This is a genomic window from Rhizobacter sp. P2_G4, from assembly GCF_056403575.1.
In genome coordinates this window covers 338,051-395,721 of the sequence record NZ_JBFUFG010000005.1, presented here as the reverse complement: position 1 = coordinate 395,721, position 57,671 = coordinate 338,051, and the positions used below count along the sequence as shown (strand labels likewise).

The window sequence follows — 57,671 nt, the reverse complement described above, 5'->3', positions numbered from 1 at the left end:
ACCTGCTGTTCGTGCAGCACATTCCGGTGCTCGATGGCAACCTGCGCGGTTGGCTGGCCACACTCCAACAACTCGCCCGCGTCGATGCCGCTCTCATCGTGCCCGGCCATGGCCCTACACGCCGGGCAGGCCCCGAGGCATGGGCGCCGCAACAGGAGTATCTTGAAACGCTGCGGCGCGAAACACGCGCCGCCATCAAGTCCGGCAAGACGCTGTCCCAGGCGGTCGACAGCGTCGGCACCGAGGCGGCCTCGCGCTGGCAGCTGGCCGAACGTTTCCACCGCCGCAACGTGACTGCAGCGTTTGCAGAGCTCGAGTGGGAAGAGTGAGGTGCCGCGATGAAACACATCTTGGGCAAATGGGACAGGCGTGAAATCGTCGCCACGGGGGCCGCGCTCATCGGCTCAGTAGCACTGGGCAGCTCGCACAGCGTGCGCGCGCAGATCAAATCGGGCGACCAGCCCGAGGCCAGCGAGATGTGGCTCAAGGTACGCGCCAGCCTGTTCGAGAACCGGCCGATCGCCAACGTGGGCGACGACACCCTCGTGCTCGATGCACCCGTGCGCGCCGAAGACGCCGCCGTGGTGCCTGTGGCGATTCGCGCCAAGCTGCCGCAGACCGCGGCCAGCCATGTGAGCAAGCTCTACCTCGTCATCGACAACAACCCATCACCGATCGCAGCCATCTTCTCGTTCACGCCGCAGAGCGGCCGGGCCGAGATCGAAACGCGGGTACGGGTCGATGAATACACCTTCGTGCGCGCCATCGCCGAAACGAGCGACGGCCGGCTGCTGATGCGTACCCGTTTCGTCAAGGCCTCGGGCGGCTGCTCGGCGCCTCCGGGCAAGGACCCGCAGGCCGCCATGGCCTCGCTGGGCAAGATGAGGTTGCGGGTGGATGGCGACGTGGTGCTCGGCAAGCCCACGCTGGCCCAGCTGATGATCAGCCACCCGAACGACTCGGGCATGGTGATGGACCAGCTCACGCGCCAGTTCACGCCGCGGCGTTTCGTTCGCTCGGTCAACGTGGCCTACGCCGGCCAGCCGGTGCTGTCGGCCGACCTTGACTTCGCGATCAGCGAGAACCCGAACCTGCGCTTCTACTTCGTGCCGCGCGGCCCGGGCGCGCTCAGTGTGGAAGTGGTCGACACCGCCCAGGCCGCATGGAAGAGCAGCCTTGACGTCATGCCCAATGCCTAAGGCAACGCTGAACAAGTCCCTCGCGTACGGCGCCTTGCCGCTTGCATGCGGCAAGGCCCTCGGCAGGCGCAGACCGCCTTCCGGCGATCTGCGTCCGGCCTCGGCATCCTCGTTTTGGGCGGTCTGCGGCGTTGCAAATGCTCGCGATACCTGCGGGTATCGCTGCGCTTTGCGCCTTGCAGTCCATCCCAAACCGAGGCGCGCCGCCTCGCGGGGACTTATTCAGCGTCGCCCTAAGCGAATGCGCGGTGCGGCAGCGGCCGTCGCCACGTTCGCCGTCCTGTGGGGCAGCAGCCTGCCAGGCGCGGCCGCACCTTTTGCCTACATCACCAACCAGGGCAGCAACGACGTCTCGGTGATCGACCTCGCCTCGCAACAGGTGGTGAGCACCGTCAGCGTCGGCCGTTCGCCAGCCGGCGTGGTGGCGTCTTCGCGCGCCGGCAAGGTGTTCGTCTCGAACCCCGACAGCCGCAGCATCTCGGTGATCGACATGCGCGACCAGCGCGTCGTGGGCACGCTGGCCGCTGGCGACGGGCCGGTGGGCATCGATGCATCTCCCGATGGCAAGCTGCTCCTCGCGGCAGACTGGTATGCCAACCGCCTGATGGTGTTCGATGCATCGTCCACTGAAGCGCAGCAGGTGGCGCTGGCCCGCATCGAGGTCGGCCGTGCTCCCGCCGGCGTGGCCGTGCACACCGACAACAACACCGTGTTCGTGGCCGAGCGCGACGACGACAGCGTGGCCGTGGTCGGCGTGCGTGAGCGCAAGGTGCTCGGGCGCGTGAAGGTCGGCAGCCACCCGTTCGCGCTCCTGTTCGACGCAGCGCGCCAGCGGCTCTATGCGCTCAATGTCCAGAGTGACGACGTATCCGTGATTGACACCCGCACGCTCAAGGTCATCGCCACGGTCAAGGTCGGCAAGGCCCCGTACGGTGCCGCGCTCGCGCAGAACGGCGCGCTGCTCTACGTGACCAACCAGCACGACGACAGCGTGAGCGTGGTCGAGACGGATTCGCTCAAGGTGCTGCGCACGCTGAGCGGTTTCGGCTACCCCGAAGGCGTGGCCGCGCACGGCGACAAGGTCTACGTCGTGAACTGGATGGACGACAACGTCAGCGTGCTCGACGCGGCCAGCGGCAAGCCGCTGCGCCAGATCGCCACCGGCAAGAACAGCCGCGGGTTCGGCGCCTTCATCGGCGAACCCGCCCTTCCCTAAATCACAAGCCCATTGCTCTTACCTACGAAGGAACATGCCATGCCCATGAAACTGCTCGGTCGTTGGCTCACCCCGGTGGCCGCGTTCGCCATGCTCAGCGCCGTGCCGCTGACAGGCGGCGCCCACGGCCCGACGCGCCAGAAGGTGGTCGAGAAGGTCACCATCAATGCGCCCGCCGCGGCGGTGTGGGCGCGCATCAAGAACTTCGACGCGCTGAAGGACTGGCACCCCGCCGTCGCCGAAAGCCCTGCCTCGCAAGGCAACACCGTCGGCTCGGTCCGCTCGATCAAGCTGAAGGGCGGCGGCGAGTTGATCGAGTCGCTCGAGGGCTACGACGACGCGGCCATGAAGTACAGCTACCGCGCGAAAGACGGCGGTGCGCTGCCGGTGACCAACTACACCTCGACCATCACGGTCACGGCGAACGGCAACCAGTCCGTCGTCGAATGGCGCGGCGCGTTCTATCGCGGCCACCCCGGCAACGAACCGCCACCCGAGCAGAACGACGACGCAGCCGTGAAGGCCATCACCGGCGTGTACCAGGGCGGGCTGGCGAATCTGAAAAAGCTGGCCGAGGGCGGCTAGCACGGTGCCATGAGAGAGCTTCTGCGCTCGGCGATGGTTTGGCTGGGCGCAGCCGTTATCGCATCTGTTCTCACAGGAGCCCCCACCGCCGCACACGCCGGCGACACGGCACCGATCGAAGCTGTGGAACTCGCGGCGGGCGTCTACATGTTGCCCGGCAGCAGCGGCGAGCCCGACGCAGGCAACCTCGGCCGCGTGGGCAATGCCGGCTTCATCGTCGGCCGAACCGGCGTGCTGGTCATCGACACCGGCACCTCGTACCTGCATGGCCTCGCGCTGCTGGACGCCATCCGCAAGGTGACCGACCGGCCGGTGCGCATGGCCCTCATCACCCACACGAAGCAGGAGTTCCTGTTCGGCGCCTTGGCGTTCCGCGAGCAAGGCATTCCCATCGCGATGCACCAGGCCGCTGCCGACCTGATGGCGTCGCGCTGCGAGACCTGCTTGAAAACACTGCGCAGCACGCTCGGCGAAGAAGCCATGCGCGGCACCGCGATGTTCAAGCCCGACATCACCTTCACCGACGCGCAGAGCTTCGACGCTGCCACGCCGATCGGCCGGCCGATCCAGCTGCTCCATTTCGGCCAGTCCAGCGGCCCCGGCGACATTGCGGTGTTCGACCCGCGCAGCCGCACGCTCTTTGCCGGCGGGCTGCTCGATTCGAAACGCATCCCCGACGTCATCGACAGCGACCTGCCGCGTTGGCGCGAAGCACTGCGCACGCTGCAGGCCTTGCCCGCCGACGTGATCGTGCCCGGCCATGGGCCGGATGGCGGCAAGCGCATGGTGGAGCAGGTCGACCGCTACCTGGACCGGCTGGCCACGCGCACGCGCGAGCTGCAACGCAATGGCGTGCCGTTGAGTGAGGTGCCCGACGCGACCCCGCTGCCCGAGTTCGCCGCCTGGGACCAGTACGACACGGTGCACCGGCGCAATGCCGCCCTCCTCTACTTGCGCTATGAGCGCGAGCAGTTGTACAAATCGCCAACGGGAGCAAGCCGACCATGAAGCTCAAACCACCCCCCGTCGCGCTGCGGATTCAGCGCCGGCGCCGCCACCTCGTTCTCGGCCTCGGTGCTTTGCCGCTGGCGGCAGCGCCGGTTGCTCGTGCCGCCATCGGTGGCCTGCCGAGCAACACCGGCCACGGCGACGTCTCGCCCGAATGGGAGCTGCTGCGCAGCAAGCTCTTCGGCACGAAGGCCATCGACGCCAGTTCGGGCCGGGTGCAGCTGATCGCGCCGCTGCGCGCTGCCTATGGCGCCTCGGTGCCGGTGAAGATCGTCTCCAACCTCGCGCAGACGCCCGATCTGCACGTGAAGCGGATGTACCTGCTGGTCGACAAGAACCCCTCGCCGCTGGCCGCCACGCTGGAGCTCACAAGCGAAGTGGGCCAGGCCGATTTCGAAACGCGTTTGCGTGTGGACGAGTACAGCCATGTGCGCGTGGTGAGCGAGCTGTCGAACGGTGAGCTGCACATGAGCTCGCGCTACGTCAAGACATCCGGCGGCTGCTCCGCGCCACCGAATCGCGACTCGCCGGAGCTGATCGGCAAGACGATCTTCAAGCTGCCCGGGCCGCCGAAGCTCGGCGCGCCCACCCCCGCCGACATCACCGTGATCCACCCCAACGACACCGGCTTCGAGCTGAACAACGTGACGGTGATGTACATCCCCTCGTACTTCGTGCGCACGATCGAGGTGAGCTACGCAGGCAAGAAGATCTTCGACGCCGACCTCGACTTCTCGATCAGCGAGAACCCGACCTGGCGTTTCAATTTCGTGCCGCACGCGCCTGGCGAGTTGCGCGCCGAGGTGGTCGACTCGAAAGAGCGGCGCTACACCGGCGCGTTGCAGATCGGCTGAGCGTGCCGCAGTGCCAGCGCCCGGACCGCCGACGCGCTTGCATCCGCGTGGGCCTGGGTAGCTACGCTGCAGCGGGCAGCCTGCAGGCGTGGAATGCCATGGCCGCCACACCACCCGCGATGCCGGCAGGTCACAAGAACGAAGGCATCCCGCCGGCCTACAAGCCGATGGTCGTCCAACCCTGGGCCACCCCGGGCCGCAGCGAGTTCGACCTCGGCCCCGCGCTCGCCCGCGCCAAGCGCGAGAACAAGCGGCTCTATGTCTACCTGGGTGCCGATGACTGCCCCTACTGCCGCCGCTACGAAGCCTTTCTGGCCAAGCATGCCGGCGAGCTGGTGCCGCACTTCAAGCCGTGGCTCGTGGTCGACCTGCGAAGCTCGCTGTCCACCTTGCAGAGCCAGCTGTTCTTCCGCGTGGGCAACCAGTCACTGGTCTACGCCGACTTTCAACGCTCGATCGGCGACGAGCGCGCGCGCATGCTCGTGTACCCGAGCGTCTGGCTGTTCGATCCGCAAATGAAGCCGCTGATGCCCATGCCGGCCGGCACGGGGACTTTCGAGACGGTGGAAGAGCAGCTGGAGATTCTGAATCTCGTGCAGTAGCGCGGTCGTTGTCTGCCCCGATCCATCCTGTGCTGCATGTATCCTCAGCCTGTTTACTCCAAAGGGATGCGACTCCGACTTCGACGCCAGCGGCGTCCTGACGACTTGGGCAAGCGGATCGCGCCAAGCCGCTTCGGCTTGGTAGCTCGAAAATCCGGCTCCAGTGCCCGGCTCTCTGTCCACTACCCGGCTACCCAGCAACCTTTATTGCGTCAAGCAGCCGGCGCGCGACACCTCAAACACTCAGGCGCCGCGAGTTCGCCGGGTCACGGAACACGAGTGGGTGCTCAACCACCTTTTGCTGCGCCACGGTGCCGGCGCGCTCCACCGCCTCGACCACCAGCGCATGGTGCGGGCTCTTCACGCACACCGGGTCGGCGGCGGCCGGATCTTGCGCCAGCAGATCGGCCTGGCAGCGGCAGCCGCCAAGATCGACCTCACGCTGGGTCGCAGCCCAGTTCCTTCTTCGCCGCTGCCACTTAGTTGCCTGACTGGTAGCGCAAAAACGGGAACGACAGCATGTAGTCGCGAAAGTCGTCCGCGTCCTTCACCTTGTGGATGCCGGTTAGCCTGGCTTCCGTATATTCAGCTGCTACCTGAGCACCGTCACGCCGCCGGAAACAAGTCGCGTCGAAATGGGATGTTGCTCGCGGTAGGGGAAAGCCATGCCCAAAGACCTTGCTCATTCGTTCCAGGACAGCTATGCCGACATCCTGTCGCTGGCACGTTGGCGTTTGTCGAAGGAGCAATCGCCGATCTCCACGGTGACGCTCGCGCACGAGCTCTACCTCAGCCTGCAAGACCGCGGCGATCTGCGGTTCGCGGTCAAGGAACAGTTTCTGGCGTATGCAAGCCGCGCGATGCGGTCGCTGCTGGTCGACATGGCGCGTGAACGCCTTGCACAAAAGCGCTCGGCCGAATTGGTGCCCCTGACACTCAGCTCGGAGGTGGCAGATGCCGGCTACGGCACGCCTGAGCAGCTGCTCGCGTTGAACGAAGCCATTGAACGCCTGGGCCGACTCGACCCCCGCTTGATGCAGGTCGCGGAGATGCGCGCTGTCATGGGCATGGAAGTGACAGCCATCTCGGTGGCACTCGACGTGTCTGAACCCACCGTCAAGCGCGATTGGCAGCGCGCCAAGGCCTTCCTGTCCGACGCGCTGGGAGTGGCGGCTTGAGCGAAGCCGCGCCGTTGGTCGCAGGCGACGCCCAGGCTCTGGCCTGGTTCGACCAGTTGCTGGACGCGGCCCAGCCAGAGCGCCCCGGCCTCTTCGATCGGCTGACCGACGAGCCCGAGGCGCTGCAAGCACGGGTGTGGCGCATGTGGCGGGCAAGCCAGGCCACCGGCAGCTCGCTGGCCCTGGGCGAACCCGTCGGCGCCAGTATCCAGGCGGCCCGGGACGCCGCAACCGCGAACCTGGCATCGGGTGATGTCGTGGCCGGCTACCGGCTGCTGCGCGAGCTGGGGCGAGGCGGCACTTCCGTGGTGTGGCTGGGTGTGCGGGCCGATGGCGGCGTCAAGCGCGAGGTGGCGATCAAGATGCCGCTGTTCGTGCTGGCCTCGCCGACGGCGACCGAGCGCTTCGCGCGAGAGCGCGATGTGCTTGCCCGCTTGACGCACCCGCAGATCGCTCGACTCTATGACGCGGGCATTGCGTCAGGCGGCCAGCCATTCATTGTGATGGAGTTCGTGGACGGTGTACCGATGACCCAAGCATGCGACCTGCGATGCCTGAGCATCGAGCAGCGTCTGCGCCTGTTTTTACAGCTGCTGGCAGCGGTCGAACATGCGCACCGGCACCTCGTCGTGCACCGCGACATCAAGCCTTCGAACATCCTGGTGGATGCGCAGGGCCAGGCCAGGCTGCTGGATTTCGGCATCGCCAAGCTGCTGGCCGACGGCTCGGCTCATGCCAGTGCAACGCAGCTCACGCTGGAAGGCGGGAATGCACTGACGCCGCACTACGCCGCCCCGGAGCAATTCAACAACCGACCGATTTCAACAGCAACCGACATCTACTCGCTGGGTGTGGTGCTGTACGAACTCCTGACCGGGACCCGACCCCATGCGCGCAACCCGACCTCGATCGCGCAGTCCGTGCACGCAGTGCTCAACGTCGAACCGGTCCGCCCGAGCCAGGCGAGGCTGGACGCCTCGTCTGCTCGCGCACGAGGCACGCCCAGTGTCGCCCGCCTGCGCGCGGCGCTTGCAGGCGATCTCGACACCATCGTCCTCAAGGCCTTGCGCAAGACGCCAACCGAGCGCTACGGGTCGGCCGACCGGTTGGCCGATGACCTGAGGCGATTCCTTCGGCGCGAGCCCATCTCGGCACGGCCCGCATCCTGGGTTTACGCGGCTCGCCTGTTCATTCAGCGCCACCGCCCTGCGAGCCTGGCCACCGCGCTGGGCTTGGCCGCGGCAGTCGGACTGGTTGCCGTCGCATGGCAGCAGCACCTGCAGACGGGTGCGCAGCAAGCTCGCGGCGACGCTGTCAGGAACTTCATGTTCGATCTGGTCGACGACGCAGAAGCAGACGAGTCGAACCCCGGTGCGCAGATCACCGGCAAGCAAATGGTGGACGGTGCCGTACTGCGCGCCAGACAAAGCTTTGCCGATCGCCCCCAGCTGCAAGGGGAGCTGCTCAGTGAACTGGGCCGCATGTACACCCGGCTGGGCGAACGGGACAAGGCGCTCGGCCCGCTCTCAGAGGCCCTGGCCTTGCTGCAAATGCATGCCCCTGCTGCCGACCCGGCACTGAACAAGACACGGGCCTACCTCGCCGAGGTCTTACTCGCCGACAACCAGATCGAGCCCGCCCGCTCGCTGGCCGCGACGGCGCGTGAGGCCTGCACCGGGTCGGATCGGGATAGCGCCAAGGCACGTGCCTATGCCGGCAGCATCATGAGCCAGGTCGCACTGCGAGAGGGCCACCCCGGAGCGGCACTGATCGCCATGCGCCGCGTGGTGAACGACACAGCCGCGGGCTTTGGAGATGACCATCCCGAAACCGCCATGGCCTTACACAGCCTGGCGGTGACCGCACGCAACGCTGGCGATCTGCCAGAGGCCGGACACGCCATTGACCGCGCATTGACACTGGCCCAAGGCAAAACGCTGCGCGCTGCCGACCGGACCCAACTGTCTCGCAGCAAGGCGATGCTCGATCTTGATCTGGGCCGCTTCGCGTCGGCACGGGCGCAACTGACCGAACTGCTGAGCCGCCAGCCCTCACGCGAAGAGCGAGCATTGCAATTGCGTCTGCTGGCCCACGCAGAACTGGCCTTGGGCAACCCATCGGCGGCACGCGATGCTTGCGACACCGCTATCGCACTGGCCGACGCCACCGCCCCGGCAGACCCCGAGCTGCTGTTCGCTCGCCAGGCTCATGCGCGGGCGCAAAGCCAGCTGGGGTTGACGGCACAGGCACTCGGCGAATTTCACGCGGTGATCGATGGTTTGCTCACGGCCGGCTATGCCCTCAACTCGTTCGAAGTGCTGCGTGCCCGACGCTTTCACGCCGAGGCGCAGATGCATGCGGGCGATTTGAATTCAGCCGGGAGCGAGCTGGAGTCGATCGCATCCGAGCATGCGCGCGTTACCGAACAAGCCGAGAACAAGAGCGATGTCGAATGGGGCCAGACGCTCGATCTGTTGGGCCGGGTCAAACGAGAAACACGGGACACCGAAGAAGCCCTGGCTCTGCACATGCGGGCGCACTCGTTGCTTGAAAAGAAGCTGCCTGCGGCTCACCCTTTGCTCGTTCTCAATGCGCTCTATCGGGAAGCGGCTGAAGCGGCTGCACAACCCATGAGCGCCTCGACCACCCCGTTCAACGCGCAGACGTTGCCGTGACCAAGGAACCTTGATGCGAGTTACAAGAATGCTGCCGTTGTGCGCCATCGCGGCGTTGAGTGTGTCGTGCGTTTCGGTATCGCCGGGCACGCCGCAACGTTTCGATCACGATCTGTCCAGGCTGTTGACGGAGGTGACTGCCCTCGGCCATTTGGTCGAATCCATCAGCGAGCGCGGCATCATTCTCTTCAACGACACCAGCGCGTGCGTCCCCCAGCCGAAGCCTAACGATCCACAGCCACCCAGCCCGTTGGCGCGTGGAACGGCCGCGCTAAACCAACTTCAGCTCGCCATGGGCCGCGGAACGAAGCTGCCCATCGTCACAGGGCACTGCCGGCCGGTATAAAACCCGCGCAGAACGCGCGGTAGCCACGCTGCGCCGCTCGCACCACACGAGCCTGATCCCACCTCGCCAAAGCGCGAACTCGCGCAACTCGCCGGCACTCGCCAGGCCCGAGGCGCCGCGTTCGTCTGTTTCTTTTCATTCGCTGTGATCTCCTGCACCTTGCGTTTGCGCTTAAACAAGCATGGACAACGCAAACACACAGAGACAGAAGCAGCCTCGCGCGGCAACTGCCTGGCATAGAGCGAAGCCCTGCCCCCGGATTAAACCGTTTCGGTTCAGGCCCACGCCTCACCCTACAAGGAGCCATGCCATGCGCGCAGTTGCCATCCACGCCGGACTCAACGCCGTCGACCCCAGCCACTACAACGGATGGTCGGGAACCCTCGCCGCCTGCGAGAACGATGCCCGCGACATGGCCACCATCACGGCACGCCAGGGTTTCGAGACCACGCTGCTTCTGACGCGGCAAGCGACGAGCGTGCGCCTGCTGCAGTTGCTCGCCCAGTACGCCACGCAACTCGTAGCAGGCGACACGCTAGTGCTCAGCTTCGCCGGCCATGGCGCACAGGTGCCTGACCGCACGAGCGACGAGCCCGACCGGCTGGACGAAACCTGGGTGCTCTACGACCGCATGCTGATCGACGACGAGCTGTACAACGCACTCTCGCGTCTGCGCCCCGGTGTCCGCGCGATCGTGGTGGCCGACAGCTGCCACAGCGGCACTTCGCTGCGCGCGTTCAGTGGTGCGGCAACAAGCCGACTGCTGCCCGCTTCCATCGCGCAGGCAGTCTATCGGGCCCACGGCTGGACCTACGGCCGGGCACGCGCGGCGACTCCGCCCACCAGCCCTGCCGACCTGCGCTGCGACGCGCTCCTACTGGCCGCCTGCCAAGACTCGCAGCTCGCGCTGGACGGCGAAAACAACGGCCTCTTCACAGGCACGCTCAAGCGAGTTTGGGCCGCAGGCCGCTTCACCGGCGACTACTTCACCTTCATCCGCCGCCTGCGCGAACAGATGCCTCGATACCAGGTTCCCAACCTGCTCAGCCTGGGGCCACGGGCCGGGCAACTCGAATTGGAACGACCCTTCAGCGCGCGTGCACGGGTCGCTCCAACCACCCCGCCATCCTCTTCCCGAGGCGGCGTTTCCTTCCTGCAATTTCAATGGAGAAACACATGAATCACGATACCCTGACGCTCAACGGCGACACCGCCACCGTCGACAACGACATCAACATCGACAGCAGCTTCGACGACCTCAACGGCAACTGGGAAGACATCCGGGATCGCCTGGCGGATCAGTTCCGCAGCGACGACGACAACTCGGTTCTCGTCAAGTCGATCGAAGCCAACGCGCGGGCAGCACAAATGGCGCTGTTCGGCGGGTTGGTCCAGCTCGATGATTCCGCACAGAACCGCAGCATGGTTTCCACCCCCGTTCGCGGCGGTACGGTCGTGCGTGCTTTCTGGTGGGGCTTCCACATCCAGATCAGCCACCAGGACGTTCAGGAGCTGATCAATGCCTTCGACGGCGTCCAGGCGCTGTTGCAAGCCATCGGCCCGGTGGTTCCAGGTGTGGTGCGCCCTTTCCTTGCGGTGGCCGGCATCTTCCTCGATGTGTCGAAGAACGTGCTCCGGGCTGTCGACCGCGGCCGTGGCGTGTACATCAGCATGAGCTGGTTCGCGCCAGGCATCTTCGTGCCCACGTCTGTCTGAACGGTACGAAGGCAACGCGCCGGATGAAGACCACGGACTCGTCACTAAGCGCAGCCCGCCGGCTTCATCGCGCCCCCACCCAACCAGGGTTGGGGGCGCTCACAGGAAGGAGTGCCTGCTCATACGAGGAACTGGTCAGGACTGAGCTGAACTCAACCGCCGTGAGTTCGCCGGGTCGCGGAACACGAGTGGGTGCTCAACCACCTTTTGCTGCGCCACGGTGCCGGCGCGCTCTACTGCCTCGACCACCAGCGCATGGTGCGGGCTCTTCACGCACACCGGGTCGGCGGCGGCCGGGTCTTGCGCCAGCAGATAGGCCTGGCAGCGGCAGCCGCCAAGATCGACCTCGCGCTGGTCGCAGCTGACGCAAGGCTCCTTCATCCACCCGGTGCCGCGGTAGCGGTTGAAGCCTTCGGACTCGAACCAGATCTCGCGCAGGCTGTGCTCCTTCACGCTCGGGAAGCTCAGGCCCGGCAGCATCTTGGCGGTGTGGCAAGGCAGCGCCGTGCCGTCGGGTGCGACGGTGAGGAACATGCTGCCCCAGCCGTTGACGCAGCGCTTGGGCTTGCCCTCGTGGTAGTCGGGTGCCACGAAGAAGATGCGCATCTTGTCGCCCAGCTTCGCGCGCCATGCATCGGTCACCTCTTCGGCATGGCGCAGCTGCTCGTGCGTGGGCAGCAGCAGGTCGCGGTTCAGGAAGGCCCACGAGTAGTACTGCGTGTTCGCGAGTTCCAGGTACTCGGCCCCCATCTCTTCGGCCATGGCGATGATGCGGTCGATGTGGTCGATGTTCAGGCGGTGGATCACCACGTTCATCACCATCGGCCAGCCTTGCGACTTGATCATGCCGGCCACGCGGCTCTTCAACGCGAAGGTCTTGGTGTGCGAAAGAAAGTCGTTCATCTCCTTGGTGGAGTCCTGGAACGACAGCTGCACGTGGTCGAGGCCGGCGGCCTTCAGCGCCGCGGCACGGTCTTCGGTGAGGCCCACGCCCGAGGTCAGCAGGTTGGTGTAGTAGCCCAGGCGGTGCGCCTCGGCGACGATGAGCTCCAGGTCGTCTCTCACCAGCGGCTCGCCGCCCGAGAGGCCGCACTGCACCGCGCCGAGTTCACGGCCCTGGCGCAGTACGCGAAACCAGTCGTCGGTGCTGAGTTCGTCTTCCTGCTTCGCGAAGTCGACCGGGTTGAAGCAGAACACGCAGTGCAACGGGCAGCGGTAGGTGAGCTCCGCCAACAACCACAACGGTGGGCCGATGGTCGCCATGCCTCAGTCCCAGGTCAGCCAGCGCTGCTTGGCGGCCATCTCGACGAAGGCCAGCACGTCGGGCTCCAGGCCTTTCGCCGAAAACACGTTCTCGAGATCGTCCACGATCGCAGCGACAGTGCGCTCGCCATCACAGCGCTTCATGATTTCGCCGGCACTGCCGTTGAGCTTGACCATGCCTTCGGGGTACAGCAGCACATGGCAGTCTTGCACCGGCTCCCACTGCAGGCGGAAGCCCGGGCCGACACGGGGCTGGATGGACGTCGACAGCGCGTTCATTTATTGATGGTTCCGTACTTGGTCGCCATCGCGTCGTTCATCGCCCACAGGATGTCGAGCTTGAACTGCAGCACCTCGAGCGCCCGCTCCTGCAGCGATCGCGTATTGAAGTGCTCCAGCGTGACAGCCAGGCCCTGCTCCACGTCACGCCGCGCCTGGCTGACGCGGTTGCGGAAGTAGCTCAGGCCGTCGGGCTCGATCCACGTGTAGTGCTCGGGCCAGGTGGCCAGCCGCTGTTTGTGGATCTCGGGTGCGAAGAGTTCGGTGAGCGACGAGCACACCGCCTCTTGCCACGGCGAGCGCCGCGCGAAGTTGATGTACGCGTCGACGGCGAAGCGCATGGCCGGTGCCACGTGCCGCAGGTCTTGCACCTCTTCGCGCGTGAGGCCCACGGCCTCGGCCAGGCGCAGCCAGGCCTCGATGCCACCTGCGTCCTTGATGCCACCGATCTCGAAACCGTCGTGGTCGAGGATGCGCTGGATCCACTCGCGGCGCACCGCGCCATCGGGGCAGTTGGAGAGGATCGCGGCGTCCTTGATCGGGATCGCGATCTGGTAATAGAACCGGTTGGCCACCCACCCACGCACCTGCTCGGGCGTCGCCTTGCCGGTATTCAGCATCACGTTGAACGGGTGGTGGATGTGATACGACTTGCCGCGCTCGCGCAGCTGCGCTTCGAACTCGCTGCGGCTCCAGGCCGGCTGGCCGGTGTTCTCGGCCGGGTGACGTGCGGCCTGGTTGATGTCTGCGCGCATGGTGAGTGGTCGCCGGTCAGAGTTGGATGTTCATGCCGTCTTCGCAGACCTCGATGCCGGCGCGGGTGAGTTCGGCGCGCTGGCTCGAGTCTTCGTCGAGGATGGGGTTGGTGTTGTTGATGTGGATCAGCAGGCGGCGCGTGGCGCGCGGCAGCTTGCCCATCCACTCGATCATTCCGCCCTCGCCCGACTGCGGCAGGTGACCGATGTCGCGCGCCGACTTCTTGCTGAGCCCGAGCGACTTCATCTCGTCATCGGTCCAGAAGGTGCCGTCGACCATCACCGCATCGGCCGACGACATGGCGTCGAACACGGGCGGCGTGATGGCACCGAGCCCGGGTGCGTAGAAGACGCTGCTGCCGCGGCGCGTGTCGATGATGGTGATGCCGAGGTTGTCGCCCGGCACCGGGTTGTCGCGGTGCGGTGAATACGGTGCGGCCTTGCTCGACAAGGGCATCGCGCGGAATGCGAGACCGGGCACGCCGGGCACGGTGAAGGTCGCGCCATCGAGGCCAATGCGCTGGCGCTGCACACCGCAGAAGTGCGACAGCACGCGCAACACCGGGTTGCCCTGGGTCAGGTCTTCTTCGACCGCGTCGGTGCACCACAGCGGCAGCGGTGAGCCGCGCTCGCGCAGCATGAAGAGCCCGGTGGCGTGGTCGATCTGGGCATCCATCAGCACGATGCCGGCGATGGCGGTGTCGCGCACGGCACGCGCAGGCTGCAAGTCGGGGTGGCTGCGGATCTGCTCGAGGATGTCGGGCGAAGCGTTGAACAGCACGCCGTCGAGCGAATCGTCAGGTCGGATGAAGATGGACGATTGCGTGCGCGGCTTGGCGCGCACAGTGCCCGAGCGCACGCCGGCGCAATTGGCGCAGTTGCAGTTCCACTGTGGAAAACCGCCACCGGCGGCCGAGCCCAGAACGGTGATGCGCATGGTTGGCAGAGGCTCGAGCAGGGTTCAGAACACAGGATTCAAAAGCGAAGGGCCAGCACCCCAGGCGAACCCGGGGTGCAGGCGATGTGACGAAGCGCCGCGATCAGCGGGCTGCGACGTACATCGTGATTTCAAAGCCGAAGCGGAAATCAGTCGCGGTGGGTGTTTGCCATTGCATAGAGATTCTCCTGTAACGGTCTCACAGCGCCGGTTGGACACTGCGGGGGCCTGTTGGTCCCGTCCTGCATGGTGGCTCGGCCAGCGTCATCGCTCCAGTCGGGTGATCATGAATCCAAACTGGCGATTTTCATGAATCGTTGCGGGAGGGGTATGGCAGGCATCATGGAAAAATTTACCGACACCCCGAAAGGTGGGACGCATGAAGGGGGGCCTATCCAAGAGGGATGGCGAAGCGCGGAGGCGCCTTCAACAATGCGCCGATGAAAAAAAATCGCCTCAAGGAAATCTCCGAACAAGAGTGGATCTCGCGCGCCGCGGCACGCATCAGGCTGTACCTGCCGGCCATGCATGAAGACGACGTCGAGAAGCTGGCCGAAGACCTGCAGCGAACCGACTTTGCGACCCCGCCAGAGACAGCGATCAATTTCTTCTTTCGGCCGCACGCGCCGCAATCCGAGCCGCCGTCAGGGTCAGCCTGAAGCCCTTGTCATGATGGCGGCGCATGCTCGCGCCCCATGGCATTAAATTCAAACTCCACCCAAACGGCTGCCGCTTCAAAGCCCACACCGACCCATGGCGAACGCGAACTGGAACGCGTGTCCATCACCAGCTACAGCCTGGAGCTTGAAGACGCGCAGGGCCTGGTGGGTGACCAGGCCAGCGAGACCGCCTTTCGCAAGGTCTTGAAGGCCTGGCAGCTCACGCTGGAGCAGGCGGGCCGCGATCCCTTCGGGGCCAGCCCGCCCGACCAGATGAGCAAAGAGGAGTTGGACCGCATCGCCTCTTCGGGTGGAACCGAAGCGGCACGAATGGTCGCGCTGGCGATCAACGATTTCTCTGCCCGGCTGGCCTACGTCATCGGCCGGTTCATGCGGCACCCCGGCTGGGCCGGTGTCGAGCGCATCGTGGTCGGCGGCGGCTTCAAGGAAAGCGCCATCGGCAAGCTCGCCATCTACCGCACTCAGCGGGCGCTGACGGGCCAAGGCATCACGGTGGAGCTGCGACCGATCCATCATGGAGCCGACGACGGTGGCCTGGTCGGCTGGCTGCCGATGAGCCCGCGCGGCGCGGATGGGCATGCCTTCCTCGCGGTGGACATCGGAGGCACGAACGTGCGCTGCGGCATCGTCCAGCCGCAGCTGGGTGGCGACCCGGTGGACGCACGCGTGCTCCACAGCGAGAAGTGGCGCCATGCCGACAGCAAGGCGCCGCAGAACGACCTGGTGGAAGGCATCGTCGAGATGCTGCGGCGGCTCATCGACCACGCCGCGGCCCATCGCATCCCGCTGCTTCCCTTTGTCGGTATTGCCTGCCCGGGCGTGATTCGCAGCGACGGCTCGATCGATCGAGGCGCGCAGAACTTGCCCGGTGACTGGTACCGCGCCAGCTTTCACCTGCCGAGCCGGATCCGCGAAAACATCCCTCGCATCGCAGACGCCGACACGCTGGTGCTGATGCACAACGACGCCGTCGTTCAAGGCCTCAGCGAGTTGCCTTGCACGCTGGACGTCAAGCGCTGGGCCGTGCTCACGATTGGCACCGGGCTTGGCAACGCGAGCTTCACCAACCGGTCACGGTGACTGGCTGAAGCGGACTTGCCATCACGTCGGAAGCTCTTCGATCCGCACCGAGTGATGCGGGGTCGGGCCTATCTCGATGTTCGGGCGGGACGCTTCCCCTGAGTGCAAGCCGAGCCGCTGCGTCACCCAGGCGCCGATGTCCGGCAAGCTATTGGCAGACTCGCCGACGAAGGCGATCGCGCTCATCGCCGCATCGCTGACCTTGCCGGCCGCTGCCTTGGCGACATCCTTGGCGGCACCGGACAGGCGATCCGCCCCCGCAGCGACGATGGGAGCACCGAACTCGATGGTGGCGGTCATGAGCGCCATCAACGCCACGCTCGACGCCCGCTTGCCTGTCATCACACTCCAGTCGGCGCGGTCAGGCGGCAGCGCGCCGTGGCTGCCGGCTTCTGCATGGCCTGCGCTGTCGATCATCGCGTTGGCCGCGAAGAGTTCGGAGATGAAGACGCCGACAGTCGCCACCACCGCCAGCGGCACGGCCGGCTGCATCAGGGCCGAGCCGACGCTCCGTGCGACGTTGACCACGCTGTCCTTGTAGCTGCCTTGCATCTTGTCGATGACTTCGCCGAGATCGCTGCGCAACAGCATGCGGGCGTCGTACCCTGTGGCGCCCATGAGGTTCTTGAACTGCACGGCGGCTGAAGCCGCAACGCCCAAGCCAGCGTCGAGGCCCACGTCGATTCGATCGGCGGTGCGTCGCAGAATCGAACCATCCTGCACGCCGTGCAGGTGCCTTTCGGCAAAGGCCTGGAGGCCAGGCGTCGGGATGCGCGGCAGGTTCTTCAGGAAGTTGGCACTCGTGGCCTGCTTGATCGAATCCATGATCGCCTCGGCCCCCCGCGGCACTTCAATCGAGGGCGGCAAGAGCGCGTTGCCTTCGGCTCCGTTGTAGATCAGCGGCTTCACCGTTGCCTGACCCATGACGCTGATGGCCACGTCGATGGCTCCGACACCCAAGCCAACCAGCATGCCCAACGCCGGCGGATTGCGCAGGATGTGCCCGGGAAGTTTGGCCACCAGTTTCTCGCTCGCGAGTTCCATGCCGATGGCATAGCCCGCGCTGCCGGTCAGGCCCAACGCGCCGACGGCCAGGATCGAGTCGTGCCGCCAGGCGGTCTTGAGCAGGCCCTGCACTTTCTCGGGCGTGTCGAACCCTTTCTCGCGCAGAACCCCTGCGTTTTCGACAAGGCGCGCCTCGACGTCTGGCGACAGCTCCCGCACACCGAGCGACGCCATCACCACGCCCTGGAGCTGGCCCGCCACGACGTGGTCGCTCAGCGGCGAGCTCGGTGTCGGCCGCGTCGACAGCAGCGGCGCCTGCGAATCCGGCGTGCGAACTGGGGACGTCTCCGCTGCCGACCGGTTCCGCGCGCGCAGTCCTTCGGGCCCGCTGAACTGCGGCGAGCGCTGCGCCGGGACGATTTCGCTGGTGCTCGCGCCCTCGGTCTCGGGGCGAAGCGACGTGATCCTGGGAGGTGAGCTTTGCGCAGTGATTGCAGGCATGGTGAGTCCTCGGTCGTTGTGTGTCTGCCGCAGCGTGCGCCCCGTGATGCTCGGCACCGGCCCGAACGCGAAGTGTTGATGCAGACCGCGAAGGCGGCTGAGGCAGCGGCTGCACGCCAGCCCATTGCCCAGATCCTCAAGACCGCAGTTTCGGAGAAGCGTCCGGACGAGCCAGCCGGTAAAAACGGAACTCCAATCAACGGAGGTTCCATGGCTCAAGGTGTAGATGAGGTCGGTCTGTATGTGAGGGATCGAGAAGCGCTTGCGGCATCGTTTGTGTCGCGGGACAACGGATGGGAAACGACCGAGGTCGTCGCCATGTCCCGGAGGTCGCAATGAACTGGGGGGTGTGGATGCGGCAGAGCCATCGCTGGCTGTCCATCGTTTTCACGCTTGCCGTGATCGCGAATTTCGCGGCCAGGGCGATGCAGCCGGGCGAGCCTCCAGCGTGGATCACCTACTCGCCGCTGCCGCCGCTCTTTCTGCAGTTGGTGACCGGCCTGTACCTGTTTGCGCTGTCGTACACACGCAAGGAGCGCAGCAGGCCGCCCGCGTGAGGCTTGATCATTAATCACCAAATGGTGATTTAACGCAGGGAAGGCCCGCGCTGCGCTTATCCTCGCGGGCATGAAAAAAGATCCTCCCGAGCGCCGCGCCCGCGCCAGCACGAGCCCGGCAGTACCGGCCGACGTGCCGGCCGACGCACCGCGCACCCGAGACGCCGACCGCTCCCGCGAAGCCATCCTCGCGGCGGCGCGTGACGAGTTCGCCGAGTACGGCCTCGGCGGTGCCCGCGTGGACCGCATCGCCGAGCGGGCGGCCATCAACAAGAAGCTCATCTACTACTACTTCGAGAACAAGGAAGAGCTGTTCCGCGCGGTGCTGGAAGAGGCCTACCTCAGCATCCGTGAAGCCGAGCAGCAACTGCACCTGGCCGACATGCCACCCGAGCAGGCCGTGCGCCGGCTCACAGAATTCACCTGGAACTACTACCTCCAACACCCCGAGTTCCTGACGCTGCTCAACAGCGAGAACCTGCACCGCGCGCGGCACATCAAGGGCTCGGAGCGCGCCCGCGCGCTCAACACGCCGCTGATCGAGGCGCTGGGCGGCATCCTCGAACGCGGCCGGGCAACGGGCGTCTTTCGCGGCGGGGTCGACCCGCTGCAGCTCTACATCTCGATCGCCGGCATCGCCTACTTCTACCTGTCAAACCAGCACACGCTGTCGACCATCTTCGGGCGCGATCTGATGTCGCCAAAGGCCTTGAACGAGCGGCTCTCGCACATCTGCGATGTGATCCTGGGGTATGTACTGAGGGAGTAATCCCGGCGGTTGACTGCGGCGCAGCCGTTGCTCCAAAATGATCTCGAATTCACCAAACGGTGAACTAATAGCCGAGATCGAAGACCACAGGAGACAACGATGCAGACCACACCGCTTCTTTCCCGCCGACTGGTGTTGCTGGCCGTAGCAGGCCTGGGCTGCCTGCCGGCCGCCACCCTGGCCGAGACCTACCCGAGCAAGCCGATCCGCGTCATCGTGCCGTTTGCCGCCGGCAGCACCACCGACATCGTGGCCCGCGCCATCAGCGACAAGGTGTCGGCCAGCCTCGGCCAACAGCTCGTCATCGACAACAAGGGCGGCGCCAGCGGCACCATCGGCCAGACGGCGCTGGCCACGGCCGCACCCGACGGCTACACGATCATGATTCACTCGTCGTCGCACACGGTGAGCCCGTCGACCTTTGCGAAGCTGCCGTTCGACACCGTGGCCGACATTGCCGGCGTGACGCCGATTGCCGCCGTACCCAATGCGCTGGTGGTGTCGCCGTCCAAGAACCTGAAGACGCTGAAAGACCTGCTGGCCGCCGCGAAGGCCTCGCCGAACGGGCTCAACTACGCGTCGGCCGGACAAGGCAGCGCCACGCACCTCAACGCAGAGAAGTTCCGCCTGGCTGCCGGCATCAAGGCGACCAACATCCCGTTCAAGGGCTCGGCCGAAGCGGTGAACGAAGTGATCGCCGGCCGGGTGGATTACTACTTCTCGCCGATCGCCCCTGTGATCGGGCAGATCAAGGGCGGTCAGTTGCAGGCGCTGGCCGTGGGCTCGCCGCGGCGCTCGAGTGCGCTGCCGGATGTGCCCACCACCGCCGAAGCCGGCGTGCCCGGCTCGGAGTTCAACTTCTGGATCGGGATGATGGTGCCGGCCAAGACGCCGCACGAGATCGTCGAGCGCCTCAACGCAGAGGTGATCAAGGCGCTGGCCGCGCCTGAGGTGAAAGAGCGCTTCCTGCAACTGGGCCTGGATGCCTGGACCATGAAGCCCGCCGAGTTCGACACCTACATCAAGGGCGAGATCGCCACCAACGCCAAGCTGGTGAAGGAAGCAGGCCTGACGCCGCAGTAAGCCGGCCTCGCCGCTCACGACATCAACTCAACAGCAGAAAGCTCACATGCCGACCCAACGACTCGGTCTGATCATGCACGGCGTCACCGGACGCATGGGCATGAACCAGCACCTCATCCGCTCCATCGTGGCCATTCGCAACCAGGGCGGTGTGACGCTCGCCAACGGCGACAAGGTGATGCCCGACCCGATCCTCATCGGCCGCAACGCCGAGAAGATGGAAGCACTGGCCAAGGCACACAACATCCCGCGCTGGGGCACCGACCTCGCGGCCGCACTCGCCAACAAGGACGACACCGTCTTCTTCGACGCCGGCACCACGCAGATGCGCCCTCGCCTGCTGGCCGATGCCATCCGCGCCGGCAAGCACGTGTACTGCGAGAAGCCGATCGCAACCAACCTGAATGAAGCGGTGGAGATCGCTCGTGTGGCGCAAGCCAGCGGCCTGAAGCACGGCGCGGTACAGGACAAGCTCTTCCTGCCCGGCCTGCGCAAGCTCGACATGCTGCGCCGCGCCGGCTTCTTCGGCCGCATGCTGAGCGCGCGCATCGACTTCGGCTACTGGGTGTTCGAAGGCGACCTGCAGCCCATCCAGCGACCGAGCTGGAACTACCGCAAGGAAGACGGCGGCGGGATGATCCTCGACATGATGTGCCACTGGCGCTACGTGCTCGACAACCTGTTCGGCGAGGTGCAGTCCATCACGTGCCTCGGCGCGACTCACATCGACAAGCGCTGGGACGAAGCCGGCAAGCCCTACGCCGCCACCGCCGACGACGCGGCCTACGCCACCGCGCAGCTCAAAGGCCACAACGGCGAGCCCGTGGTGGCGCAGCTCACCATGAGCTGGGCCACTCGTGTTCGGCGTGACGATCTCGTGACCTTCCACGTCGACGGCACGCACGGCTCGGCCGTGGCGGGCCTGCAGAGCTGCCGCGCGCAAAGCCGCGTGACCACGCCGCGCCCGGTGTGGAACCCCGACGTCCAGCAGACGATGAACTTCTTCGACCAATGGCAAGAAGTGCCCGACTCGCAGGTCTACGACAACGGCTTCAAGATCCAGTGGGAAGCGTTCATCCGCCACGTGGTGGAAGACGCGCCCTATGTGTGGACGCTGCCCGAAGGGGCCAAGGGCGTGCAGCTGGTCGACGCCGCGCTGCAGAGCTGGGAAGAGCGGCGCTGGGTCGACGTGCCCGCGCTCAAGTTCTGACGAGGGCAGTGCGATGACGATGCGCCTCAACCTTCCGGCGAGCGATGGCTCGCTGCAGCCCTACACCCTGCGTGGCACCCCGGGCATAGCGCCCGCGCGGCCCGGCACGCAGTTCAACCGCATCGCCTATTCGGCCGCACACGTGGTGGCCGACGCGCGCGCGAACGTCGACCCCTGGCTCGACTGCGCGATCGACTGGGACACCACCATTGCCTACCGCCAGCGCCTGTGGGGCATGGGCCTGGGCGTGGCCGAGGCGATGGACACCGCACAGCGCGGCATGGGCCTCGACTGGCCCACCTCGCTGGAGCTGATCCGCCGCAGCCTCGACGCTGCGCGCGACATGCCCGGCGCGCTGGTCGCCAGCGGCTGCGGCACCGACCAGCTGGCGCCCGACGCCGCGAAGAGCGTCGACGACGTTATCCGCGCGTACGAAGAGCAGATGGCCGCCATCGAGAAACTCGGCGGCAAGTTGATCGTGATGGCCAGCCGCGCGCTCGCGCGTGTGGCCAAGAGCCCGGCCGACTACGAGCGCGTGTACAGCCGGGTGCTGAGCCAGGCGAAGCAGCCTGTGGTGCTGCACTGGCTCGGCGAGATGTTCGACCCCGCGCTGGCAGGTTACTGGGGCAGCGGCAATGTGGAAGCGGCGATGGACACCGCGCTCGGCATCATCGCCGCCCACCCGAACAAGGTCGACGGCATCAAGATCTCGCTGCTCGACAAGGACAAGGAGATCGCGATGCGCCGCCGCCTGCCCGCGGGTGTGCGCATGTACACGGGCGATGATTTCAACTACGCCGAGTTGATCGCCGGTGACGGTGTGGGTGAGGCCACAACGCACAAGCAGAGCGACGCACTGCTCGGCATCTTCGACGCCATCGCGCCCGCAGCCAGTGCGGCGCTCGGCGCCTTGGCCGCTGGCGACACCGCGCGCTTCAACGCCATCCTCGAGCCCACCGTGCCGCTCTCGCGCCACATCTTCAAGGCGCCCACGCGCTTCTATAAAACCGGCGTGGTGTTCATGGCCTGGCTCAACGGCCACCAGTCGCACTTCGTGATGGTGGGCGGCCAGCAGAGCACGCGCTCGCTGCCGCACTTTGCCGAGCTGTTCAGGCTGGCCGATGCGGCCGGGCTGATCGAAGACCCCGAGCGCGCAGCGCGGCGCATGCGCACGCTGCTCGCGCTGCACGGTGTGGACGCATGACCGGCACGATGCGCGACTTCAGCACCGACCACCGCTGGCTGTCGATCAACACCGCCACCGTGCGCAAGCAGCACGGGCGCGACTGGCCGCTGGTCGACATCCTCGACGCATGTGCACGCCACGGCATCCGCGCCGTGTCGCCGTGGCGCGACCAGGTGGCCGCAGCAGGGTTGGCCACCACGGCAAGCACCTTGCGCGCGCATGGGCTGGAGTTGTCGGGCTACTGCCGCGGCGGCATGTTCACCGAGCCCAACGCGAAGGACGAGAACCTGCGCGCGCTCGATGAGGCCTGCGAACTCGGCGCGCCCTGCCTTGTGCTGGTGGTGGGCAGCCTGCCCGGTGCGCTGGCGGGCAAGCCGCAGCACAAGGACATCGCCTCGGCCCGCGCGGTGGTGCGCGACGGCATCGCCACGCTGCTACAAGAAGCACGCAAGCGAAACATGCCGCTCGCCATCGAACCCCTGCACCCGACCTACGCCGCCGACCGCGCCTGCATCAACACGCTGGAGCACGCGCTCGACGTGTGCGACGAACTCGACCCGCAACGCAGCGGCGCACTCGGCGTCGCCGTGGACGTCTACCACGTGTGGTGGGACCCGAAGCTGCAGGCGCAGATCCAGCGCGCCGGCCGCGACCGCCTGCTCGCCTTCCACGTGTGCGACTGGCTCGTGCCCACCACCGACCCGCTGAACGACCGCGGAATGATGGGCGACGGCGTGATCGACATCCCGCGCATCCGCAGCTGGGTCGAGGCCGAAGGCTTCGCCGGCTACAGCGAGGTCGAAATCTTCTCGGCGGGCCACTGGTGGCAGCGCAGCGGTGATGAGGTGCTCAGCACCTGCATCGCGCGGCATCGCAGCGTGGTCTAGCCAGTGCAGGCTGCCGGCAAAACCGGCCCTAAAAACCATGACCCGCTGGTGGGCGTTGGATCGCTGCATGATGGGGCACACATCGCTGGCGCCTTACGCCGTTCATCGTCCACCCCACAGGAGCCCATCATGAAGTACCTCTTGATTCCCCTGGCACTCGTCGCCGGCAGCGCATTTGCGTGCCCTGGCGCAGAGGGCAGCAAAGACGCCATGGCCTCGCCCTCGAGCGACAAGGCCGTGGTCGCGAAGAAGGCAACGACCAAGCAGGTCGCTGCCGTGAAGGCAGAGAAGAAAGTTGCTACCAAGACCGCGAGTGCATCGCCCAAGGTGGCTGGGCTGTAAGGCCTGTCGCACGAGCCCCATCTCTCTCCTCGCGCTTCGGCGCAGACCCGGCCCGCCACGTGCGGGCCGTTTTCATGGCGGCAAGTCGGCAGCAAATTCGACACGCCCATCCCGCTCCCGGCTCACCGCCCGCACCGCGCGCCGCCGCACCAGGTACCAGGCCGCCGGGATGACCAGCATGCTGAGCAGCGGTGCGGTGACCATGCCCCCGACCATGGGCGCGGCGATGCGCGTCATCACCTCCGAGCCCGTGCCGGTTCCGAACAGGATGGGCAGCAGGCCCGCCATCACCACCGCAACCGTCATCGCCTTCGGCCGCACGCGCAGCACGGCCCCTTCACGGATGGCGGCGAGCAGCGTCTCCTCGTTGTCGGGCTCGCCGGCCAGCAATCGACGGGCATGGGCGTTCTTCAGGTAGATGAGCATCACCACACCGAACTCCGCCGCCACGCCGGCGAGTGCGATGAAGCCGACCACCGTGGCGACGGAGATGGCATGCCCGAGCACCCACACCAGCCAGAAGCCGCCGACGAGCGAGAACGGCACCGCGGCCATCACGAGCGCCGCATCGCCGAACGAGCGGAACAGCAGGTAGAGCAGCACGAAGATGACGGCGAGCGTGGCAGGCACCACGAGCTTCAGCCGCTCGGTGGCACGCTCCAGGTACTCGAACTGGCCCGACCATGACACGGCATAACCGGCCGGCATCGCGACCTGTTGGGCCACCACCGCCTGCATGTCGTTGACCACCGAGCGCAAGTCGCGGCCGCGCACGTCGACATACACCCAGCCCGACAGCCGCGCGTTCTCGCTGCGCAGCATCGGCGGGCCGTCCTGGACCGAGATCGCGGCCACGTCCTGCAGCAGGAGTTGCGCGCCCTTCTCCGTCACGAAGGGCAGCTGCCGCAGGCGCTCCAGCGAGTCTCGAATCTCGCGCGGATAGCGGACGTTGATCGGGTAGCGTTCGCGCCCCTGGATGAGCTCGCCCGCGTTGTCGCCGCCGATGGCGGTGGAGACGATGGCCTGCACGTCGGCCACCGACAGGCCGTAGCGTGCGGCGGCCAGGCGGTCCACGTCGACGTCGATGTAGCGCCCGCCGGTCAGCCGCTCCGCGAGCGCGGACGACACGCCCGGCACCCGCTTCACCGCCGCCTCGATCTGCGTCGTGAGCTTGTCGATGACCGCGAGGTCGGTCCCCGCGACCTTGATGCCCACGGGGCTCTTGATGCCGGTGGCGAGCATGTCGATGCGGTTGCGGATGGGCGGCACCCACACGTTGCTGAGGCCCGGCACCTTGACCACACGGTCCAGCTCTTCCACCAGCTTGTCGGCGGTCATGCCTGCTCGCCACTGGGCACGCGGCTTGAACTGGATGGTGGTCTCGAACATCTCGAGCGGCGCCGGGTCGGTGGCGGTGTCGGCCCGGCCGGCCTTGCCGAAGACCCGCTCCACTTCGGGCACGGTCTTGATGAGGCGGTCGGTCTGCTGCAACAGCTGCGACGCCTTCGACACCGACAGGCCGGGCAGCGCACTCGGCATGTACAGCAGGTCACCCTCGTCGAGCGCGGGCATGAACTCGGCGCCCAGGCGCAGGGCCGGAATCACCGTCAACCCCAGCAGCACGGCGGCGACGACCAGCGTGGCCTTGGGGAACCGGAGCACGGCGTCGAGCGCCGGTCGATACACCGCCATGAGCAAGCGGTTGATCGGGTTGGATCGTTCGTGCGGCACGCGGCCGCGAATGAAGTAGCCCATCAACACCGGGACCAGCGTGACCGACAGGCCGGCCGCAGCCGCCATCGCGTAGGTCTTGGTCAAGGCAAGCGGCGAGAACAGGCGCCCCTCCTGCGCCTCGAGTGCAAACACCGGCACGAACGACAGCGCGATCACCAGCAGCGAGAAGAACAGCGCCGGGCCCACTTCAACGCAGGACTGCGCGACCAGACTCCAGCGCTCCGCCACAGTCGGCTGCCGGCCGTGCGCGACCTCGAACGCTTCGAGGTGCTTCGCAAAGTTCTCGACCATCACCACCGAGGCATCGGTCATGGCGCCGATGGCCACCGCGATGCCGCCCAGGCTCAAGATGTTTGCGCTGACGCCTTGCCAGTGCATCACCGCGAACGCGATCAGCACACCCACCGGCAACGCCACCACCGCCACCAGCGCCGAGCGCAGATGGAACAGGAAGATGGCGCAGACCAACGCGACCACGATGAACTCTTCGATCAGCTTGGCACGCAGGTTATCGACGGCCCGGTCGATGAGCAGCGAGCGGTCGTAGGTCGGCACGATCTCGACACCGGGCGGCAGGCTGGGCTTGAGCGCGGCGAGCTTGCCCTTCACCGCCTCGATGGTGGTGCGGGCGTTCTTGCCCGAGCGCATGACGACCACACCACCGGTCACCTCGCCCTGCCCGTCGAGTTCGGCGATGCCGCGCCGCATCTCCGGCCCGATCTGGACGGTGGCCACGTCCTTCAGCAGCACCGGCGTCGCGCCCGCCACCGACAGCGGAATGCTGCGGAAGTCATCGAGCGATTGCAGAAAGCCGCGCGAGCGCACCATGTACTCGGCCTCAGCCATCTCGACCACCGAGCCGCCAGCGGACTGGTTGGCCTTCTGCAGCGCGCCCACCACCATCGCCTGGGTGATGCCCAGCCCGCGCATGCGGTCGGGGTCGAGCACGACCTGGTACTGCCGCACCATGCCGCCGATGCTGGCGACTTCGGCCACGTCGGGCACGGTCTTCAGCTCGAACTTCAAGAACCAGTCGTTCAACGCGCGCAGCTGCCCCAGGTCGTTCTTGCCGGTGCGGTCGACCAGCGCGTACTCGTAGACCCAGCCCAGGCCGGTGGCATCGGGCCCGAGCGAAGCACTGGCCCCGGGCGGCAACCGCGCCTGCACCTGGTTGAGGTACTCGACCACGCGCGAGCGCGCCCAGTACGGGTCGGTCTTGTCGTCGAACAACACGTAGACGAACGAATCGCCGAAGAACGAATAGCCCCGCACCGTCTTCGCCCCGGGCACGCTGAGCATGGTCGTGGTCAGCGGGTAGGTCACCAGGTCTTCGACGATCTGCGGTGCCTTGCCCGGGTAGGGCGTGCGCACGATGACCTGCGTGTCCGAGAGGTCGGGCAAGGCATCGAGCGCCGTGTTCTTGACCGACCACAGGCCGGCCGCCACGAGGAAGGCGGTCACGATCAGAACCAGCGCCCGGTTGCCGATCGAGCCGCGGATGAGCGCCGCAATCATTTGCCACCCCGCACGCGCTGAACCGACACCAGCTCGTATCCGGCTGCACCGCCCTCACGGAACTCGAAGCGCACCGTGTCGCCGGGTTTCATGTCGGCGAAGGCCTTGGGGTCGGGCTTGCCGAAGCCCATCATCATCGGCGGCCACTTCAGCGAGGCCACCGGCCCGTGCGAAATGGTGATGCCGTCGGCGTTGACGCTTTCGACCTTGCCTTCCGCGGTGTGAATGCCGGCCGCTTGCGCTGCTGGCATCGATGCGGCGGACGCCGCTGCAGATGCTGCCGAGGCCGCAGGGGCCGCCATGCTGCCCGTCACCGAGCGCAGCCGCGCTTCGGAGTCGATGAGGAATTGGCCGCTTGCAACCACCTCCTCGCCTTCCTTCACGCCCTGGGTGATTTCGATCTCGTCGCCGATCTCGGCACCGACCGACACGTCGCGCGCCTCGAAGCCACCGGCCGGGTTGCGCACCATCACGAGCGCGCGCCTGCCGGTGCGGATCACCGCTTCCGTGGGCGCAAGCAGGCGCGCGATCGCTGGCCCGGCCACCTGAAGGCGCAGCAGCATGCCTGGCGCGAGCTGGCCCGCCGGGTTGTTGACCTCGAAGCGGGCCTGCAGCGTGCGCGTGCTGGCACTGACCTGCGGCACGATCTCGGTGAGCGTGCCGTCGAACACATGGCCGGCATCGGCCTGAAGCAGTGCCTTGACCTTCTGGCCACGGACCAGGCGCGCGGCCTGCGCTTCCGGCACCTCGGCCACGGCCCAGACCTTCTCCAGCCCGGCAATGCGAAAGAGCGTCATGCCCGGCGTGACGGCAACGCCTTCGCGCACCCCGAGCTCGGCCACCACGCCGCCGACCGGCGCGCTGAGCGTGTAGCGGGCCTGGGCCGTGCCGGCCGCTTCACTCTGGCGAACCAGTTCGTCGGGAATCGACATCGCCTTCAGCCTCTCGCGCGCCGCCGCAACCAGCTCGGGCGCAACGCCGGCGCGCTGAAGGGCCAGCAGTTCGTTCTGCGGGCCCAGCCACTCCGGCGAGAAAACGGTCGCGAGCGGCTGGCCCTTGCGCACACGCTCCATCGGCGCGCGCACCCGCAGCTGTTCGACGTAGCCCGCGGCCCGCGTCTGCACCACCACGCTGAGCCGCTCGTCGAACTGCACGGTGCCGACCGCATCGAACGTGGTCGGCAGCTCGGCGCGCCGCACGGTCGTGTAGCGGATGCCGAGGTTCTGCTGCACCGTCGGGCTGACCTTCACGCCCGCGTCGCCGGCATCGCTGTCGGCGTAGACCGGTACCAGCTGCATGTCCATGAAGGGCGACTTGCCCGGTTTGTCGAAGCGCGGGCCCGGCACCATCGGGTCGTGCCAGTACAAGACCTTCTTGTCGGTGGCGCTCTTGTCGTTCGACTCGGCAGTGGGCATGTCCCCTGCGTTGCGGCGGCCGAGGTAGAAGCCACCCGCGCCGATCGCCACGGCAGCCACGAGCAAGATCACGATGAGAACGGCGCGCTTCATGGTTGGGCTCCGGATGCAAGAGGTTTGAACGCCAGCTGGGCCTGCGCCCTGGCCAGCTCGCGCTGCAGGCCGAGCAGCTTGCGTTGCGCGTCGACCTCTGCGTGGCGCGCTTCGAACAGCGCCATCAGCGCGGTCTGGTTCGACCGGTACCCGGCCAGCGCCGCAGCGGTTCGCTGCGCAGCGGGCGCGACCACACCTTGCCGATAGCGCTCGATGCGTTCGCCCAGCCGCTGTGCATCGCTGGCCAGCGATTGGTACTCGGCCGTGGCCATGCGGCTCGCTTCGGCCAGCTCGGCCTCGGCCTTGTCGACGAGCGCGAGCTTCGAGGCCGTCTCGCGGTCTTGCCGCTGCTCTCGTGCGACGGGAATCGGAATGCTGACGCCGACGGACAGCATGTCGGCGTAGCCCGTCCGCTGGCCGTACGAGACCTCCCAGGTCCAGTTCGGCTGGCGCTCGCTGGAGGCGACGGCTGCGGCCTGCTTCGCGACCTCGATGCTGCGCTCGATCGACACGAAGCTCGGGTGGTTCGCAACGAACACCGCTTCGGATGGAATGGGGAGTGGCGCCATCGCCGGCAGCTCGTCCGGCGACTGGCCGGTCCAGCGGCGCAGCGCCACGCTGGCGGCGGCTTGCTGCTGGCGCACCTCGGCTGTGTCGTCTTCGGCGATGCCGCGCGCGGCGTCCATCGCCAGCGCCTCCTGGCTGCTGCCGCTCGACGACGACAGGCGGGCACGAGCCGCCGCGCCTTCTTCGTGCACGTGGTGCTCGGTGAGGCGCGCGAGCTTGAGCGACTCGCTGGCGAAGTAGGCGTCGATGTAGGCCAGCGCCGTCTGCAGGCGCGTCTCGGCTTCGGCCACGCGGATGGCGATGCTTTCGCGGCTGACCTCGGCGTCGGCGGCGGCCTGGCGCGCTGCGCGCTTGTCGGCGGACAGCCATTCCTGGCTGATGCCGAGGCGCTTCATCGTCATCGAGTCGCGCGCGCTGTTCAGCCGATCGGCACCGGTGGCCGGCAGGTTGTCGACGCCGGCGCGCAGCATCGGGTCCGGCGGCTGGGCGGAGGCGCGGGCCGCCTCCGAGGCACTGGCCCTGCCCGCCCGGGCCGAGCGCGCGGCTTCGGATCGTTGGACGGCCAGGTCGAGGGCGGCCTCGCGCGTGAAAGGCGCCGCCGATGCGACCAGAGGCAAAGCCGCGGCGACCAAGGCGGCCACGCGCTGAAGAGAGAAGCTGAACATGGGAACTCCGCGAGAGAACGAGGCGAAAGAACGGGGCAAGAGCCGGCGAGCGGCCGAGCCGCGCCAGCGCCATTCAGTCGGCGGAGGGTCAGACGCGAAGTCTGAGCGTAGACAGGAAGAGGGGATTTGGCGGCGGCCGCTCATCGAACGCGACGGCCACAGGCAGCACGGATTCGCGCTGCGATTCAAGCACCAGCGGAACGAGCAGCACCTGCACGACGGCAGGCATCGACGGTGCGTGGACCTTGGCGCTCTCGAACGATTGGGCGCTCCCCGCGGCATGCTGATGGCACAGCGTCGGCTGGTCCGGGTCCATGCCTTCGCACGGCTGGCCGGCGGCCATCATCTCGGCCATGGCCGCCATGGCGTTCACATCGGCCTGGCCTGGGCAGACGTAGCGCGCCATCGCCAACTGCCCGAAGAGCAGGGACACGACCGCGACGAACACGGTCACGCAGCGGTGAAGGGAGCGATGGCGAAACACGGTGGCAGTGTAGCGATGCAACGATGAGTCGTCTGGAAGGCGAAGGCCTGACGACTCAATGCGCCGGATCGGGATGGCAGGCGCAGGCATGTGCCTCGGCCGCGGTCATGAAGCTGTCGAGAATGGCGCACGAATGCGAGGGGTCGCCGTCGCAGCGGCCACGCAAGGCCAGCAGCTGGCCCTCGAGCGTACGAAGCGCCGTCAGCCGTTGCTGCACACGGCTGATGTGCTCGTCGAGCAGCGTGTTGACCTGGGCACACGACTGCTCCGGCGCCGCGGCGAACTCCAGCAGGTCGCGGATCTCGGGCAGCGGGATGTCCAGTGACCGGCAGTGGCGGATGAACTGCAGGCGCGCAAGGTGCCGCTGCGCATAACGCCGGTAGCCCGACTCTTCACGTGCGGGCTCTTCGAGCAGGCCTTCGCGCTCGTAGAACCTCACCGTTTGAACATCGCACCCCGCCTGAGCGGCAAGTTCACCAATCCTCATCGCATTGCCCCTGATGCTTGACCCTGTACCGGCTACAGGGTTCTCAATGCTGCCATGGACGAAAAGAAACTGACGGAAAGCGGTGATTGCTGTGCATCGGGCGGGTGCTCGGCCGATGCGTCGGGCACGGCCGCCGCAGCGGTGCCGCAGGCCCAGCACAGCACGGTGCTGGCGGTGCCGGACATGTGCTGCGCCACCGAGTTCAGCGCGGTCGAGAAGGAGCTGCGGCGACTCAGCGGGGTGCGCGATGTGTCAGCGGACTACATCCGCCGGTTCGTGCGGATCGAGCACGAGGCGGTGGCAGATTCCGAACTCGTGGCCGCGGCCGGGCGCTCCGGCTTCGAAGTGCGGTTGGGCAACGCTGCTGCGCCGAAGGCGCGCGGAAAGGGCCTGGGTGCCATCGCCATCCGGGCGGTCGGGTCCGCACCAGCCGTGCCACATGCCCATGGCGCTGACCACGACCACGTGCATGACCACGCGCATGAACATGCGACACCGGTGCCGTCATCAGCTGCCGAACCGCCGCGCAAGGAAAGCCACTGGAAGCTGATCACCGGCGGCGTGCTGGCCTTGGCGGCCGAAGGCGTCGCCCTCGCCTACGGCGACCACTCGATCGGCGCCGTCGTGCTCGCGGCAGCCTCCATCGGCCTGGCTGGCCTCGACACCTACCGCAAGGGGCTGCTGGCCCTGCGCCGCTTCCAGCTGAACATCAATGCGCTGATGACGGTGGCGGTGACGGGCGCGGCGATCCTGGGCCAATGGCCCGAGGCCGCGATGGTCATGGTGCTCTTCGCCATTGCCGAGATGATCGAAGACAAGTCGCTCGACCGTGCGCGCCGCGCCGTCGAGGGCTTGATGGCGATGGCGCCGGAAACGGCCACGGTGCAAGAAGGCTCAACGTGGCGCGAGGTGCCCGCGTCGACCGTGCAGGTCGGCGCGCTGGTGCGCATCCGGCCCGGTGAGCGCATCGCGCTCGATGGCCAGGTGAGCTCGGGGTCGTCTGCCGTCGACCAGGCGGCCATCACCGGCGAGAGCGTGCCGGTCGACAAGACCGTCGGCGACAGCCTGTTCGCCGGCACCATCAACCAGAACGGCGAGCTGCTGTCGCGCGTGACCGCCGCGGCGGGCGAGTCGACGCTGGCCCGCATCATCAAGGCCGTGCAAGAAGCGCAAAGCACGCGCGCGCCCACGCAGCGTTTCGTCGACACCTTCGCCAGGTACTACACGCCGGCGGTGTTCGCAGCGGCGTTGGCGACAGCGGTCATTCCGCCGCTCTTCGCTGGCGCCGACGCGTTCACCTGGGTCTACCGCGCGCTGGTGCTGCTGGTCATCGCCTGCCCCTGCGCGCTGGTGCTGTCGACACCCATCTCGATCGTCTCCGGTCTGACAGCCGCAGCCCGTCGCGGCATCCTGATCAAGGGCGGCCTCTACCTCGAGCAGGGCCACCGCCTGAAGGTGCTGGCGCTGGACAAGACCGGCACGCTGACGCAGGGCAAGCCACAGGTCACCGATGTGGTTGCCTTGCAAGGCACGCAGGCTGAGGTGTTGCGCTGGGCGGGTGCACTCTCGACGCGCAGCGACCACCCGGTGTCGCAGGCCATCGCAGCGCACGCCGGCGATGCATCAACGCAGCTGGGTGTCACCGGCTTCGCGGCCTTGCAGGGCCGCGGCATCGAAGGCGCGATCGATGGTGTGCGCCACCGCCTCGGCAACCACCGCCTGCTCGAAGAGTCGCAGGCCTGCACACCGCAGATCGAATCACGGCTGAATGCGCTGGAGCAGCAAGGCAAGACGGCAGTCGTGCTGGTGCGCGATCAGACGGCGATCGGCATCATCGCCATCGCCGACGCAGTGCGCCCCGAGAGTGCCGAGGCCATCGCCCAGCTGAAGCAGCTCGGCATCCGGACCGTGATGCTCACCGGCGACAACCGCCACACGGCCGACGCCATGGCGCGGCAGGTCGGCATCGACGATGTGCGCAGCGAGCTGCTGCCGGAAGACAAGCTCAAGGCCATCGAAGAACTGTCGGCCGGCGGCACCGTGGTCGGCATGGTGGGCGACGGCATCAACGACACGCCGGCGCTCGCCAAGGCGCACATCGGTTTTGCCATGGGCGCGGCCGGCACCGACACCGCCATCGAGACCGCGAGCGTCGCGTTGATGGACGACGACCCGCGCAAGCTGGCCGAGTTCGTGCGGCTCTCGCGCGCCACGAAGAACGTGCTGTGGCAGAACATCGGTCTCGCACTCGGCATCAAGGCCGTGTTCCTCGCGCTGGCGATGGTCGGGCAGGCCACACTGTGGATGGCGGTGTTTGCCGACATGGGCAGCAGCCTGCTCGTGGTGTTCAACGGGCTGCGGCTGCTGCGCAAGTCGCGCTAGTCCCCAATAGCGAAGCGGCTCCGCAAGCCGAGGCCTGCGGAGCCGCCACGCCAGCAGTCACCCGATCAGAGCGACTGCAAGAAGGCCAGCACGGCCTGTCGATCCGCGGCAGACAGCGCGGTGAAGCGCTGGCGCGCACGCTCGCCTTCGCCACCGTGCCACATCACCGCTTCGGTCAGCGTGCGGGCGCGGCCGTCGTGCAGGTAGCCGACCTTGCCTGCCGTGCCCATCGCACGGTCGGTGTAGCCGATGCCCCACAGCGGCGAGGTGCGCCACAGGTTGCCGGCCGCCAGGCCTTCGACGTAGCTGTCCGCGAGGCCGGGGCCCATGTCGTGCAGCAGCAGGTCGGTGTACGGCTTGATGGTCTGGTTGCGCAGCTCGGCGAGCGGGTGGCCGGAGCCGGTCTTCATCTCCGCGGTGTGGCAGCTCGTGCAGCCCAGGCCCTGGAAGACCTTGGCGCCCGCAGCCACCTTGGCCGGGTCGACGTCGAGATCGGCCAAGGGTGCGACGCCCTTCGGGAAGCCGCTTGCGAGGCTGCGCTGCGCCGGCACGGCCAGCAGCTGCAGGTAGCGCGAGATCGACTGCAGGTCGGCCTCGGACAGCCCGCGCTCGGTCTTCGTCTTGCAGGTGGCCGGACCGGCCAGGCAGTCGCGGCTCGGGTAGACCGGCGTGGTCACCGACATGTCTTGCAGCAGCGCCGAGGCAGCTTGATGGCGCAGGCTGAACTTGCCGGCCTTCCAGCCAAAGCGGCCGAGGCGCACGTCACCGGTTTCCGGGTCGAAGACGAAGTTCGCCTGGCCCTTCACGCCGTCGGCATCGGGCGTGCTGCGGGCACGCGCCAAGATGTCGGCCTCGGGCACGGCCTCGAGCAGGCCGGTGCCGAGCATCGGCTGCGCAGCGCGCAGCGAGACGATCTGCGGCACCGGGCCGTCGAACGCCAGCCGCGGCTTGCGCAACTCCACCGAGGTGCCATCAGCCAGCTTCACGGTCTGCGTGTCGAAGCCCGCGACGCGCACGCCGTTGCCCCAGTCTTGCGGTGCGCCGGTGCTGGTGGAGCGGGCATTCATCTGCACCGCCACGCCATAGCGCGGGTCGGGCTGCTGCTGGCCGTTGGCACCGATGATTGCTGTGTGGACCGACATCGAATCCAGCCGCTGGTTCGGTGATGCCGGGGCCGGGCTGCGGCCGTTGTTCACGTGGCAGGCGAAGCACGACGACTGGTTGAAGCGCTGGCCCTGCAGGCCGATGGCCGCGTCGTAGCGGTCGTTGCCCGGCTCGTTGTGGTCACCGGTGAACAGGTTGGTGTGGATCAGCCGGCGCCCTTCGACGAAGCGCTGCATGTTCTGCATGCCGACGTTGATGTGCGGCTGCTGGAACATGAAGCTGCCGTTGTCGGCGTAGTCGTACGACAGCGAGCCAATACCGCCTTGGAGCGTCTCCGCCGGCAGCGGCGCATTCATCAGCCGCGGCTGCACGCCGTACCACGGGCGCAGGCCGGTGCCGACCACGTAGGTCCACTCGCCGGCGTAGTAGCGGATGCCGCCGCTGTCGCCCACCTTGGCCATGCCTTCGCGGGTGGAGAAGAACGAGGGCGACACTTCGATCACGTCGCCCACCACCAGCGAACGGCCGGGCACGCTCTTGCCGTTGGGCATGCCGTCGGCACCGATGTCACCATGGCCGGGGTAGCCATTCACGGTCAGGCTGCAGTCGTTGTTGAGCAGGTTGGCGCTGACCAGCCTTCCGTTCGGCGGGTAGGCCACCGGCGGGCAGAGGGTGACCTTGTCGTTCACCAGCTGGCCCGGGTTCATCCAGCCGTAGCCGGTGACGCCTGGGCGGTCGAACGCGCGGAACCAGGCCACGCCGCCGGGCAGCTGGTCTTGCGTGAAGTACTGGTTCACCTTCAGCGTGGGCTTGGTCACGCCGGCCACGCGGCTGTTGTCGATGATCTCGAAGCCCCAGGTGCGGTTCTTGAAGTAGTTCGGCACGAAGGTCAGGAAGTTGCCGGGGCCCTTGTCGACGGCTCGGCCAGTCACGGGGTCGACCGTCTCGTTCGGGCCTTCGCCGATCTCGTTCCAGTCTTCGCCGCGCTCGCGCGCATGGCGGGCCAGGCCGCGCACACCGAAGCGCGTGACCAGCGTGCCGTCGGCGAGCGTGAACTGCAACGACTCCACCGGGTCCAGCGTCGTCGGCAGTGGTGCGAGGCCGCTGCCGCTGGCGGGAGCCTTCAGCGGTGAGGTGGCGAGCGTGGGCATGGTGTTGTCGCTGCCCGGCGTCTTGAACTCGACTTCATACAGCGAGTAGCCGTACTGCGTGCCACGGGCCACGCCTTGCAGGCGAACGTAGCGGGCGCTGGCATTGAGGTTGTAGAACTCCTCGGTGCCGCCCTTGCCGGCGCTCACGTAGCGCAGTTGCGACCACGTTGCGCCGTCGTCGGAGATCTGAAGCGCGTACTCCTTGCCGTACGAGTTTTCCCACGCCAGCTTCATGTAGCCGATCTGCGTCTTGGCACCGAAGTCGTACTGGATCCAGGCGCCGTCTTCGAACTTGCTGGCCCAGCGCGTGGTGGCGTTGCCGTCGATCGTCATCGTGGCCGGCATGCCGCCGTTCTCGAGCGCCGACGAGGTGGCCGCCACCGGCTTGATGGCGACGCCGGGCTTGCTCGTGTCGACTGGAGCCGGCGCTGGTGCGGGGGCCGGGGCCGGCGCGGGGGATGGCGCAGGTGCGGGCGCTGGTGAAGGGGCTGGCGATGGAGCCGGAGCCGGAGTGGGGGCGGGCGCAGGTGCTGGAGCAGGCGCCGGTGCCGGGTTCCCTTGCGTGACCGAGAACGCCTGGATCTCGAAGATCGAGTAGCCGTATTGCGACGAGCGCTTGACGCCCAGCACGCGCAGGTAGCGGCCCTGCCCGCTCAGGCCGGTCCAGTCTTCGATGCCGCCCTGGCTGTTGTCCACGCTCTTGATCGTGGTCCAGCTCGAGTTGTCGTTCGAGACCTGCAGCTGGTACTGCGTGGCGTGGGCGCGTTCCCAGTTGATGCGCACGCGGTTGACGGCGACCGACTGGCCGAAGTCGAGCGTCAGCGACTGGTTGTCGGTGAAGGCGCTGCTCCAGCGGGTGTTGTCATCGTGGTCGATCGCAGCAGCGGCCGACAGGTCGGCCCGCTCCGATCCGCTGGCCGTGGCGGCCACCGGGGTCAATGCCACGCCGGTGGGGTCGCCGGCAGCCATGGCGCGAGAGCGGTCTCCGCTGCCGGTTGCACTGGCTGTGTCGCCCGTGGCGTTGGCGGTGGAATTTCCGTCGCTGCCGCCGCAACCGGCCAGCAAGATCGCCAGGGCGCAATGCAGCCCCAGCATCGAATAGTTGCGCATCGAGCGCAGCACATGGTGTTTCATCGGCTCTCCCTCCAGGACGTGGCAGAAACAAGGCACGCATGCTCGGCGTTTCCTGCGTTGTTGCTGTAAGCCGATTGGCGTGGCTGGCGGTCTCACGCGAGCGGGACTTGCATCGCCTTTGAAGATGCCTGCCGATGCGGGCAGCTCACCGACTGCGAACCATCACTTGGCATGAACCGCTGGGCGATGCTGTGTGTGACCAACGCCAGAGGGCTGGTCGTTCCACGGTCACCTGGGTCGATGTATGTGAGCCGGCGATGGAACACGACCCTCCGCGCTCGGATGAGGCGCACTTCTGCGTGTGCCTTCTTTTGCCGCTGGTTACATCAAGGGGCGCGCAAGGGCTCGAACGTACTCGTACTGCGGGCGGCGTTCAGCGTCACAAACCCACGAGTGCGTGCAGCGCCGGGTTGTCGATGTCTCGCGCGAGCACACGCGCTGCGGCGGCACTGTGGCCGTGGCTGTCCCCGCCCAGGCCCGCGCGGTGCAGGTGCGAACGCACGCTGAACTCGCGCATGCCGTTGCGTGCGGCAAGTGCCTGCATCTCGTCGATCCACACCGTCGCTTGCGGCAGGGCCTGCGCGACGGCGAGGCCGCACAAGGCATCGAGCACGTAGCCCTTGCCCCACAGGTAGGCATCGGGCAGGCGCACGCAGCGCACGACAGCGTCGACCAGGATCTCGACGGCGCGTTCCGGCTCACCCCTCGCGATGGCAACACACCCCAGGCCGCGGGCGGAGATGCCTTCCCAACACGGGTCGCCGAGCTGGCAGCCGAGAGCAAAGGCATGCTCCAAGCGATCGGCCGCCGCAGCCACGTCGCCGCGCATCAGGTCGACCTCGGCACGCAGCGATTGCGGCCATGGCACGAAGGCTGTCCAGCCCTGCTGCGACAACATGACCGAGCGGTCGAGCGCTTCGGTGGCCGCAGCAAGGTCGCCATGCAGCAGCAGTGCACGGCCGAGCATGGACTGCGCGTACGCGGCCTGCTTGAAATCGCCGACCCCATCGGCAAAAGCCTCGGCATCGCGCAGCATCGCGATCGCAGCGCCGTAATGCGCGGTGTCGCTGAGCGCCGAGCCGCACACGATGGCGATGCGGGCCTGCTCGGCGCGGTCGGCACCTGCGAGCGGCATGGCGCGGCGCAGCCACGACAGTGCGCGTTCGTAGCGGCCGCGCAAGAACTCCACGTAGCCAAGCTCTCGGCACGCGGCCGCGGCCAACGAAGGTGAGGCCGCCTGCCCGACGGCGAGCGCTTCGTGCAGCGCCGTGGCGCCCTCCTCGTCTCGCCCCCGCGCGGCATGTACCAGGGCGCTGCCCAGCGCCAAACGTGCACGCGTTCGCAGCACCGGGTCGCCGGTGACGTCGGCCTCGACGATCGCGCGCCGCAGGCACTGCAGCCCGGCTTCGAGCGCGCCAGCACCGATGGCGGCCTCGCCCGCATCGATCTGCGCGATGGCCGCGGCACGACCCGTCGCCGGCCTCGCCGTCGGGGTCGCGGTGACGGTGCGAACCGCGGCATCGAGCGTTGCACCGGGCGAGACGCCGAGCTCGCGCTGGAAGAGTTCGCGGCAGGCAGCAGCCTGGCGTGCCGCACCAATGCCGTCGCCCGCGGCAGCCAGGCTGCGCACGAGCAAGGCCTGGAAGTTCTCGTCCAGCGGGTTGCGGCGCACGAGGCGGGCGGACAGGTCGGCCGCTTCGCTTGCTGCGCCGGATGCAAGGCGCGCCAGCGCGGCTTCGCGCAACACACCTTCGGCCGCCGCCTGCAGGTGGCGCCGTTCGGTGGCCAGCCACACCTCGAACGACGGGCTGCTCGCGAAGTTCATGCCCTCCAGCAACTCGTGGTCGAGCCCGGGCACGTGCAAGGCCTCGGCCCAGCCGCCTCGCATGACGACGTCGACATCGACATACGCGCTCGGCGCCAGCTCGAGCGACACCAGCTCGCCGCGCAAGCCGGTGTGGGCAAGCAGGCGCCGCAATTCGCTCAGGTTCCAGCGCAGCGCGGCGAGCGGGTCTTCGGCGTCTTCGAACAGCAGGTCGGCCAGGTGCTTGCGGCCGGCCGGCGCCCCGCTGCGTGCCAGGTAGGCGAGCAGGCCCCAGACCTTGTGTCCGCGCGGCGCGGGCATGGCGCAGCCATCGCATTCGACACGCGGCGCGCCGAGAAGATGGATGGCAAGGCCCATGAGGCGATAGTCTCTCAGGCCTTGCCTTGTGCCAACGGGTGTCAGGCTTCGGCGGTCGTCGGGTCGATGATCGTCGTGACACGCGCCACGCTGGTCGCGGGGAACCCGCCCAGCCGAGCGTGCTCGCGCACCAGCGCTTCGTTCTGCGCGTTGTAGATGCAGTACATCTTGTCGCCGGTCACATAGCTCTGCACCCACTGAACGTCGGTGCCCAGCGACTGCAGCACGCTGCATGACTTCTGGGACACCGCCTGCAGCTCGGCAGGCTTCAAGGCGCCCAGCCCGGGAATGGGTCGCTCGATCACAAATTTCGGCATGTCGGTTCTCCGTTGAAGTAAAGGTGAACTGCAAGGCTAAGAAGCGGCCGTGTGAGCGAGCGTGTGACGGTTCTGGCCGCGCCGGAATCGCACAAGCCACTCGCAAACGGCTGGGTGAGGCGATGCCGGCGGCTTCGGCCTCGAACGAACTCAGTTCCGAGCGGTCGATCGCCAGGTCGCGAAAGGCGCTGGCATCGAGCAGCTGCAGTTCGCGGCGCTGACCGTGGCGACGGCGCAGCTCGATGAAGGCCCGATGTAGCCCGCGCCACCACGACGCGAACGGTTCGACGGCAGATGAGGGCACAGGAGTCTCCTTGAGTGAAAGGAGACCCGACGCTATGCACGGGCTGTGTGAGCCAGCGTGTGAAGCCACCGTCACAGCGAGTGGCTGATGGCGACCGAAAATCGGCGAGAGCCGCCTCGGCTCGATCCGGTCGAGATGGAGTGGTAGGCCGTGCTGGGCTCGAACCAGCGACCAAAGGATTATGCGTACCACCTCGGCTTTCGCCGCCCGTTTCCGGTTCGTGGTCTGGACTCTGTCTTGCCTTTCGGCCTTCCCGTCGAGTCTCTACACGTTCTCCGCTAGGAGCTTCGCTCGGCGTTGGCATGGCGGATTGCTCCGCTGCAGCGTTCACCGACTTTGAGAAGTTCTACGCCAGGGCAGAGTGAACTTACCCTGGGCAACCCGCGTGGAAGAACCCGTACGCCTTGCAGCGTTTAGGGTCCCTCCGCCGAGTCCTCTGCTCTAACCAACTGAGCTAACGGCCCACAGCCGGCGATTATCACATCGCCCTCTCGCGTCACCTACCTGGCATCGACACCCGCATGCCCGGTTGGAAAGTAGGCGCCTTTTCGCGCCCTTCTTTTTCCTTCACAAACCCGGCGAAGCGCCGATAAACGGATTACGCCGGTACAGGTCTGCAGCTGCTATGTGTGGACTGGCCGCGCCACGACTTCGACAAGTCGGTGTTCGTCAACTGAAAGTAACCGTGAACGCAATTCAGAACCCCCCATCAGCGGCAGGCGATGCCAGCCCGGCGCTGATTCCTTTGCAAGGGCTGCCTGCGCAGCGGGGTTCGCAATTCGGGTTGCGCGGGGTCGCTCATGGCTGACAAGTTGATCGTCCACGCGCTGCCCGCCAGCGGCGACATCGTCCTAGGGTTCGCGAAGGCGCAGGTGCAGAGCATCGGCGTGTCGGGTGTCGACGTGGTGATGACGCTGGCCGATGGCACGCAGCATCTGATCCAGGGCCTGGCCCTGCGGCTGATGACCGACAACAGCCTGCGCCTCGTCTTCACCGACACGCGCGTCGACGGCGCGAACGTCCTTGGCGACACGGGCAAGGTGATCCTGGCCGATGTGGTGACGCGCACCGCGTCGGCCGGCTCGGCTGGCAGCGACGACCCGAAGCACACGGCGCCGAAGGACGAGGCCGCACCTGAGAGCCCGTCGGCGCCGGCGGACAGCCCCGCCGAAGAAGCCCCGCGCCCTGCGCCGGCGCCTGTGGCCGGGCTGACAGCCGTCGACCTGAACGGCAAGTCGACGCAAGAGGCCAGCTACCAGGGCGACCCGGCGCCTGCGCCGCCGCCGCAGATCATCCTCACGCAAAGCGCCAGCAGCTCGGCGCCGTCGGCGCCTCCCGGCAACAACAACCCGCCACCGCCCCCGCCGCCACCGGCCGCGGCGGTGTCGATCAGCTTCAACGCCCACAACGTCACCGGCCAGGCGCAGACGACGCTGGACGGCAAGACGGTGATCACCGGCTCCGGTGGCGTCGCGGCCTCGGCCACCGACCATTCGCCCACCGTGCAGGCGGCGCGTGAGCAGATTGCCGGCACGGTGGGCGACGACATCATCTACGGCGACGGCGGCAGCGACATGGGCCCCGGCTTCGCGCGTGTGCTCGAGATCCAGCTCAGCGCCAAGAACGCGCTCGAGGTGAGCTCCGTCACTCTGACGGGGCTGCCAGCCGGCTTCATTCCCGTGGGCGCCACGCAGCAAGGAAACAGCTGGGAGCTGAAGCTGCCGAGCGACCTCGCGGCCAGCGGCAACCTGCTGACGGTGACGCTGCAGTACCCCGTCGCGAGCGACGACAGCGCCTTCAACGCCACACCGTTCACCCTGTCCATCACCGCCAGCGGCACGATGGACGGCAAGACTATCAGCGGCCAGTTGCTGGTGCCGGCCATCGTGCGCGACGTGCAGTCGGCCTCCGACATGGACTACAAGGTCTCGGGCCAGACCGGCCTGGTGCTGCCGGCCTTCGGGCTGGGTGACGAGATCCATGCCGGTGGCGGCAACGACACGGTCTACGGCCTCGTCGGGCACGACAAGATTTATGGCGACGCGGGCGACGACACGCTCGACGGCGGACAAGGCAACGACTGGCTGGTGGGCGGCGAAGGCGCCGACGAGTTGATCGGCGGCACCGGTGTCGACACGGTCAGCTACGAGGGCTCGGCCCTGGGCGTCAACGTCGATCTCTCGACCGGTGCCGCCACGGTGGGCGACGCCCAAGGCGACAGTTTCAGCAGTATTGAAAACCTCGCCGGCAGTTCGGCGGCTGACGTGCTGAGAGGCGACGCTGGCGCCAACAAGCTTGATGGCGGTGCGGGCAACGACATGCTCGAAGGTCGTGGCGGTGCTGACGTGCTGGTGGGCGGCCCGGGCAGCGACACGGCGGTCTACAGCGGCTCGTCCGCAAGCGTCACCATCGACCTGGCGGCCGGCACCGGCAAGGGCGGTGATGCCGAGGGCGACACGCTCAAGGAGATCGAGAACGTCACCGGCTCCGACCATGACGACACGTTGCGCGGCGATGCGCTCGGCAATGTGCTGCAGGGCGGCGCAGGCGACGACCTGCTGGAAGGCCTCGGCGGTGCGGACACGCTGCAGGGCGGCGCCGGTAATGACACGGCTACCTACGCCAACTCCGCGGCTGGCGTGAAAGTGAGCCTGGGCACCGGCCAGGGCAGCGGCGGCGACGCGACGGGTGATCGCCTGCAGGACATCGAGAACCTGACGGGCTCGGCCAACAACGACCTGCTGATCGGCGACGACCGCGACAACAAGCTCGACGGCGCTGCGGGCGACGACGAACTGGAAGGCGGCGAAGGCGCCGACGCGCTGATCGGCGGCGACGGCAATGACACGGCGAGCTACGTCGACGCGCAGACCGGTGTGACCGTCAGCCTGGCCAACCCCGCGTTGAACACGGGCGATGCCCAGGGCGACACCTTCCAGTCCATCGAGAACCTGGCCGGCTCCCAGAACGACGACACGCTGATCGGCGACGGCTTCGACAACATCCTCATCGGCAACCCGGGCAACGACAACCTGCATGGCGGCGCGGGCGACGACACGCTGATCGGCGGCGCAGGCTCCGATCAGATGGATGGCGGCGACGGCAACGACACGGCCAGCTACGCCGACTCGCAAGAGGGCGTGAAGGTCGACCTCAGCGGCGCCACGCCCGGCACGGGCGGCGATGCGGCGGGCGACGTGCTCACCAACATCGAGAACCTGACCGGCTCGCGCTTTTCCGACCGGCTGGTAGGTGACGCCGGCAACAACGTGCTCAACGGCGGCCGCGGCAACGACGTGCTGACCGGCGGCGCGGGCGCGGACACGCTGATCGGCGGCGACGGCTCCGACACGGCGGACTACAGCACCTCGACGGTGGCGGTGCAGATCAACCTGGCCACCGGCGTCGTCACCGGCGGCGACGCGACCGGCGACAGCTTCCAGTCCATCGAGAACCTCGCCGGCGGCAGCGGCGACGACCAGCTGACCGGCGACAGCAGTGCCAACACGCTGAGCGGCAACGGCGGCAACGACACCCTGGTCGGCCAGGCCGGCAATGACAAACTGGACGGCGGCGACGGCGACGACCTGCTCGACGGCGGCACCGGCGCCGACGTGCTGACCGGCGACACCGGCATCGACACGGCGACATACGCAGCATCCAGCCAGGGCGTGCGCGTGAGCTTGGCGACGGGCATCGGCCTGGGCGGCGACGCCGAGGGCGACCGGCTGACGGGCATCGAGAACCTGACCGGCTCCGAGAAGGACGACCAGCTCACCGGCACGGCCGGCGTCAACAGGCTGGTGGGCGGCAGCGGCGACGACATGCTGGACGGCGGCGACGGCGCCGACGTGCTGGACGGCGGCGACGGCAGCGATACGGCAAGCTATGCCAGCGCGACGGCGGGCGTGACGGCCAGCCTGCTGGCACCCAACACCAACACCGGTGCGGCGGCGGGCGACAGCTACCTCTCCATCGAGAACCTCGCCGGCTCCAACTACAACGACACGCTGGTGGGCGACGCCAATGCCAACGTCATCAGCGGCAGCGACGGCGACGACCTCATCGACGGCCGCGGCGGCAACGACGCGCTCCACGGCGGGGCAGGCAACGACACCGCCACCTATGCCAGCTCGACCGCAGCGGTGCAGGTCGACCTCGTGACCGGCATCGGCAACGGTGGCGACGCCCAGGGCAACACGCTCGACGGCATCGAGAACCTGATCGGCTCCAGCTTCAACGACATGCTGAAGGGCGACGCCAACGACAACCGCCTCGACGGCGGCAGCGGCGACGACCTGCTGGACGGCGGCGCGGGCGCGGACCAGCTCGTCGGCGGCGCTGGCGACGACACGGCCACCTACGTGGGCGCCGCGGCTGGCGTGAAGGCCAGCCTCGTCAACGCGGTCAACAACACGGGCGATGCCGCGGGGGACAGCTACGGCAGCGTCGAGAATCTGACCGGATCGGCCTTCGACGACACGCTGGAAGGCGATGCCGGCGTGAACAAGCTGGTGGGCGGCGCGGGCGACGACGTGCTGACCGGCGGCGCTGCGGGCGACCAGCTCATCGGCGGCGCAGGCAGCGACACGGCGAGCTATGCCGGCGCGGCGGCCGGCCTGACCGTCAGCCTGGCCGACCCGACACTGAACACCGGCGACGCGGCGGGCGACAGCTTCGATTCCATCGAGAACCTGACCGGCTCGGGCTTCAATGACGTGCTGATCGGCACCGCCTCGGCCAACCGCCTGGACGGCGGTGCGGGCAACGACCTGCTGGACGGCGGGGCGGGCGCGGACGTACTGACCGGCGGCTCGGGCATCGACACGGCGACCTACGCGGCGTCCAGCGCCGGTGTGAGCGTCAACCTCACAACCGGCCGCGGCACCGGCGGCGACGCCCAGGGCGATGCGTTGGCCGGTGTCGAGAACCTCATCGGCAGCGCCTTCGACGACGTACTGACGGGGGCTGCGGGCACCAACGTACTGACCGGCGGCGCCCGCAACGACACCTACAACGTCGACGACTCGTCCGACGTAGTCGTCGAGGCCAACGGTGAGGGCACGGACAGCGTCAATGCGTCCACCAGCTATGTGCTATCCGCCAACGTCGAGAACCTGACGCTGACGGGCAGCGCCGACATCGACGGCACAGGCAACGCGCTCGACAACGTTATCACCGGCAACGCCGGCAACAACGTGCTCGACGGCGGCGCGGGCGCGGACCGCATGGCCGGCGGCGCGGGCGATGACAGCTACATCGTCGACAACGCCGGCGACGCGGTGACCGAGAACTTCGGCGAGGGCACGGACACCGTGCGCTCGGGCATCAGCTACACGCTGGGCGCCAACGTCGAGAACCTGGTGCTGACCGGCAGCGGCAACACGAACGCGACCGGCAATGCGCTGGACAACGTCATCACCGGCAACGCCGGCAGCAACCTCATCGACGGCGGCGCGGGCGCCGACACGATGGCGGGCGGCGCGGGCGACGACACCTACGTGGTCGACAACCTCGGCGACACTCTCACCGAGAACGCCGGCGAGGGCACCGACCTCGTGCGGTCGAGTGTGACGTTCACGCTGGGTGCCAACATCGAGAACCTGACGCTGACCGGCGTCGCCAACATCGACGGCACCGGCAACTCGCTCGTCAACGTGCTGCAGGGCAACGCCGGCAACAACCTCCTGGATGGCAAGGCCGGCGCTGACCAGATGGCCGGCGGCGCGGGCGACGACATCTACGTCGTCGACAACATCGGCGACCAGATCACCGAGAACGCGAACGAAGGCACGGACACCGTCCGCTCCAGCATCACCTGGACGCTGGGCGACAACCTCGAGAACCTGACACTGCTGGGTGTCGGCAACATCGACGCCACCGGCAACGCAGCCGACAACCTCATCAGTGGCAACGCCGGTGCCAACCTCATCGATGGCAAGGCCGGCGCCGACACCATGGCCGGCGGCGCTGGCGACGACAGCTACATCGTCGACAACACCGGCGACGCCGTCGTCGAAGACACCAACGCCGGCTACGACACAGTGAAGAGCAGCGTCAGCTACGCGCTGTCCGCCAACGTCGAGGAACTGCAGCTCACGGGCACCGGCAACATCAGCGGCACCGGCAACGAGCTGGACAACCGCATCGTCGGCAACAGCGGCGCCAACATCATCGACGGCGGCGCCGGCGGCGACACCATGCTGGGCGGCGCGGGCAACGACACCTACCTCGTCGACGACGCCGGGGACACCGTGACCGAGGCTGCCGGCGGCGGCACCGACCTCGTCAAGTCCAGCGTCAGTTTCACGCTCGGCGCCAACATCGAGAACCTGACGCTGATGGGCACCGCGCCCATCAGCGGCACGGGCAACGACCTCGACAACGCCATCACCGGCAACAGCGGCAACAACGTCATCGATGGCGGCCTGGGCGCCGACACGATGGCGGGCGGCGCGGGCAACGACACCTACGTCGTCGACAACGCCAGCGACGTGATCGTCGAGATCGCCGGCGAGGGCACGGACACCGTGCGTGCCGGCTTCAGCTACGTGCTGGGCGCCAACCTCGAGAACCTCGTGCTCACAGGCACCGGCGACTGGACCGGCATCGGCAACGCGCTGGACAACGTCATCACCGGCAACACCGGCAACAACCTCATCGACGGCGGCCTGGGCGCAGACGCGATGGCCGGCGGCGCGGGCAACGACACCTACCTCGCCGACAACACCGGCGACACGGCGACCGAGAACGCCGGCGAGGGCATCGACCTCGTGCTATCCGGCGTCAGCTTCCGCCTCGGCGACAACGTGGAGAACCTCAGCCTCACGGGCGGGGGCGACATCGACGGCACCGGCAATGTGCTCGCCAACGTGATCACCGGCAACGCCGGCAACAACGTGCTGGATGGCGGCGCAGGCGCCGACACGCTGGCCGGTGGCGCGGGCAACGACACCTACGTCGTGGACAACGCCGGCGACGGCATCACCGAGCAGGCCGGCGAAGGCACCGACCTGGTGAAGAGCAGCGTCACGTGGACGCTGGGCGCCAACCTCGAGAACCTCACGCTGACCGGTGGCGCCGACATCGACGGCAGCGGCAACTCGGGGGCCAACGTGATCCTCGGCAACGGCGGCAACAACGTGCTCGACGGCAAGGCCGGCGCCGACCAGATGGCCGGTGGCGTGGGCGACGACACCTACCTCCTCGACAACGCCGGGGACACCGTCACCGAGAACGCGGGCGAGGGCAATGACAGCGTGCGATCGAGCATCAGCTACGTGCTGACGGCCAACGTCGAGAACCTGCAGCTGACCGGCAGCGCCGACCTGAACGCCACCGGCAACGAGCTGGACAACGTGCTGCTGGGCAACAGCGGCAACAACGTCATCGACGGCAAGGCCGGTGCCGATGCGATGGCCGGCGGCACGGGCGACGACACCTACCTCGTCGACAACGCCGCCGACACGGCGACCGAGGCTGTCAACGAAGGCTACGACAGGGTGCTGGCCAGCGTCAGCTTCCGGCTGTCCGAGAACGTCGAGGACCTCACGCTTACCGGCACGGCCGATCTCAACGGCACCGGCAACAGCGCGGCCAACCACATCACCGGCAATGCCGGCAACAACGTCATCGACGGCGGCGGTGGAGCGGACATGCTCGTCGGCGGCGCGGGGGATGACACCTACGTCGCCGACAACGCGGGCGACGTGGTGCTGGAGAACGCGGGCGAAGGCGTCGACACCATCCGCTCGTCGGTGACGCTGGCGCTGCCCGCCAACGTCGAGAACCTGGTGCTGCTGGGCAGCGCCAACATCGACGCCACCGGCAACGCGCAGGACAACCGCATCACCGGCAACGCCGGGAGCAACGTCATCGACGGCGGCCTGGGTGCCGACACGATGGCCGGCAGCGCGGGTGACGACACCTACCTCGTCGACAACGCGGGCGACACCGTCACCGAGGCGGCGGGCGAGGGTTCCGACCTGATCAAGAGCAGCGTCAGCTTCGTGCTCGGCGCCAACGTCGAGAACCTGCTGCTCACCGGCAACGGCAACCTCAATGGCACCGGCAACGAGCTGGACAACGTCATCACCGGCAACAGCGGCAACAACCGCCTGGACGGCGGCGCCGGCGCCGATACGCTGGCCGGCGGTGCAGGCAACGACACCTACCTGGTTGACGACGTCGGCGACATCGTGCTCGAGGCTGCAGGCGAGGGAACCGACACCGTGACGGCATCGGCCAGCCACGCGCTGGAGGCCAACGTCGAAAACCTCACGCTCACCGGAAGCGCCAACATCGACGGCACCGGCAACGAGCGGGCCAACTTCCTCATCGGCAACAGCGGCAACAACGTGCTCGATGGCGGCGCGGGTGCCGATACGCTGGTCGGTGGCCTGGGCAATGACACCTACGTCGTCGATACGCTCGCCGACACCGTCGTGGAGAACGCGGGCGAAGGCACCGACACGATTCGCAGCAGCCTGACTTGGACGCTGGGCGCCAACCTCGAGAACTTGACGCTGACTGGCAGCGCCAACATCGACGGCACCGGCAATGCGCTGGACAACCGCCTCACCGGCAACGCCGGCAACAACGTGCTGGATGGCGGTGCCGGGGCCGACACCCTGGCCGGCGGTGCCGGCAACGACACCTACTACGTCGACAGCGCGGGCGACGTGGTGGTCGAGAACAGCGGCGAAGGCACCGACACCGTCATCTCAACCGTCAGCACCACGCTCTCGGTCAACGTTGAGCGCCTGGTGCTTGACGAGGCCGGCGGCGCCATCGATGGCACCGGCAACACCCAGGCGAACGTCATCACCGGCAACACCAGCGACAACGTGCTCGACGGCGGCGCCGGCGCCGACACGCTGACCGGCGGTGCCGGCAACGACACCTACGTTGTCGACAACCTCGGCGACACGCTGTTGGAGGCCAGCGGCCAGGGCATCGACACTGTGCGCTCGTCCATCAGCTGGACGCTGGCAACCAACTTCGAGAACCTGACGCTCACCGGCGCGGTGGCGGTCAACGGCACCGGCAACGCGGTGACCAACAACCTGACCGGCAACGTGGCGGCCAACACGCTGGACGGCGGCTTGGGAGCCGACACGATGGCCGGCGGCGGCGGTGACGACATCTACGTCCTCGACAACGCGGGCGACCTGGTGCTGGAGAACGCCGACGAGGGCACGGACACCGTGCGCTCGTCGATCGACTACGCGCTCACGCCCAACGTCGAGAACCTGGTGCTCACCGGCAGCGGCGACCTCACCGGCACCGGCAACACGCTGGACAACCAGATCACCGGCAACGCCGGCAACAACACGCTGGACGGCGGCAGCGGCGCCGACACGCTGGCCGGCGGCGCGGGCGACGACACCTACATCGTCGACAACCCGGGCGACCTCGTCATCGAGAACGTCGGCGAGGGCAACGACACCGTGCTGGCCTCCGCCAGCCTTGTGCTGGAAGCCAACATCGAGAGCCTCACGCTCACCGGCAACGCCAACATCGACGGCACCGGCAACGACCTGGCCAACACGATCACCGGCAATGCCGGCAACAACGTGCTGGACGGCGGCGCCGGTGCCGACGTCATGGCCGGCGGCCTGGGCAGCGACACCTACATCGTCGACAACGTCAGCGACAGCGTGGTGGAGGCCGTGGGCGCCGGCACCGACACCGTGCGCACCGCGCTGAGCTGGATGCTGGGCGCCAACGTCGAGAACCTGGTGATGCTGGGTACCGCCAACATCAACGGCACCGGCAACGGGCTCGACAACCAGATCACCGGCAACAGCGGCGACAACACGCTGGACGGCGGCCTGGGCGCCGACACGCTGGCCGGTGGCGCGGGCAACGACACCTATGTCGTCGACAACGCGGGCGATGTCATCAACGAGCGCGCCAGCGAGGGCACGGACAACGTGCTCGCGTCGGTGAGCACCACGCTGTCGGCCAACGTCGAGAACCTCACGCTGACCGGCGTGGCAGCCATCGACGGCACCGGCAACCTGCTGGACAACCTCATCACCGGCAACGCCGCAGCCAACGTGCTGTCGGGCGGCGGCGGCAATGACACGCTGGACGGCGACGCCGGGGCCGACACGCTGGCCGGTGGCACCGGCGACGACACCTACGTGATCGACAACGCTGGCGACCTGGTGGTCGAGAACAACAGCGAAGGCACCGATCTCGTTCTCGCTTCGGTGAGCACCACGCTGTCGGCCAACGTCGAGAACCTGACGCTGACGGGCGTAGCGGCCATCGACGGCACCGGCAACGCGCTTGCCAACGTCCTCACCGGCAACAGCGCAGCCAACACGCTGGACGGTGGCGCCGGAGCCGACACGCTGGCCGGCGGCGCGGGTGACGACACCTACGGCGTCGACGACGTGAACGATGTCGTCACTGAGAACGCCGCCGCCGGTACCGACACCGTGCGCTCGACGGTGACCTACACACTGACCGCCAATGTCGAGAACCTGATCCTGCTAGGCAGCCTGGCGATCAACGGCACGGGCAACACGCTGGACAACATCCTGACCGGCAACAGCGGTGCCAACGTGCTGAACGGCGGCGCGGGCAACGACACGCTGGACGGCGGTGCCGGGGCCGACACGCTGCTGGGCGGCACGGGTGACGAGGTCTACATCGTCGACAACGCGGGCGACGCGATCACCGAGAACTTCAACGAGGGCAACGACCTCGTGCTCGCCTCGGTGAGCTGGACGCTGGGCGCCAACGTCGAGAACGTCACGCTCACGGGCAGCGCCAACATCAACGCCACGGGCAACAACTTCAACAACACGCTCACCGGCAACATGGGTGACAACGTGCTGGACGGCGGCGTCGGCGCCGACGTGATGCGTGGCGGTGTTGGCAACGACACCTACATCGTGGACAACGGCGGCGACACGCCGACCGAGAACGCCGGCGAAGGCACCGACACCGTGCAGGCCGCAGTGAACTGGACGTTGGGCGCCAACTTCGAGAACCTCGTGCTGACCGGCAGCGCCAACCTCAACGGCACCGGCAACACGCTGGCCAACAGCGTCACCGGCAACGCCGGCATCAACATCATCGACGGCGGCACCGGTGCCGACAGCATGGCCGGCGGCGCGAACAGCGATGTCTACATCGTCGACAACGTCGGCGACACCGTCACCGAGAACAGCAACGAAGGCTTCGACACGGTGCGTTCGTCGGTCGCCTACACGCTGGCCGCCAACGTCGAGATGCTGATCCTGACCGGCACCTCGGCGATCAGCGGCACCGGCAACGCCGGCGACAACCAGATCATCGGCAACAGCGGCGCCAACACGCTGAACGGCGGCGCCGGCAACGATGTGCTCGATGGCGGCAGCGGTGCCGACACGCTGATCGGCGGCACCGGCAACGACATCTTCGCGGTCGACAACGCCGGCGACGTCGTGACCGAGAACGCCGCCGAAGGCACCGACACGGTAGTGGCGTCGGTCACGTACACGGCTGGCAGCAACGTCGAGAACCTCGTGCTCAGCGGCAGCAGCGCGATCAACGCCACCGGCAACACGGGCGACAACCTGCTCGTCGGCAACACCGGCGCCAACATCCTGAACGCCGGCGCCGGCAACGACACGCTCAACGGCGGCGGCGGTGCCGACAGCATGATCGGCGGCACCGGCAACGACACCTACTGGGTGGACAACGCCGGCGACACCATCACCGAGAACGCGAGCGAAGGCACCGACAACGTCTACGCCATGGTGAGCGCGACGCTGGCCGCGAACGTGGAGAACGCGGCGCTGCGCGACAGCGTGCGCTTCGACAGCACCCTCAAGCAATTCATCACGCTGCCGACGGTGACGGTGGGCGGCGACATGACCATGCAGGCCTGGGTCTACCTGCCGAGCAGCCAGGGCACGTGGACGCGGTTGTTCGACACCGGCACCCCGTCGAGCGACAACGTCATCGTCGCCTTCAACGGCACCAACATCATGCTGGGCACCTACGTCGGCAGCACGGGCAGCACGACGCTGACCTCGTCGGCGGCCATGGGCACGGGTTGGCACCAGGTGTCGGTGACGATCGACGCGCAGGGCACGAGCACGATCTACATCGACGGCAACGCCAGCGGCTCCAACACGCAGGGCGTGCCGCTCGACGTGGCGCGTACCTTCCTCGTCGGCAAGTCGGGGTGGACGGCCGACCCCTACGGCAACTACCTGGTCAACGACGTACGCATCTGGGACCGCGCGCTGACCGCGGCCGAGATTCAGGCCAACATCACGCCCGGCTCGCTGGCCGGCACGGAGACGGGCCTGGTCGTCTACCAGCCGCTCAACGGCACGCTGGCAAGCGGCCTGCCGGGCGGCGCCACCGCCACCTACAGCAGCGGCGTCACCTACACCGGCAACCCGTCGGTCTACGCTGGCGCCATCGACCTCACCGGCAATTCGCTCGACAACAACCTGACGGGCAATGCGCTCGCCAACACCCTCACCGGCAACAGCGGCAACAACGTGATCGACGGCGGCGCGGGCACCGACACGATGGCCGGCGGTGCGGGGAACGACACCTACATCGTCGACAACACTGGCGACGTGGTGACCGAGGTCGCAAGCGCCGGCACCGACACGATCCAGTCGTCGGTCACCTACACGCTGCCGACGAACGTCGAGAACCTGGTGCTGACCGGCAGCGCCAACATCAACGCCACCGGCGCCACGCTGTCCGGCGTGATCGCCGGCAACACCGGCAACAACAACATCAACGGCAGCTCGTCGGCCTCGTGGCTCTACGGCGGCACCGGCACCGATGCGCTGGTCGGCGGCGCCGGCAACGACGTACTCATCTCCGGCACGCGGCCGCAGGGCGGGCTCTTTGCCGAGTACTTCAACAACACGACGTTCAGCGGCAGCGCGGTCACGACGCGCTACGAGAACGTCAACTTCCAGACGGACGGCAGCGCCAACACCGGCATCGTCAACGTCGACGGCTTCAGCGTGCGCTGGACGGGCCAGCTGCTCACCCATGCGGCGGGCAGCCACCAGTTCAGGATCTTCGGCGACGACCTGATGACGGTCACCATCGACGGCGTGCAGATCATCAACCAGACCGGCTACACCGGCGCCCAGTCTGCCCCGGTGACGGTGACGCTGACGGCCGGCTACCACAGCATCGTGGTCACGCTGATCGACACCGGCGGCACGGGCGCAGCCCAGTTGTACTGGCAGGGCCCGAACGACGGCAGCTTTGCCATCGTGCCGCTGAACGACCTCAGCGCGGCCGCCTCGGTCAACGACGGCACCGGCGACACGCTGACCGGCAACGCCGGCAACGACCTGCTGATGGGCAGCACCGGCGCCGACAACATGATCGGCGGCATCGGCAACGACACCTACATCGTCGACAACGTTGGTGACGTGGTCACCGAAGCGACCGGCGCCGGCACCGACACCGTGCAGGCGACGATCAGCTACACGCTGGGCAGCAACGTCGAGCAGCTGGTGCTCGCGGGCACCTCGGCGATCAACGGCACCGGCAACACGCTGGCCAACACCTTGACAGGCAACAGCGCGGCCAACGTGCTCGACGGCGGCACCGGTGCAGACACGATGATCGGCGGCGCCGGCAACGACACCTACCTCGTCGACAACACCGCCGACGTGGTGACCGAGAACAGCAACGAAGGCACCGACGCGGTTCAAGCGTCGGTGACCTATACGCTGGGTGCCAACGTGGAGAGCCTCACGCTTACCGGCGTGTCGGCGATCAACGGCACGGGCAACGCGCTGGCCAATACGCTCACGGGCAACACTGCCGCCAACGTGCTCGACGGCGGCACCGGTGCCGACACGATGGTCGGTGGCGCCGGCAACGACAGCTACGTCGTCGACGACACCGGCGATGTGGTGACAGAGAACAGCGCCGAAGGCACCGACACGGTTCAGGCCTCGGTGACCTACACGCTGGCTGCCAACGTCGAGAACCTCACGCTCACCGGCGCCGTGGCGATCAACGCCACCGGCAACACACTGGACAACGTGCTCACCGGCAATGCCGCAGCCAACACGATCGACGGCGGCAGCGGTGCCGACGCGATGGTCGGCGGCGCCGGCAACGACACCTACATCGTCGACAACACCGGCGACGTGACCACCGAGAACAGCAACGAAGGCACCGACACGGTTCAGGCTTCGGTGACCTACACGTTGGCCGTGAACCTCGAGAACCTCACGCTCACCGGCGCATCCACCATCAACGCCACCGGCAATGCGCTGGACAACGTGCTCACCGGCAATGCCTCGGCCAACACGCTCGATGGCGGCACCGGTGCCGACACCATGGTCGGTGGCGCGGGCAACGACACCTACGTCGTCGACAACACCGCCGACGTGACCACCGAGAACAGCGGCGAAGGCACCGACGTGGTCTTGTCGTCGGTGACCTACACGCTGGCAGCCAACCTCGAGAACCTCACGCTCACCGGCGCCTCGGCGATCAACGGCACCGGCAACAGCCTGGCCAACACGATCACCGGCAACAGCGGCGCCAACACGCTGGATGGCGGCACCGGCGCCGACACCCTGATCGGCGGCATCGGCAACGACAGCTACGTCGTCGACAACATCGGCGACGTGGTCACCGAGAACAGCAGCGAAGGCACCGACACCGTGCTGGCTTCGCTGAGCTACACGCTGGCTGCCAACGTCGAGAACCTCGTGCTCACCGGCACCTCGGCCATCAACGGCACCGGCAATGCCCTGGCCAACACGCTGACCGGCAACAGCGCCGCCAACACGCTGGACGGCGGCACAGGCGCCGACAGCTTGATCGGTGGCGCCGGCAACGACACCTACGTCGTCGACAACGCCGGCGACGTGGTCACCGAGAACAGCGGTGAAGGCACCGACACCGTCCAGTCCTCGGTGACCCACACGCTGTCGGCCAATGTGGAGAACCTCACGCTCACCGGCGTGTCGGCCATCGACGGCACCGGCAATGCACTGGACAACGTGCTGGTCGGCAACAGCGCCGCCAACACGCTGACGGGTGGTGCAGGCAACGACACCTACGTCGTCGACAACGCGGGCGACCTCGTCATCGAGAACAGCAGCGAAGGCACCGACACCGTCCAGTCCTCGGTGACGCACACCCTGTCGGCGAACGTGGAAAACCTCACGCTCACCGGCAGCGCCAACATCGACGGCACCGGCAACGCGCTGGACAACACCCTTGTCGGCAATGGCGGCAACGGCACCCTGGACGGTGCCGGTGGCAACGACGTGCTGGTGGGTGGCAGCGGCATCGCGACCCTGCACGGCGGCGCGGGCGACGACACGCTGATCGTGGCCGACGTGGGCCATCTGGCGGGCGCTGACGGCGGCATCGGCAACGACCTGCTGCAGTTCACCTCGCCCGGGCTGGCTTTCGACCTCACCAGCCTGCGCGGCGTGGCGCAGAACATCGAAGCCATTGACCTGCGCAATGGCGCGGGCGGCGGCGTGGCGCAGATCGACCTGCAGTCGCTGCAAAGCATCACCGACGCGCGAGCCGACCTGGTGCTGCACCTGGACAACGGCGACACCTTCCAGCTGAGCGGCGAAACCGAGCTGCTCGGCAGCTCGACGGCGAACGGCACCACGCAGAGCGACTACGCGCTGTACGCGTCGAACGACCACAGCGCCGGCCCAGCCGCGACGCTGCATGTGCTGGTGGGCGGCTGAACTGGCCCTCTTTTTGCCGTCACTTTCGGGGCTTGCCGCCGGGGTGCCCGCTTTAACGTAGCGCGGTGGAGCTGCACCCCGTCGGGTGCCCGCGTTCGTTGGAGCTGCTTTTTTCATGTGCTGTCGCTGGTTGCCAGAGACCTCCGGTGCTGCCGACCACGGCAAGCTGAGGGGCTGCGTGTGAAACACGCGCTCTGGCACTTCCTGAGCGCCAATCGCCGACACGTCGGCGAGATGCTGCTGGCCAGCCTGCTGGTCAACGCCTTCCTGCTCGCGCTGCCGCTGTTCTCGATGCTGGTCTACGACAAGGCGATGGGCAACGAACTGCACGACACGCTGTGGGCGCTTGCCGGCGGCATGCTGATCATGTTCGGGCTGGAGATCAGCCTGCGCCTTTCGCGCGTCCTCATCGTCGAACACGCCGGTGCGCGCTGGGATGCCCACCTGGACGAGCGCCTGATGCGCGGCATCCTGGCTGCGCCGGTGTCGAAACCGCTGCCGATCGGCGAGGTGCTGTCGCGCTACCGCGAGGTTTCGGGCACACGCGATCTGCTCAGCGCGCAGTTCCTGCTGCCGATCGCCGACCTGCCTTTTCTGCTGGTCTTCGTGCTCGCGGTTGCTGTCATCGGCGGGCCGCTGGTATTCGTGCCGCTGGGCGTGGGGGCCGTGCTGGTCGCGTTCACCGCGCTGCTGCAGGCTGTCAGCACGCGGCGCCAGCGGCGGGCCAACACCTCCCAGAGCGCCAAGCTGACCTGGCTGGTCGACGTGCTGAGCGCGCGCGAAAGCCTGATGTCACGCGCCGCCGCCGAGGTTGCCGCGACACGCTACCGCCAGCCCGCGCTAGCCGGTGCGCGGGCCGCCGGCCAGGCGCGGCTGTGGTCACATCTGTCTCAACAGATCGTGCCGGTCGCGATGTCGTTCTCGACCGTGCTGCTGCTCGTGCTGGGCGTCTTCCGCGTCGAGGCACAAGCGCTGTCGGTCGGCGGCTTGATCTCGGTCAGCCTGCTCAGCAGCCGCATCCTCGCAACGCTGTGTTCCATCGCGCCGATCGTGTCGCGCTGGCAGGAGTTTTCTCATGCGCTCGGCGAACTGAGCGCCACCATCGACTTCGACGTGGCACCGGTGAGCGCCATGCAAGCGGCCACCGGCGCGCTGGCCGGCGAAGGCATCCGCCTCGACGGGCTGAGCTTCGCCTACCCCGGCCAGGCACGCCACATCCTCGACGGCTTGACGCTGCACCTGCGCCCCGGCGAATTGGTGGCGGTGGTGGGGGCCTCCGGTGCCGGCAAATCGACGCTGCTGCGCGTGCTGGCCGGCCATGTGCCGCACAGCGCGGGCCAGTTCGCATTCGGTGGCCACGTGATCGATGGCGATGCGCAGCGCCGCTGGCTGTGCTCGCAAGTTCGCTTCAAGCCGCAGGACCCGAGTTTTCTGCGCGGCCGGCTGGCCGAGGTCGTGGCGCCAGGCGTTGCGACGGCATCGGACGCGACCCTGGTTCGCGCCTTGCGCGCCGCAGGCTTCGGCCCGGTGCTCGACCGCGGCGAGCTGGGCCTGAACTCAGAAGTCGGCACCAACGGCAACGCGCTATCGGGCGGACAACGCCAGATGGTGGCATTGGCGCGTGCGCTGTACGGCAGCGACTCGCCAGCCGACCCGGCCCTGGCCAACGAAGTGATCCTGCTCGACGAACCCACGCTTGGCCTGGACCGGCCGGCACAGGAACAGGTGCTGCGCGAACTCGTGCCCTTGCGCACCGGGCGCTGTGTTGTCGTAGCGACCCATGCCGCCGAAGTGATTCAGCTCGCCGACCGCGTGCTCGTGCTTGAGAACGGCCGCATCGTCGCCGACGCACCGCCGAGCCGCCTGCTCGGCGCCCACGCTGCACCACCGCGTGCCCCGCAACGCCCGGCCGCACCTGCGGTCGCCGTGACGTCATGACCGCGCACCGCAGTCTCCTCATCTCGACGCTGCTGGCCTGCGCGTTCGGCACTGCCCATGCGCAAGACGTGGCGACACCGCGGCCGCTGCGCATGAACGCGCTGCCCGATGTACTGCACGTGCCCGCGAGCCTGAGCGTCGAGGGCGGGGCCGCAGACGATGCCAGCGCGCAGATGAACCTGCGCGGCGCCATCCTGCAGGGCCTGGGCTACAGCCCCGACGTGCAAGCCGCGCGCTATCGCGCCGAATCTTTTGAACAGACACGCCGTGCCGCGCTCGGTGCGCTGCTGCCGCGCGTCGACCTGCGTGCCGCCGTCGGCCGCGGCCACCTGGAAAGCGTGGAACCGGCCGTCGAGCTTCCACGCAAGGATGGCAGTGCGCAGCTGACGCAGGTGCTGATCGACGAGCCTTCGCGACGCGAGTGGCGGCGCCAGGGCGTGCTGGCCGATTCGGCCGCGCGCCAGGTGGGTGCCGCCGAATCATCGGCCGGGCTTGAAGTGGCGGGCGCCTACCTGCAGGCCTTGCAGTCGCGCTTGACGATCGAGGTCGGCCAGGGCTACGAAGCCA

Annotated in this window: 40 protein-coding genes (2 of these 40 running past the window's edge); 25 read left to right on the top strand and 15 right to left on the bottom strand. The window is 67.6% G+C overall.

From position 1 onward, the window contains the following. From AC1DYS_RS20655 to AC1DYS_RS20625, 7 genes are all read left to right on the top strand, one after another. A protein-coding gene (locus AC1DYS_RS20655) for a quinoprotein relay system zinc metallohydrolase 2 (RefSeq protein ID WP_477902581.1) crosses the window boundary here: on the top strand, positions 1-329 show its 3' portion. 655 nt of this gene lie to the left of the window's left edge; 329 of the gene's 984 nt are visible here — the last part of the coding sequence; the start codon falls outside the window, past its left edge; the stop codon is at positions 327-329. A 9-nt stretch (positions 330-338) separates the two neighbouring features. Then, positions 339-1,199: a quinoprotein dehydrogenase-associated SoxYZ-like carrier gene (locus AC1DYS_RS20650; RefSeq protein WP_477902580.1), complete on the top strand. Its 861-nt coding sequence runs from the start codon at positions 339-341 to the stop codon at positions 1,197-1,199. Positions 1,200-1,440: 241 nt separating this feature from the next. Next, the gene (locus tag AC1DYS_RS20645) at positions 1,441-2,415 is read left to right on the top strand and encodes a YVTN family beta-propeller repeat protein (RefSeq protein ID WP_477902578.1); all 975 of its coding nucleotides are present in this window, start codon (positions 1,441-1,443) and stop codon (positions 2,413-2,415) included. A 39-nt stretch (positions 2,416-2,454) separates the two neighbouring features. Next, on the top strand, positions 2,455-3,000 hold the full coding sequence (locus tag AC1DYS_RS20640; RefSeq protein ID WP_477902576.1) for an SRPBCC family protein: 546 nt from the start codon (positions 2,455-2,457) through the stop codon (positions 2,998-3,000). 9 nt (positions 3,001-3,009) lie between these two features. Next, positions 3,010-4,008, top strand: coding sequence for an MBL fold metallo-hydrolase (locus AC1DYS_RS20635; protein WP_477902574.1), 999 nt, complete (start codon positions 3,010-3,012; stop codon positions 4,006-4,008). Beyond that, positions 4,005-4,862, top strand: coding sequence for a quinoprotein dehydrogenase-associated SoxYZ-like carrier (locus tag AC1DYS_RS20630; RefSeq protein WP_477902572.1), 858 nt, complete (start codon positions 4,005-4,007; stop codon positions 4,860-4,862). Before AC1DYS_RS20635 ends, AC1DYS_RS20630 begins: the two co-directional genes overlap by 4 nt. A gap of 2 nt (positions 4,863-4,864) precedes the next feature. After that, positions 4,865-5,464 (top strand): thioredoxin domain-containing protein, encoded by a 600-nt coding sequence (locus AC1DYS_RS20625; RefSeq protein WP_477902570.1) that lies wholly within the window; start codon positions 4,865-4,867, stop codon positions 5,462-5,464. Positions 5,465-5,699: 235 nt separating this feature from the next. Here the strand turns inward: AC1DYS_RS20625 and AC1DYS_RS20620 are convergent, their stop codons facing one another. Beyond that, positions 5,700-5,828: a hypothetical protein gene (locus tag AC1DYS_RS20620; protein WP_477902569.1), complete on the bottom strand. Its 129-nt coding sequence runs from the start codon at positions 5,826-5,828 to the stop codon at positions 5,700-5,702. Positions 5,829-6,129: 301 nt separating this feature from the next. On the opposite strand from AC1DYS_RS20620, the gene AC1DYS_RS20615 reads away from it, so the two are divergent. From AC1DYS_RS20615 to AC1DYS_RS20595, 5 genes are all read left to right on the top strand, one after another. Further along, the gene (locus tag AC1DYS_RS20615) at positions 6,130-6,642 is read left to right on the top strand and encodes an ECF-type sigma factor (protein ID WP_477902567.1); all 513 of its coding nucleotides are present in this window, start codon (positions 6,130-6,132) and stop codon (positions 6,640-6,642) included. Beyond that, entirely contained in the window at positions 6,639-9,317 is a 2,679-nt protein-coding gene (locus AC1DYS_RS20610; protein ID WP_477902565.1) for a protein kinase domain-containing protein, read from the top strand. The genes AC1DYS_RS20615 and AC1DYS_RS20610 overlap by 4 nt, the downstream gene beginning before the upstream one ends. A 28-nt stretch (positions 9,318-9,345) precedes the next feature. Then, positions 9,346-9,663: a hypothetical protein gene (locus AC1DYS_RS20605; RefSeq protein ID WP_477902563.1), complete on the top strand. Its 318-nt coding sequence runs from the start codon at positions 9,346-9,348 to the stop codon at positions 9,661-9,663. A gap of 310 nt (positions 9,664-9,973) precedes the next feature. Then, the gene (locus tag AC1DYS_RS20600; protein ID WP_477902561.1) at positions 9,974-10,843 is read left to right on the top strand and encodes a caspase family protein; all 870 of its coding nucleotides are present in this window, start codon (positions 9,974-9,976) and stop codon (positions 10,841-10,843) included. Further along, the gene (locus AC1DYS_RS20595) at positions 10,840-11,379 is read left to right on the top strand and encodes a hypothetical protein (RefSeq protein WP_477902559.1); all 540 of its coding nucleotides are present in this window, start codon (positions 10,840-10,842) and stop codon (positions 11,377-11,379) included. The genes AC1DYS_RS20600 and AC1DYS_RS20595 overlap by 4 nt, the downstream gene beginning before the upstream one ends. A gap of 135 nt (positions 11,380-11,514) precedes the next feature. Here AC1DYS_RS20595 and pqqE read toward each other — a convergent pair whose 3' ends face one another. The 5 genes from pqqE to pqqA form a co-directional block, all read right to left on the bottom strand. Beyond that, the gene (gene pqqE, locus AC1DYS_RS20590) at positions 11,515-12,642 is read right to left on the bottom strand and encodes a pyrroloquinoline quinone biosynthesis protein PqqE (RefSeq protein ID WP_477902557.1); all 1,128 of its coding nucleotides are present in this window, start codon (positions 12,640-12,642) and stop codon (positions 11,515-11,517) included. Between the two features lie 3 nt (positions 12,643-12,645). Continuing rightward, positions 12,646-12,921: a pyrroloquinoline quinone biosynthesis peptide chaperone PqqD gene (gene pqqD, locus AC1DYS_RS20585; protein WP_477902555.1), complete on the bottom strand. Its 276-nt coding sequence runs from the start codon at positions 12,919-12,921 to the stop codon at positions 12,646-12,648. Next, entirely contained in the window at positions 12,918-13,676 is a 759-nt protein-coding gene (gene pqqC / locus AC1DYS_RS20580) for a pyrroloquinoline-quinone synthase PqqC (protein WP_477902553.1), read from the bottom strand. Before pqqC ends, pqqD begins: the two co-directional genes overlap by 4 nt. 16 nt (positions 13,677-13,692) lie before the next feature. Beyond that, entirely contained in the window at positions 13,693-14,613 is a 921-nt protein-coding gene (gene pqqB / locus AC1DYS_RS20575; RefSeq protein ID WP_477902551.1) for a pyrroloquinoline quinone biosynthesis protein PqqB, read from the bottom strand. A 103-nt stretch (positions 14,614-14,716) separates the two neighbouring features. After that, the gene (gene pqqA / locus AC1DYS_RS20570; RefSeq protein WP_082000890.1) at positions 14,717-14,791 is read right to left on the bottom strand and encodes a pyrroloquinoline quinone precursor peptide PqqA; all 75 of its coding nucleotides are present in this window, start codon (positions 14,789-14,791) and stop codon (positions 14,717-14,719) included. A gap of 262 nt (positions 14,792-15,053) precedes the next feature. Here pqqA and AC1DYS_RS20565 point away from each other — a divergent pair, with 262 nt between their 5' ends. Continuing rightward, complete coding sequence (locus AC1DYS_RS20565; protein WP_477902549.1) at positions 15,054-15,272, top strand: hypothetical protein; 219 nt, start codon at positions 15,054-15,056, stop codon at positions 15,270-15,272. Positions 15,273-15,308: 36 nt separating this feature from the next. Beyond that, entirely contained in the window at positions 15,309-16,373 is a 1,065-nt protein-coding gene (locus tag AC1DYS_RS20560; RefSeq protein ID WP_477902547.1) for an ROK family protein, read from the top strand. Positions 16,374-16,394: 21 nt separating this feature from the next. Here the strand turns inward: AC1DYS_RS20560 and AC1DYS_RS20555 are convergent, their stop codons facing one another. Then, a complete protein-coding gene (locus AC1DYS_RS20555) occupies positions 16,395-17,879 on the bottom strand; it encodes a hypothetical protein (RefSeq protein WP_477902545.1) in 1,485 nt (494 codons plus the stop codon). Between the two features lie 335 nt (positions 17,880-18,214). On the opposite strand from AC1DYS_RS20555, the gene AC1DYS_RS20550 reads away from it, so the two are divergent. The 7 genes from AC1DYS_RS20550 to AC1DYS_RS20520 all read left to right on the top strand — a co-directional run bounded on the left by AC1DYS_RS20550 (position 18,215) and on the right by AC1DYS_RS20520 (position 23,913). Further along, the gene (locus AC1DYS_RS20550) at positions 18,215-18,436 is read left to right on the top strand and encodes a hypothetical protein (RefSeq protein WP_477902543.1); all 222 of its coding nucleotides are present in this window, start codon (positions 18,215-18,217) and stop codon (positions 18,434-18,436) included. Between the two features lie 70 nt (positions 18,437-18,506). After that, positions 18,507-19,205 (top strand): TetR family transcriptional regulator, encoded by a 699-nt coding sequence (locus AC1DYS_RS20545; protein ID WP_477902541.1) that lies wholly within the window; start codon positions 18,507-18,509, stop codon positions 19,203-19,205. Between the two features lie 99 nt (positions 19,206-19,304). Continuing rightward, positions 19,305-20,288, top strand: a complete 984-nt coding sequence (locus tag AC1DYS_RS20540; protein WP_477902539.1) for a tripartite tricarboxylate transporter substrate binding protein — start codon at positions 19,305-19,307, stop codon at positions 20,286-20,288. A gap of 46 nt (positions 20,289-20,334) precedes the next feature. Next, a complete protein-coding gene (locus tag AC1DYS_RS20535; protein ID WP_477902537.1) occupies positions 20,335-21,498 on the top strand; it encodes a Gfo/Idh/MocA family protein in 1,164 nt (387 codons plus the stop codon). Between the two features lie 13 nt (positions 21,499-21,511). Continuing rightward, positions 21,512-22,702 (top strand): dihydrodipicolinate synthase family protein, encoded by a 1,191-nt coding sequence (locus AC1DYS_RS20530; RefSeq protein WP_477902535.1) that lies wholly within the window; start codon positions 21,512-21,514, stop codon positions 22,700-22,702. Between the two features lie 8 nt (positions 22,703-22,710). Beyond that, positions 22,711-23,571: a sugar phosphate isomerase/epimerase family protein gene (locus AC1DYS_RS20525; protein ID WP_477902708.1), complete on the top strand. Its 861-nt coding sequence runs from the start codon at positions 22,711-22,713 to the stop codon at positions 23,569-23,571. A gap of 129 nt (positions 23,572-23,700) precedes the next feature. Next, positions 23,701-23,913, top strand: coding sequence for a hypothetical protein (locus AC1DYS_RS20520; protein ID WP_477902533.1), 213 nt, complete (start codon positions 23,701-23,703; stop codon positions 23,911-23,913). Between the two features lie 72 nt (positions 23,914-23,985). On the opposite strand, the gene AC1DYS_RS20515 is transcribed toward AC1DYS_RS20520, so the two are convergent. The 5 genes from AC1DYS_RS20515 to cadR all read right to left on the bottom strand — a co-directional run bounded on the left by AC1DYS_RS20515 (position 23,986) and on the right by cadR (position 30,873). Then, positions 23,986-27,162 (bottom strand): efflux RND transporter permease subunit, encoded by a 3,177-nt coding sequence (locus AC1DYS_RS20515; protein WP_477902531.1) that lies wholly within the window; start codon positions 27,160-27,162, stop codon positions 23,986-23,988. Beyond that, complete coding sequence (locus tag AC1DYS_RS20510; RefSeq protein WP_477902529.1) at positions 27,159-28,670, bottom strand: efflux RND transporter periplasmic adaptor subunit; 1,512 nt, start codon at positions 28,668-28,670, stop codon at positions 27,159-27,161. Before AC1DYS_RS20510 ends, AC1DYS_RS20515 begins: the two co-directional genes overlap by 4 nt. Beyond that, complete coding sequence (locus AC1DYS_RS20505; RefSeq protein ID WP_477902527.1) at positions 28,667-29,902, bottom strand: TolC family protein; 1,236 nt, start codon at positions 29,900-29,902, stop codon at positions 28,667-28,669. The genes AC1DYS_RS20510 and AC1DYS_RS20505 overlap by 4 nt, the downstream gene beginning before the upstream one ends. Before the next feature lie 88 nt (positions 29,903-29,990). Then, the gene (locus tag AC1DYS_RS20500; protein ID WP_477902525.1) at positions 29,991-30,356 is read right to left on the bottom strand and encodes a hypothetical protein; all 366 of its coding nucleotides are present in this window, start codon (positions 30,354-30,356) and stop codon (positions 29,991-29,993) included. 85 nt (positions 30,357-30,441) lie between these two features. Continuing rightward, complete coding sequence (gene cadR, locus AC1DYS_RS20495) at positions 30,442-30,873, bottom strand: Cd(II)/Pb(II)-responsive transcriptional regulator (RefSeq protein ID WP_477902523.1); 432 nt, start codon at positions 30,871-30,873, stop codon at positions 30,442-30,444. Positions 30,874-30,927: 54 nt separating this feature from the next. Here cadR and AC1DYS_RS20490 point away from each other — a divergent pair, with 54 nt between their 5' ends. Beyond that, positions 30,928-33,255 carry a heavy metal translocating P-type ATPase gene (locus tag AC1DYS_RS20490; protein WP_477902521.1) on the top strand — a complete coding sequence of 776 codons (2,328 nt, stop codon included), beginning with the start codon at positions 30,928-30,930 and terminating at the stop codon, positions 33,253-33,255. Between the two features lie 65 nt (positions 33,256-33,320). On the opposite strand, the gene AC1DYS_RS20485 is transcribed toward AC1DYS_RS20490, so the two are convergent. The 3 genes from AC1DYS_RS20485 to AC1DYS_RS20475 form a co-directional block, all read right to left on the bottom strand. Beyond that, positions 33,321-36,644, bottom strand: coding sequence for a di-heme oxidoredictase family protein (locus AC1DYS_RS20485; RefSeq protein WP_477902519.1), 3,324 nt, complete (start codon positions 36,642-36,644; stop codon positions 33,321-33,323). Positions 36,645-37,023: 379 nt separating this feature from the next. After that, a complete protein-coding gene (locus AC1DYS_RS20480) occupies positions 37,024-38,826 on the bottom strand; it encodes an AfsR/SARP family transcriptional regulator (RefSeq protein WP_477902517.1) in 1,803 nt (600 codons plus the stop codon). A gap of 41 nt (positions 38,827-38,867) precedes the next feature. Next, positions 38,868-39,143 carry a DUF4242 domain-containing protein gene (locus tag AC1DYS_RS20475; protein WP_047488331.1) on the bottom strand — a complete coding sequence of 92 codons (276 nt, stop codon included), beginning with the start codon at positions 39,141-39,143 and terminating at the stop codon, positions 38,868-38,870. Positions 39,144-40,247: 1,104 nt separating this feature from the next. Here AC1DYS_RS20475 and AC1DYS_RS20470 point away from each other — a divergent pair. From AC1DYS_RS20470 to AC1DYS_RS20460, 3 genes are all read left to right on the top strand, one after another. Beyond that, positions 40,248-55,166 carry a calcium-binding protein gene (locus AC1DYS_RS20470; protein ID WP_477902515.1) on the top strand — a complete coding sequence of 4,973 codons (14,919 nt, stop codon included), beginning with the start codon at positions 40,248-40,250 and terminating at the stop codon, positions 55,164-55,166. A gap of 180 nt (positions 55,167-55,346) precedes the next feature. After that, positions 55,347-57,104, top strand: coding sequence for a peptidase domain-containing ABC transporter (locus AC1DYS_RS20465; RefSeq protein ID WP_477902513.1), 1,758 nt, complete (start codon positions 55,347-55,349; stop codon positions 57,102-57,104). Continuing rightward, a protein-coding gene (locus AC1DYS_RS20460; RefSeq protein ID WP_477902511.1) for a TolC family protein crosses the window boundary here: on the top strand, positions 57,101-57,671 show its beginning. The gene runs 833 nt beyond the window's last position; the window shows 571 of its 1,404 coding nt (coding positions 1-571); it begins with the start codon at positions 57,101-57,103; its stop codon lies off the right edge, out of view. Before AC1DYS_RS20465 ends, AC1DYS_RS20460 begins: the two co-directional genes overlap by 4 nt.

Bases quoted from the DNA above. Each gene is read 5' to 3' on its own strand.
- AC1DYS_RS20555 (WP_477902545.1), bottom strand. From the start codon at position 17,879: ATGCCTGCAATCACTGCGCAAAGCTCACCTCCCAGGATCACGTCGCTT.
- AC1DYS_RS20645 (WP_477902578.1), top strand. From the start codon at position 1,441: ATGCGCGGTGCGGCAGCGGCCGTCGCCACGTTCGCCGTCCTGTGGGGC.
- AC1DYS_RS20565 (WP_477902549.1), top strand. From the start codon at position 15,054: ATGAAAAAAAATCGCCTCAAGGAAATCTCCGAACAAGAGTGGATCTCG.
- AC1DYS_RS20615 (WP_477902567.1), top strand. From the start codon at position 6,130: ATGCCCAAAGACCTTGCTCATTCGTTCCAGGACAGCTATGCCGACATC.
- pqqE (WP_477902557.1), bottom strand. From the start codon at position 12,642: ATGGCGACCATCGGCCCACCGTTGTGGTTGTTGGCGGAGCTCACCTAC.
- AC1DYS_RS20635 (WP_477902574.1), top strand. From the start codon at position 3,010: ATGAGAGAGCTTCTGCGCTCGGCGATGGTTTGGCTGGGCGCAGCCGTT.
- pqqB (WP_477902551.1), bottom strand. From the start codon at position 14,613: ATGCGCATCACCGTTCTGGGCTCGGCCGCCGGTGGCGGTTTTCCACAG.
- AC1DYS_RS20480 (WP_477902517.1), bottom strand. From the start codon at position 38,826: ATGGGCCTTGCCATCCATCTTCTCGGCGCGCCGCGTGTCGAATGCGAT.
- AC1DYS_RS20470 (WP_477902515.1), top strand. From the start codon at position 40,248: ATGGCTGACAAGTTGATCGTCCACGCGCTGCCCGCCAGCGGCGACATC.
- AC1DYS_RS20550 (WP_477902543.1), top strand. From the start codon at position 18,215: ATGAACTGGGGGGTGTGGATGCGGCAGAGCCATCGCTGGCTGTCCATC.
- AC1DYS_RS20595 (WP_477902559.1), top strand. From the start codon at position 10,840: ATGAATCACGATACCCTGACGCTCAACGGCGACACCGCCACCGTCGAC.
- AC1DYS_RS20475 (WP_047488331.1), bottom strand. From the start codon at position 39,143: ATGCCGAAATTTGTGATCGAGCGACCCATTCCCGGGCTGGGCGCCTTG.
- AC1DYS_RS20605 (WP_477902563.1), top strand. From the start codon at position 9,346: ATGCTGCCGTTGTGCGCCATCGCGGCGTTGAGTGTGTCGTGCGTTTCG.
- AC1DYS_RS20525 (WP_477902708.1), top strand. From the start codon at position 22,711: ATGCGCGACTTCAGCACCGACCACCGCTGGCTGTCGATCAACACCGCC.
- pqqC (WP_477902553.1), bottom strand. From the start codon at position 13,676: ATGCGCGCAGACATCAACCAGGCCGCACGTCACCCGGCCGAGAACACC.
- AC1DYS_RS20520 (WP_477902533.1), top strand. From the start codon at position 23,701: ATGAAGTACCTCTTGATTCCCCTGGCACTCGTCGCCGGCAGCGCATTT.
- AC1DYS_RS20535 (WP_477902537.1), top strand. From the start codon at position 20,335: ATGCCGACCCAACGACTCGGTCTGATCATGCACGGCGTCACCGGACGC.
- AC1DYS_RS20540 (WP_477902539.1), top strand. From the start codon at position 19,305: ATGCAGACCACACCGCTTCTTTCCCGCCGACTGGTGTTGCTGGCCGTA.
- AC1DYS_RS20505 (WP_477902527.1), bottom strand. From the start codon at position 29,902: ATGTTCAGCTTCTCTCTTCAGCGCGTGGCCGCCTTGGTCGCCGCGGCT.
- AC1DYS_RS20545 (WP_477902541.1), top strand. From the start codon at position 18,507: ATGAAAAAAGATCCTCCCGAGCGCCGCGCCCGCGCCAGCACGAGCCCG.
- AC1DYS_RS20600 (WP_477902561.1), top strand. From the start codon at position 9,974: ATGCGCGCAGTTGCCATCCACGCCGGACTCAACGCCGTCGACCCCAGC.
- AC1DYS_RS20510 (WP_477902529.1), bottom strand. From the start codon at position 28,670: ATGAAGCGCGCCGTTCTCATCGTGATCTTGCTCGTGGCTGCCGTGGCG.
- AC1DYS_RS20640 (WP_477902576.1), top strand. From the start codon at position 2,455: ATGCCCATGAAACTGCTCGGTCGTTGGCTCACCCCGGTGGCCGCGTTC.
- AC1DYS_RS20485 (WP_477902519.1), bottom strand. From the start codon at position 36,644: ATGAAACACCATGTGCTGCGCTCGATGCGCAACTATTCGATGCTGGGG.
- AC1DYS_RS20515 (WP_477902531.1), bottom strand. From the start codon at position 27,162: ATGATTGCGGCGCTCATCCGCGGCTCGATCGGCAACCGGGCGCTGGTT.
- AC1DYS_RS20630 (WP_477902572.1), top strand. From the start codon at position 4,005: ATGAAGCTCAAACCACCCCCCGTCGCGCTGCGGATTCAGCGCCGGCGC.
- AC1DYS_RS20490 (WP_477902521.1), top strand. From the start codon at position 30,928: ATGGACGAAAAGAAACTGACGGAAAGCGGTGATTGCTGTGCATCGGGC.
- AC1DYS_RS20650 (WP_477902580.1), top strand. From the start codon at position 339: ATGAAACACATCTTGGGCAAATGGGACAGGCGTGAAATCGTCGCCACG.
- AC1DYS_RS20560 (WP_477902547.1), top strand. From the start codon at position 15,309: ATGGCATTAAATTCAAACTCCACCCAAACGGCTGCCGCTTCAAAGCCC.
- pqqD (WP_477902555.1), bottom strand. From the start codon at position 12,921: ATGAACGCGCTGTCGACGTCCATCCAGCCCCGTGTCGGCCCGGGCTTC.
- AC1DYS_RS20530 (WP_477902535.1), top strand. From the start codon at position 21,512: ATGACGATGCGCCTCAACCTTCCGGCGAGCGATGGCTCGCTGCAGCCC.
- cadR (WP_477902523.1), bottom strand. From the start codon at position 30,873: ATGAGGATTGGTGAACTTGCCGCTCAGGCGGGGTGCGATGTTCAAACG.